Source organism: Spirulina subsalsa PCC 9445, assembly GCF_000314005.1.
In the GTDB taxonomy this organism is placed as follows: Bacteria; Cyanobacteriota; Cyanobacteriia; order Cyanobacteriales; family Spirulinaceae; genus Spirulina_A; species Spirulina_A subsalsa.
Genome location: NZ_JH980292.1, coordinates 2820310 through 2877980 on the forward strand (window position 1 = coordinate 2820310; position 57671 = coordinate 2877980).

At 47.6% G+C, this 57671-nt stretch carries 46 protein-coding genes, 1 tRNA gene, 1 pseudogene and 1 CRISPR repeat array (1 of these 49 running past the window's edge); of the genes and pseudogenes, 25 read left to right on the forward strand and 23 right to left on the reverse strand.

The window, feature by feature from the left end:
- Nucleotides 1-55 precede the first annotated feature (55 nt).
- The 5 genes from hemB to SPI9445_RS0112905 all read left to right on the forward strand — a co-directional run bounded on the left by hemB (nucleotide 56) and on the right by SPI9445_RS0112905 (nucleotide 4713).
- Nucleotides 56-1111 carry a porphobilinogen synthase gene (hemB, locus tag SPI9445_RS25460; RefSeq protein ID WP_052646636.1) on the forward strand — a complete coding sequence of 352 codons (1056 nt, stop codon included), beginning with the start codon at nucleotides 56-58 and terminating at the stop codon, nucleotides 1109-1111.
- Nucleotides 1112-1239: 128 nt separating this feature from the next.
- Entirely contained in the window at nucleotides 1240-2304 is a 1065-nt protein-coding gene (locus tag SPI9445_RS0112890; protein ID WP_017305167.1) for a CobW family GTP-binding protein, read from the forward strand.
- An 82-nt stretch (nucleotides 2305-2386) separates the two neighbouring features.
- Nucleotides 2387-3169, forward strand: coding sequence for a CobW family GTP-binding protein (locus SPI9445_RS0112895; protein WP_164674518.1), 783 nt, complete (start codon nucleotides 2387-2389; stop codon nucleotides 3167-3169).
- Nucleotides 3166-3978: a metallophosphoesterase family protein gene (locus SPI9445_RS0112900; RefSeq protein WP_017305169.1), complete on the forward strand. Its 813-nt coding sequence runs from the start codon at nucleotides 3166-3168 to the stop codon at nucleotides 3976-3978. Before SPI9445_RS0112895 ends, SPI9445_RS0112900 begins: the two co-directional genes overlap by 4 nt.
- 15 nt (nucleotides 3979-3993) lie before the next feature.
- Entirely contained in the window at nucleotides 3994-4713 is a 720-nt protein-coding gene (locus SPI9445_RS0112905; protein WP_202803692.1) for a metallophosphatase, read from the forward strand.
- 1 nt (nucleotide 4714) lies between these two features.
- Here SPI9445_RS0112905 and SPI9445_RS0112910 read toward each other — a convergent pair whose 3' ends face one another.
- Together SPI9445_RS0112910 and SPI9445_RS0112915 are read right to left on the reverse strand one after the other, a co-directional pair.
- Nucleotides 4715-5146 carry a type II toxin-antitoxin system VapC family toxin gene (locus SPI9445_RS0112910; RefSeq protein ID WP_017305171.1) on the reverse strand — a complete coding sequence of 144 codons (432 nt, stop codon included), beginning with the start codon at nucleotides 5144-5146 and terminating at the stop codon, nucleotides 4715-4717.
- 15 nt (nucleotides 5147-5161) lie between these two features.
- The gene (locus SPI9445_RS0112915) at nucleotides 5162-5374 is read right to left on the reverse strand and encodes a hypothetical protein (RefSeq protein ID WP_017305172.1); all 213 of its coding nucleotides are present in this window, start codon (nucleotides 5372-5374) and stop codon (nucleotides 5162-5164) included.
- Between the two features lie 235 nt (nucleotides 5375-5609).
- Here SPI9445_RS0112915 and SPI9445_RS0112920 point away from each other — a divergent pair, with 235 nt between their 5' ends.
- Both SPI9445_RS0112920 and SPI9445_RS0112925 read left to right on the forward strand, forming a co-directional pair.
- The gene (locus SPI9445_RS0112920) at nucleotides 5610-6608 is read left to right on the forward strand and encodes a sugar transferase (RefSeq protein WP_017305173.1); all 999 of its coding nucleotides are present in this window, start codon (nucleotides 5610-5612) and stop codon (nucleotides 6606-6608) included.
- A 55-nt stretch (nucleotides 6609-6663) separates the two neighbouring features.
- On the forward strand, nucleotides 6664-7128 hold the full coding sequence (locus SPI9445_RS0112925; protein WP_017305174.1) for an ATP-binding protein: 465 nt from the start codon (nucleotides 6664-6666) through the stop codon (nucleotides 7126-7128).
- Nucleotides 7129-7154: 26 nt separating this feature from the next.
- On the opposite strand, the gene SPI9445_RS0112930 is transcribed toward SPI9445_RS0112925, so the two are convergent.
- The 5 genes from SPI9445_RS0112930 to SPI9445_RS0112950 are packed head-to-tail and all read right to left on the reverse strand — an operon-like array spanning nucleotide 7155 to nucleotide 10469.
- A complete protein-coding gene (locus SPI9445_RS0112930) occupies nucleotides 7155-8012 on the reverse strand; it encodes an urease accessory protein UreD (protein ID WP_017305175.1) in 858 nt (285 codons plus the stop codon).
- A gap of 14 nt (nucleotides 8013-8026) precedes the next feature.
- The gene (locus tag SPI9445_RS0112935) at nucleotides 8027-8560 is read right to left on the reverse strand and encodes a rhodanese-like domain-containing protein (protein ID WP_017305176.1); all 534 of its coding nucleotides are present in this window, start codon (nucleotides 8558-8560) and stop codon (nucleotides 8027-8029) included.
- A 33-nt stretch (nucleotides 8561-8593) separates the two neighbouring features.
- Nucleotides 8594-9121: a DUF3122 domain-containing protein gene (locus SPI9445_RS0112940; protein WP_071525289.1), complete on the reverse strand. Its 528-nt coding sequence runs from the start codon at nucleotides 9119-9121 to the stop codon at nucleotides 8594-8596.
- A 4-nt stretch (nucleotides 9122-9125) separates the two neighbouring features.
- Nucleotides 9126-9731, reverse strand: a complete 606-nt coding sequence (locus tag SPI9445_RS0112945; protein ID WP_017305178.1) for a Tll0287-like domain-containing protein — start codon at nucleotides 9729-9731, stop codon at nucleotides 9126-9128.
- 39 nt (nucleotides 9732-9770) lie between these two features.
- On the reverse strand, nucleotides 9771-10469 hold the full coding sequence (locus SPI9445_RS0112950; protein WP_017305179.1) for an MBL fold metallo-hydrolase: 699 nt from the start codon (nucleotides 10467-10469) through the stop codon (nucleotides 9771-9773).
- A 129-nt stretch (nucleotides 10470-10598) separates the two neighbouring features.
- On the opposite strand from SPI9445_RS0112950, the gene SPI9445_RS0112955 reads away from it, so the two are divergent.
- Nucleotides 10599-10949, forward strand: coding sequence for an ArsR/SmtB family transcription factor (locus SPI9445_RS0112955; RefSeq protein ID WP_017305180.1), 351 nt, complete (start codon nucleotides 10599-10601; stop codon nucleotides 10947-10949).
- An 84-nt stretch (nucleotides 10950-11033) separates the two neighbouring features.
- On the opposite strand, the gene SPI9445_RS31660 is transcribed toward SPI9445_RS0112955, so the two are convergent.
- The gene (locus SPI9445_RS31660; protein ID WP_017305181.1) at nucleotides 11034-13754 is read right to left on the reverse strand and encodes a cation-transporting P-type ATPase; all 2721 of its coding nucleotides are present in this window, start codon (nucleotides 13752-13754) and stop codon (nucleotides 11034-11036) included.
- 265 nt (nucleotides 13755-14019) lie between these two features.
- The gene (gene rnc / locus SPI9445_RS0112970; RefSeq protein ID WP_017305183.1) at nucleotides 14020-14703 is read right to left on the reverse strand and encodes a ribonuclease III; all 684 of its coding nucleotides are present in this window, start codon (nucleotides 14701-14703) and stop codon (nucleotides 14020-14022) included.
- A 449-nt stretch (nucleotides 14704-15152) separates the two neighbouring features.
- Here rnc and SPI9445_RS0112975 point away from each other — a divergent pair, with 449 nt between their 5' ends.
- The 5 genes from SPI9445_RS0112975 (at nucleotide 15153) to SPI9445_RS0113000 (ending at nucleotide 20534) form a co-directional block, all read left to right on the forward strand.
- On the forward strand, nucleotides 15153-16043 hold the full coding sequence (locus tag SPI9445_RS0112975) for an NF038130 family PEP-CTERM protein (protein WP_017305184.1): 891 nt from the start codon (nucleotides 15153-15155) through the stop codon (nucleotides 16041-16043).
- Between the two features lie 736 nt (nucleotides 16044-16779).
- Nucleotides 16780-17841: a choice-of-anchor Y domain-containing protein gene (locus SPI9445_RS0112985; protein WP_164674519.1), complete on the forward strand. Its 1062-nt coding sequence runs from the start codon at nucleotides 16780-16782 to the stop codon at nucleotides 17839-17841.
- 223 nt (nucleotides 17842-18064) lie between these two features.
- Complete coding sequence (locus SPI9445_RS0112990) at nucleotides 18065-18907, forward strand: alpha/beta fold hydrolase (protein WP_017305187.1); 843 nt, start codon at nucleotides 18065-18067, stop codon at nucleotides 18905-18907.
- Between the two features lie 56 nt (nucleotides 18908-18963).
- Complete coding sequence (psbQ, locus tag SPI9445_RS0112995) at nucleotides 18964-19416, forward strand: photosystem II protein PsbQ (RefSeq protein ID WP_017305188.1); 453 nt, start codon at nucleotides 18964-18966, stop codon at nucleotides 19414-19416.
- Nucleotides 19413-20534, forward strand: coding sequence for an NAD(P)/FAD-dependent oxidoreductase (locus SPI9445_RS0113000; protein WP_017305189.1), 1122 nt, complete (start codon nucleotides 19413-19415; stop codon nucleotides 20532-20534). The genes psbQ and SPI9445_RS0113000 overlap by 4 nt, the downstream gene beginning before the upstream one ends.
- Here the strand turns inward: SPI9445_RS0113000 and SPI9445_RS27635 are convergent.
- Nucleotides 20521-24441 (reverse strand): EAL domain-containing protein, encoded by a 3921-nt coding sequence (locus tag SPI9445_RS27635; RefSeq protein ID WP_017305190.1) that lies wholly within the window; start codon nucleotides 24439-24441, stop codon nucleotides 20521-20523. The two genes, SPI9445_RS0113000 and SPI9445_RS27635, sit on opposite strands and share 14 nt — an antisense overlap.
- A 478-nt stretch (nucleotides 24442-24919) precedes the next feature.
- Between SPI9445_RS27635 and SPI9445_RS0113010 the strand changes: the two genes are divergently transcribed.
- The 4 genes from SPI9445_RS0113010 (at nucleotide 24920) to SPI9445_RS0113025 (ending at nucleotide 27249) form a co-directional block, all read left to right on the forward strand.
- Nucleotides 24920-25828 carry a carbohydrate ABC transporter permease gene (locus tag SPI9445_RS0113010; protein WP_017305192.1) on the forward strand — a complete coding sequence of 303 codons (909 nt, stop codon included), beginning with the start codon at nucleotides 24920-24922 and terminating at the stop codon, nucleotides 25826-25828.
- Between the two features lie 26 nt (nucleotides 25829-25854).
- Nucleotides 25855-26280, forward strand: coding sequence for a TFIIB-type zinc ribbon-containing protein (locus SPI9445_RS25470; protein ID WP_052646637.1), 426 nt, complete (start codon nucleotides 25855-25857; stop codon nucleotides 26278-26280).
- Nucleotides 26281-26333: 53 nt separating this feature from the next.
- Nucleotides 26334-26816 carry a flavin reductase family protein gene (locus tag SPI9445_RS0113020; RefSeq protein WP_017305194.1) on the forward strand — a complete coding sequence of 161 codons (483 nt, stop codon included), beginning with the start codon at nucleotides 26334-26336 and terminating at the stop codon, nucleotides 26814-26816.
- A 79-nt stretch (nucleotides 26817-26895) separates the two neighbouring features.
- A complete protein-coding gene (locus SPI9445_RS0113025; RefSeq protein ID WP_017305195.1) occupies nucleotides 26896-27249 on the forward strand; it encodes a phenylpyruvate tautomerase MIF-related protein in 354 nt (117 codons plus the stop codon).
- Between the two features lie 350 nt (nucleotides 27250-27599).
- Here SPI9445_RS0113025 and recR read toward each other — a convergent pair.
- A pseudogene (gene recR / locus SPI9445_RS0113030) lies at nucleotides 27600-28196 on the reverse strand (recombination mediator RecR); the annotation flags it as partial.
- Between the two features lie 116 nt (nucleotides 28197-28312).
- Nucleotides 28313-30449: a CRISPR direct-repeat array (repeat unit 37 nt; unit sequence GCTTCAATGGAGCCACTCATTTAGAGGGAATTAAAAC).
- Between the two features lie 273 nt (nucleotides 30450-30722).
- Between recR and SPI9445_RS30585 the strand changes: the two are divergent.
- Nucleotides 30723-30863, forward strand: coding sequence for a hypothetical protein (locus SPI9445_RS30585; RefSeq protein WP_164674520.1), 141 nt, complete (start codon nucleotides 30723-30725; stop codon nucleotides 30861-30863).
- Nucleotides 30864-31083: 220 nt separating this feature from the next.
- Here the strand turns inward: SPI9445_RS30585 and csb2 are convergent, their stop codons facing one another.
- The gene (gene csb2, locus SPI9445_RS0113045) at nucleotides 31084-32595 is read right to left on the reverse strand and encodes a type I-G CRISPR-associated protein Csb2 (RefSeq protein ID WP_017305198.1); all 1512 of its coding nucleotides are present in this window, start codon (nucleotides 32593-32595) and stop codon (nucleotides 31084-31086) included.
- A gap of 40 nt (nucleotides 32596-32635) precedes the next feature.
- Here csb2 and SPI9445_RS30590 point away from each other — a divergent pair, with 40 nt between their 5' ends.
- Nucleotides 32636-32863 (forward strand): hypothetical protein, encoded by a 228-nt coding sequence (locus SPI9445_RS30590; RefSeq protein ID WP_164674521.1) that lies wholly within the window; start codon nucleotides 32636-32638, stop codon nucleotides 32861-32863.
- A 78-nt stretch (nucleotides 32864-32941) separates the two neighbouring features.
- On the opposite strand, the gene cas7g is transcribed toward SPI9445_RS30590, so the two are convergent.
- The 8 genes from cas7g to trhO all read right to left on the reverse strand — a co-directional run bounded on the left by cas7g (nucleotide 32942) and on the right by trhO (nucleotide 45505).
- A complete protein-coding gene (gene cas7g, locus SPI9445_RS0113050) occupies nucleotides 32942-33907 on the reverse strand; it encodes a type I-G CRISPR-associated RAMP protein Csb1/Cas7g (RefSeq protein ID WP_017305199.1) in 966 nt (321 codons plus the stop codon).
- 100 nt (nucleotides 33908-34007) lie between these two features.
- Nucleotides 34008-34640, reverse strand: coding sequence for a Panacea domain-containing protein (locus SPI9445_RS0113055; RefSeq protein ID WP_017305200.1), 633 nt, complete (start codon nucleotides 34638-34640; stop codon nucleotides 34008-34010).
- Between the two features lie 131 nt (nucleotides 34641-34771).
- Complete coding sequence (gene cas8g1, locus SPI9445_RS0113060) at nucleotides 34772-36928, reverse strand: type I-G CRISPR-associated protein Cas8g1/Csx17 (RefSeq protein ID WP_017305201.1); 2157 nt, start codon at nucleotides 36926-36928, stop codon at nucleotides 34772-34774.
- 277 nt (nucleotides 36929-37205) lie between these two features.
- The gene (gene cas3g, locus SPI9445_RS0113065) at nucleotides 37206-39578 is read right to left on the reverse strand and encodes a type I-G CRISPR-associated helicase/endonuclease Cas3g (protein ID WP_017305202.1); all 2373 of its coding nucleotides are present in this window, start codon (nucleotides 39576-39578) and stop codon (nucleotides 37206-37208) included.
- Between the two features lie 182 nt (nucleotides 39579-39760).
- A complete protein-coding gene (locus SPI9445_RS0113070; protein ID WP_017305203.1) occupies nucleotides 39761-40888 on the reverse strand; it encodes a hypothetical protein in 1128 nt (375 codons plus the stop codon).
- Nucleotides 40889-41576: 688 nt separating this feature from the next.
- Nucleotides 41577-43352, reverse strand: a complete 1776-nt coding sequence (locus tag SPI9445_RS0113075) for an iron uptake porin (RefSeq protein ID WP_017305204.1) — start codon at nucleotides 43350-43352, stop codon at nucleotides 41577-41579.
- Between the two features lie 491 nt (nucleotides 43353-43843).
- Nucleotides 43844-44566 carry a photosystem II repair protein Psb32 gene (gene psb32 / locus SPI9445_RS0113080; RefSeq protein ID WP_017305205.1) on the reverse strand — a complete coding sequence of 241 codons (723 nt, stop codon included), beginning with the start codon at nucleotides 44564-44566 and terminating at the stop codon, nucleotides 43844-43846.
- Between the two features lie 126 nt (nucleotides 44567-44692).
- Entirely contained in the window at nucleotides 44693-45505 is an 813-nt protein-coding gene (trhO, locus tag SPI9445_RS25475) for an oxygen-dependent tRNA uridine(34) hydroxylase TrhO (protein WP_017305206.1), read from the reverse strand.
- Nucleotides 45506-45667: 162 nt separating this feature from the next.
- On the opposite strand from trhO, the gene SPI9445_RS25480 reads away from it, so the two are divergent.
- The 3 genes from SPI9445_RS25480 (at nucleotide 45668) to SPI9445_RS0113100 (ending at nucleotide 47677) form a co-directional block, all read left to right on the forward strand.
- Nucleotides 45668-46792, forward strand: coding sequence for a hypothetical protein (locus SPI9445_RS25480; protein ID WP_017305207.1), 1125 nt, complete (start codon nucleotides 45668-45670; stop codon nucleotides 46790-46792).
- 75 nt (nucleotides 46793-46867) lie between these two features.
- The gene (locus SPI9445_RS0113095; RefSeq protein WP_017305208.1) at nucleotides 46868-47188 is read left to right on the forward strand and encodes a hypothetical protein; all 321 of its coding nucleotides are present in this window, start codon (nucleotides 46868-46870) and stop codon (nucleotides 47186-47188) included.
- Between the two features lie 93 nt (nucleotides 47189-47281).
- Nucleotides 47282-47677: a hypothetical protein gene (locus SPI9445_RS0113100; protein WP_164674522.1), complete on the forward strand. Its 396-nt coding sequence runs from the start codon at nucleotides 47282-47284 to the stop codon at nucleotides 47675-47677.
- 907 nt (nucleotides 47678-48584) lie between these two features.
- Here the strand turns inward: SPI9445_RS0113100 and SPI9445_RS0113105 are convergent.
- The 3 genes from SPI9445_RS0113105 to SPI9445_RS0113115 form a co-directional block, all read right to left on the reverse strand.
- Nucleotides 48585-48655: transfer RNA gene (locus SPI9445_RS0113105), tRNA-Gly, on the reverse strand.
- A gap of 116 nt (nucleotides 48656-48771) precedes the next feature.
- Nucleotides 48772-49854: a homoserine O-acetyltransferase MetX gene (gene metX, locus SPI9445_RS0113110; RefSeq protein ID WP_017305210.1), complete on the reverse strand. Its 1083-nt coding sequence runs from the start codon at nucleotides 49852-49854 to the stop codon at nucleotides 48772-48774.
- Nucleotides 49855-50022: 168 nt separating this feature from the next.
- Nucleotides 50023-51318: an O-acetylhomoserine aminocarboxypropyltransferase/cysteine synthase family protein gene (locus SPI9445_RS0113115; protein WP_017305211.1), complete on the reverse strand. Its 1296-nt coding sequence runs from the start codon at nucleotides 51316-51318 to the stop codon at nucleotides 50023-50025.
- 541 nt (nucleotides 51319-51859) lie between these two features.
- Between SPI9445_RS0113115 and SPI9445_RS0113120 the strand changes: the two genes are divergently transcribed.
- The 3 genes from SPI9445_RS0113120 to SPI9445_RS0113135 form a co-directional block, all read left to right on the forward strand.
- Nucleotides 51860-52525: a PEP-CTERM sorting domain-containing protein gene (locus SPI9445_RS0113120; protein WP_083883535.1), complete on the forward strand. Its 666-nt coding sequence runs from the start codon at nucleotides 51860-51862 to the stop codon at nucleotides 52523-52525.
- A 387-nt stretch (nucleotides 52526-52912) separates the two neighbouring features.
- Nucleotides 52913-56158, forward strand: coding sequence for an NAD(P)-binding protein (locus SPI9445_RS25485; protein WP_017305213.1), 3246 nt, complete (start codon nucleotides 52913-52915; stop codon nucleotides 56156-56158).
- A gap of 222 nt (nucleotides 56159-56380) precedes the next feature.
- A protein-coding gene (locus SPI9445_RS0113135) for a trifunctional serine/threonine-protein kinase/ATP-binding protein/sensor histidine kinase (RefSeq protein ID WP_017305215.1) crosses the window boundary here: on the forward strand, nucleotides 56381-57671 show its beginning. It continues 4241 nt past the right edge of the window; only the first 1291 of its 5532 coding nucleotides appear in the window; it begins with the start codon at nucleotides 56381-56383; the stop codon falls past the right edge of the window.

Consider the following 57671-nt stretch of genomic DNA (forward strand, 5'->3'; position numbering starts at 1 on the left):
TGGAAAATAGAACGCTATAATCTAGAATGATAATCGTTCTCATTTTAACCTCACAATGACCCTATCCCCACCCAAACTTTCTTCTCCGATCTTCCGAAGACCGCGACGTTTAAGGCAGAGTGACGGATTGCGGCGTTTAGTGCGAGAAAACCACCTGCAACTGGATGATTTAATCTACCCAGTCTTTGTTATGGAAGGAGAGAATCAACAAGTCGAAGTTCCTTCAATGCCCGGAATATACCGCTATAGCTTAGATTTGTTATTAGAGGAACTAGCCAGCGTGCAGGAATTGGGACTGAGTGCGATCGCCCTTTTTCCCCTCATCCCTGAACACCAAAAAAACAACCAAGGCAGCGAAAGTTATAATCCCGACGGCCTCATCCCCCGTGCTATCCGTGCCATAAAACAGGCATTTCCTGACCTGATTGTTATTACCGATGTCGCCTTAGACCCTTATAGTGATCAAGGACACGACGGCATCGTTGACGAAAACGGGAAAATCCTCAACGATGAAACCGTTGCCGTTTTAATCAAACAATCCCTCGTCCAAGCAGAAGCAGGCGCTGATCTTGTCGCCCCCTCAGACATGATGGACGGACGCATTGGAGCCATTCGGAAAGCCCTCGACGGTGCCGAATACATCCAGACAGGCATCTTAGCCTATAGTGCTAAATACGCCTCAGCCTACTACGGCCCCTTTCGAGATGCCCTCGACTCCGCCCCCAAATTTGGCGATAAAAAAACCTATCAAATGGACATCGCCAACAGTCGAGAAGCCCTCAAAGAAGTCATTCTAGATCGAGCAGAAGGGGCTGATATTATCATGGTCAAACCTGCCCTTGCCTACCTTGATATTATTACCCGCATTAAACCCTATACCTACACCCCCATTGCGGCCTATAACGTCAGTGGAGAATATGCCATGATTAAAGCCGCCGCTCAACGGGGATGGGTCGATGAAAAGACCATTGTTTTAGAGACTTTAACCAGCATTAAACGGGCTGGGGCTGACCTTATTTTAACCTATTTTGCTAAACAAGTTGCTGAATTGGGAATAGGTAACGGGGAACGGGTAACGGGTAATAGGGAATGGGGAATAGGTAATAAATAATGGGTAATAGGTAATAGGTAATAGACATCTCCCCCTCTCCCCTGCTCCCCTGCTCCCCTGCTCCCCCCTGTTCCCTGTTTCCCAGTTCAATCAGTCTAACAATTATAAACCTTAACCAACTCCTAACCATGAATCAAAGAGTACAAGAAATAGAAGTCGCCAACCTCCCTAAACAAGGATTGCCTGTTACCATTATTACAGGCTTCTTAGGCAGTGGAAAAACCACCCTGCTTAATCATATCCTAAACAATCGCCAAAACTTGAAAGTGGCCGTCCTCGTCAACGAATTTGGCGACATTAATATTGATAGTCAATTGCTCGTTTCCTTAGAAGATGATAAAATAGAACTGAGTAATGGCTGTATTTGTTGCACCATAAACGAGGGTTTAGTAGAAGCCGTTTATAAAATCTTAGAAAAAGAAGACGTTGATTATTTGGTCATTGAAACGACAGGCGTTGCTGACCCTCTGCCGATTTTATTAACCTTTTTAGGCACAGAATTGAGAGACTTAACCCATCTCGATTCAATCATTACAATAGTTGATGCAGAAACCTTTGACTTGAATCACTTTGGCAGTGAAGCCGCCATAAATCAACTGATTTATGGTGATATTATTTTGTTAAATAAAACCGACCTTGTTTCAGCCCAAAAACTGTTAGAATTAGAAGGCTTTATCCGGCAAAACAAAAACGCGGCTCGGATTTTAAATTGTCAGTATGGCAAAGTTCCCTTACCCCTGATTTTAGATGTGGGATACAATGACCCAGAACAGTATGCAGTCTTTCTAGAAGATCATAGTCCTGCTAGTCATGATCATCATGAACATGAGCATCATGATCATAAACATCATGAACATGACCATCATCACACCAGTCACCACCTTGATAATGATGGTTTTGTCGCCATTTCTTTCCAGAGTACCCGTCCTCTTTCCATCGAGAAATTCCAAGAATTTTTAGATGAAATTCCCGAAACCGTTTTCCGAGCAAAAGGCATCTTGTGGTTTGTTGAAAGTGAACAAAAGCACATTTTCCAACTGAGTGGAAAGCGGTTCATGATTGATGCTGACTTTTGGCACGATGAAAAGCGGTCGAATCAACTTATTTTAATTGGTCGTAACCTAGAAAAAGAGCGTTTACTTCAAGGATTAGAACAATGTCACGCCCTCCCGGAAGCAATAACCGCTCTCTAGGTTGAGTGAAGCACCAACGCAATCTAACAAAACAATTGAAAGACTTGTACATTTTGCGAAACACCCTTATATTCATCAATTGATGATGGCACAATTACAACAACAATCTCCCGGCTTATATTTAGTCTCTGGTCCGGCTGGGAGCGGAAAAACTTACTGGATTAATCAACAATTGCACCAACAACCAGAGATTAAGGTTTATGGTGCGCCCGGTCAAAGTTCGTGGTGTCTAGACTTTGCCTATCTTGAGAGTAAAATCACAGGAAAATGGCAAAATCTCAACACAGGAAACCTAGCGGAAATTGAAAGATGGGCGTTACAATCTCCAGTGTATCTAGAACTAGGGTTTCATTTAGATTTACAAGCCTTACCATCTTTTTCTATTCCCTGTTATAAGGTGGCCGTTTTGCCCAGTGGTTTAGCGATGAGTGAGTGGCATTTCTGGGCGGATGATTTGGTGTTAGGAGTAGGGGCAATGACTCCCCAAATGCCCTCCCAAATCCAGAAATCCGATCTAACGGGGGAAGTCTTTGATCCGGCCAGTTTAGAGGTGGTTTGGTATGAATTAACTCACGGTGCTTATGGAGAAGTGCAACGGGCGAAGGGGATTTTTAATGTTGTCGATGGGCACTCATTTTGGTTTAGTTTTGTGGTGGGTCAAGAGAGCTATTATGAGGAGCTAAACCGCCCTCTGTGTTTGGATGGTCGTCCGGGGGGATTGAGTGGGATTGAGGTGTTCGGTCAAAATCTGGATACAGAGGCGATCGCATCTAATCTCGCTGCCAGTTGTTTAAATGACCAACTCCTGAGCCACTATCAAGCCCAATACCGCAATCATACCCCCAATTACGAGGTCGTCTCATGAAAATTGCAGTTCTCTCTTGTATTCACGGCAACTACGAAGCTCTCAACGCCGTATTATCGGATTTAGACCAGCACAAAGCCGAAAAAATCTACTGTTTAGGGGATTTAGTGGGCTATGGCCCCTATCCGAACGCCGTAGTAGAAATGATCCGCTCCCTAGATATTCCCACCTGCCAAGGCTGTTGGGATGAGGATATTGTAGAAGGATTGAATGCTTGTGAGTGTAGCTATCCCTCCCTATTGGCTGAACAACGGGGTAAACTCGCCCATGAATGGACGAATGAGCGCATCTATCCTGAAGTGCGGGAATATCTCGCCCAACTCCCCCTAACGTTGCGCGAGGGAGACTTATGTTTTACTCACGGCAGTCCCCAAAACCAACATGAGTATCTTTTACCGGAAATGAATGCCTTTGCGGCCTTAGAGCGTGTGCTATCAACGGGGGCGAATATCCTGTTTTGTGGTCATACCCATGTTCCCTATATTCGCACCTTAGAAGCGGGATCTATTCGCTTGCGAGTGCAATCTGAGGGGGAAAGTGCAGAGGAAACGGTGGTTAATACTCCCCTGCGACGGATTGTGAATGTGGGGTCAGTGGGAGAACCGCGTCATGGGCGCCCTAATGCCACTTATGTCCTCTATGACACTATAACGGATCACGTCGAGTTAAGAGAAGTGGAGTATGACTATCAAAAAACCTGCGCGGCTATTATTGAACAAGGTTTACCGCCGATTTTTGCTTGGCGTTTAGCGCGGGGATTGGAGTTTGCCGAACGGGCCGATGATCCCAGTCATATTTGCGAACGTTAGGGAGAACTTGATGTGATGATGTGGGCAATTTTAACTGGGATTGAGGGCAATTTAGCGGCCTATGAGGCGGTTTTACGGCATCTGAAGCGGCAATCGGTGGAGATTGAAGCCCTGTATATTCTGGGGGATGTACTGGGCTTACAGGGGCCTGTGGAGGCTCTTCTAGAGCGTTTACAGTCGCCCCAAGGGGGGGAACCCACGCCCCAAATTTGTGCAGGTTTTTGGGAGGATCAGTATCTTCAGATGCAGGGGTGGGGGGGTGGACAACCGGAAGCGGCTTTGAGTCGCTATGGGACTGATGTTCTGATGGCGTTACAGGAAAGGGTGCCTCGGTCTTGTTTGGATTGGTTGCGATCGCTCCCCTTTGGCTTTTTTGAACTAGATTGCTTACTCGTCCACGGCAGCAGCGTTAGCGTTACCGATGAACTTTCCCCCCAAACCCCCCCTTGGCAGTTACTGGATTATTTGGTGCGAGTCGATGCGAATTTCCTCTTTTGTGGTCGTCTAGGTCAGTTTTTTAGGGTAGAACTCCAAAATAGTCAACTCTCCGCCCAAGTCACTACTTTAGATCAACCCCTCATTGAACAAAAAGCCACCTCTTCCCCCCGTCAGATTATCGGAGTGGGAAGCGTGGGACGGGTTTCAGGAATAGCTCATTCTTTGTTGTTCAGTCCCACCACAGGACAGATTTGCCCTCAAACCGTAGAGTACACGCCCAAGCCGATCTCTCCCTGATTTAACCATCCTTGATTGACCAATTTTCGCTAGAGAGTTCTTGGATAATACCGAAATCAGATTCGTTGCAAGTGAGAAGGGTGGCATTTTGAACCAGAGCAATGGCAGCAATTTTCAAGTCCATATTGCCCAAACGAGGGTAGGCCTTGCGGAGGCGTTGATGCTCCAATGCGGCGGGATAATCAAAAGGCAAAATAGGAATGAAACAATAGTCCTTTGCTGTTTTTTGCAGTCCTTCATAAGCGATGATTTGTTGCTCAACTGTTTTCGCTTGGGAGAGAAAATTAAGTCTACCTCTGATTTGTTCTTCATAAGTGATGACGGTGACGGCCATTTGAATAGTCTCAATGGTGGCTATTTTCGCCAGAATCCGTTGACCGGGTTCACCATTACGTTGAATCAGACTCAGATGATCAGTATCGAGAATATACATCGGATGGGGCTAACTTTATTGGGCAGTTTTGCGCCATTCTTGTCCGAGTTGAATCACGGTTTCAAAGGTGGGGTCATTGGCATGACTCCCGGCAATGCGTTCCCACCAAGGTTGTTGTAGAGAGGGGACGGTGGCTAACACTTGTTTAAGGCGAGTCAGTTCGAGTTCCAAACGGGTGACTCGTGCTTCAATGGCCTGGGGCTGATTTTGAGTGGGTTGTCCAGTCATAGTCAGGGGTGATTTTTCAGGTTGGGGGAGTCTGTTCGATTAGTATAACTCATCTTTTTAGGGAAGAAATCCCACTCGTTACGATTCCCTCTCCCCCTCTCCCTGATTCAGCAAGCCCTATTTCGTCAGAAAACACAGTAGAATTGCTGTTTTTGAGGGAGGATCTGGCACAATGAGACATCATGGTTCGCACTGCTATGCCCATTGTTTCTGAAAGCCTCAAAGAGAGAGCATCATGACCAGCAAAATCCCAGAGGATGCGTTCTCGGTGGTTTCCGTCCACGGAATCATCACCGTTAAAATCCCACCCCGTCTCAGTATTCTAGAAGCGGTGGCCTTTACCACGACTTGTCAAGGTTTGGTGCAACAAGAACCTCCTCCCCAAAAAATTCAACTCGATTGTGGCGACACCCATTTTATTGATAGTAGCGGGGTGGGGGCTTTGGTCAAAGTGCTGAAGACCTGCCGCGAACAAAGTGTAGTGTTAAGTTTACAAGGGGTTCATCCGTCGGTGAAGACGGTGTTAGAAATGACGGGACTCCATGAAGTTTTAACTATTGATTCCTATTTAGAACGCCCCGTCGAGGCCTCGAAACAACGGGCAGATAACCGTCCCCCGGAAACTCATCCCTCGGTGCGATCGCCCATAAAACGCTTGATTGATATTGTGGGGAGTCTAGTCGGACTAGGGATTACAGCCCTTTTGTTTATTCCCATTGCGATCGCCATTAAACGAGATAGTCCCGGTCCGATCTTCTTTGGTCAAGTGCGCTGTGGGTGGTTAGGCCGTCGTTTTCGCATCTGGAAATTTCGTTCCATGTGTAGTGATGCGGAAGCTATGAAAAATCGAGTGAAGAATGAAGCATCAGGGGCATTTTTCAAAAACGAGAATGATTTTCGGGTAACGAAGGTCGGGCGCTTTTTAAGACGAACCAGCTTAGATGAACTTCCCCAATTTTGGAACGTCTTAAGAGGAGAAATGAGTTTAGTCGGAACTCGCCCCCCCACCCCCGATGAGGTGGAACGCTATCAAGTTCCTGAATGGCAACGTCTGGACGTGAAACCGGGAATGACAGGGGAATGGCAGGTGAACGGACGCTCCAAAATTCGCAATTTTGAGGACGTGATTCAACTTGACCTGCGCTATCAACGCAACTGGAGTCTACTCTATGACATTCAATTGATTTTAAAAACCATTCTGATTTTATTTCGTAAGAATAGTGGTGCAGTTTAATTTCATTCGTAATTCAACGGGTCGAGGGAGGCGCAAGGGCGCTTCATTATCGTCTGTGCAGAAAGAACACCCCATTCAACAATTACATCTCCGTTTTAATACAGATTTGCAGGAATTAGCCCGCTTATTGTCCCAGTTGGAACTCCTGCTCTGTCCCTATTTGCCGGAGGAGATTTTCTGGCAATGTCAAACGGCGATCGCAGAAGGATTTACCAATGCCGTTCGCCATGCTCATCATAATCTACCCCCCACCACCCCCATTGATTTAGAGGTTAAGGTGTTACGGCACAGTGTAGAAATCCAGCTTTGGGACTGTGGCGCTCCCTTTGATTTGGCTGGGAAACTTGCCCAAATTCGCCAAAATCCCGAAGATTGGACCCAAGATCATGGACGGGGATTGTGTTGGATGGCGGAGTTCATGGATGAGTTGCGCTACATTCGCGTTCTGGGTCAAAAAAATGAACCCTATCCTGAACGGAATTGTCTCATCATGCGTCGTCAGTGGAGGGGTAGGGGGTAGGGCAATCTTCACGGCACGGGTCAAGATTACCCATTCCCGATTCCCCAGACACGAGGAATGAGGGGGCGACGCTGCATCTGCTCCCCAGAGTCCTCTGAGAGGCCTCGTAAATGGTGCCAGAGGCGAATAAATGCACTTTTGACCTCCTGAGTCGATCGACCCCGATAACGGCAGTAGAGGCCTTGATTTTGGGTTTGGGTGAGGCCGATTTCACTGTGGGGGGCGGGGGGGCAAAGATGACGTAGGGCGACCCAATGTTCTGAGGTAATAGGACTCCCCAGCCACAAGAAACTCCCCATAATGGGACATCCTGCTAAAGCGTGGGGACTTTCTACCGTTTCAAGACTGCCAGGAAGCCATTGGCGGTCAATCCAGAGGGGTTTTCCCCCTTGCCAGATTTCTGTGCGCGATCGCCAATTCCCCCGCAAAAAACGTTCCCCCCGTGCTGTCCGTCCAAAACGGGTAATTTCCCAACCGCAAAACCTGGCCCCCCAATCCAAATTTACCCGCAATTCCTGACGATATTCTGCCCCCTCAAAGACAATACTTTCCTGGGGCAACCATTCTAAATAAGCCCCCCGTCCAAGCTCAACCTCAAGGCACTGGGTGGCTGTTTCCCCCAAACTCCCATAGATTTTCTGCGCGGCCGCCGTCGTCATTAACACCTGACTGTCGGGCTGTAACTCCACCCGTTGGGTCAGTTGATCCCCCCCCACAATGCCCCCAGCCGTGTGTAACGCCACCGTATGGCAAATTTGACCCCCTTCCGGGTAAAACGGGCGTTGTACCTTCAGAGGGGCTTGATTGTGTTGATATTTCAGTTGGGTTCTACCCCCCTGAAAATGGTAGATCAAATGTAGTTTCCCGTGCCAAGGCGATCGCATTAAAAACTCCAACTCTAGACACGATTATAAGGAAGTTGAGACAGGATTCGTGCCATCGCACAAGTCCCAGTAACTCCAGCAAAGGTTAATCCCGCTCCCACAAACCCACTGAGCAACAAAAACCAGGGGGAAACTAAAGCACCTAAAATTGTTCCCGTTAGCACGAGAGATCCGGCAATAATTTGTACTTGCCGCATGATACTAATAGGCGCTTTTTTGTTAATAAAGGTGGGATAACCTTGTTGTTTCCAGTTGTTTAGTCCCCCTTCAAGATGACTCACCTTTTCAAACCCAGCCATAAAAAGTTTTTGGGCGGCTTGACTGGAACGGTTGCCACTTTGACAATACAAAACTAATTGTTTTTGAGCATCTTGGGGGATACGATCGGCCTCAAAACTAGATAAAGAGACTCGTACTGCTCCCTGAATCCGTTCCCCAGCAAATTCTGACGGTTCCCGCACATCAATGAGATAGATTTTATCTTGTTCTAACGCCTCGTATAAGGTGGCGGGGTCTAAATTCCGTAAACGATTTTGGATGTTAGTCATGGTTAATAAACTCCTAAAAGGTTGCAAAATGAATTAACGTTGGTTGAGTTCTTTCCACTCTTGCAACGCGAAGAAGGGAACACGCAATTCTACGGGTTGTTCAAGGGTGGGAACATCGAGACGGAGGAAGTTCACCCCGGGCAGTTGGGGGATAATTTCGGTTAAGTTATACTGTCCAACGTTGGGGGAGGGAGATTGTTCGGCAAAATCATCACTGGCGCTGAATTCTTCGGACCCGGCACGCAATACTAGGGGCTGGGGATGAGTGACGGTAATGCCGGGGAATCCCACTAAACGCAGGTGAGTTAAGCTGGGTTGATCGGGTTTCACTCGTTTAAACAGCACGACTTGCCATGTTTTGCCGTTTTGATCTTGCAAGGTTTGCCGAGATTGGTAGAGCATCTGATCGGCACTTTCGGGCAGTTGGCGGATCTCGGCGATCGCAGGTTGCCCCACCATCACCAGACTTAACAACAGGATGCACCCCAGCCAAAAAAGCCGTTTCAATTGCCCTTTTATTGCACTAAATCGGCAATTAAGAGATAAAAACCCTTTAAACATCGTTTTACTCCGTTAAAGCTTGTTGTAAGGCCTGTTGCACTTCCGGCACAAAGACGGAATACATCCCGCGCAAGTCGCCAACTTGGAAATCAAAGGCTAAGTCTTGGGGGTACTTTTCCTGGACAAATTTGGGTCGGTTCTCTTTTGCCCCATGACAGGCTAAACAACTGGCCTCCACATTAATCCGTCGGAAATAGTGCATTCCCTCCTGACCTTTTACGGTGTCTTTTTGCCAAAAAGCCAATAATTCGGGATCTTCACTAAAACGGTTTAAGGCTTGCACCGCTTGGGGGGAGTCGGGTTTATGCTCCCGATTGCGGTATTTACTGGCCATTTGCTTCACTTGCCAGCCATTTTCTTGACTCAACTGTTTAGCCCGCATCCCCACAGGTTTACAGACTTCCTGCATGGTTTGGGGGGTGGGCTCCTCGCTACGACCTTCGAGGGTGGATGCCAGTCCGGAACGCATTTGATCTAAATATTCAATTTCTTGGACGACTTTGGCCAAGTTTTCGGGGAGAATATCGGCCTGGGCTACCTTGGGGAAACTGAACCCGCAGAAAAGGCATAAAATCAAACCTAAGATGAGGGCAGAAGGGAGAAAGCGCATACAACAAACCTTACTTAGAGTGTGGACAGGGGGGAGAGACTAGGATAAAGCGGGAACTTTGCCACATTGTTGATTGGCCGGCACCGCTTCCATAATCTTCTGGGGGTCGGGAAGATTTAAACTATTCATCAGTTCAATGAAAGAGTTGCGATCGCGCCCTGCTAAACGAGGATTAAATTGTTTCTCCTCCCCAACCGTTGAAACCGTTTGTCCTCGGTAGTCATGACCCGGATAAATCAGGGTTTCGTCAGGGTAAGTAAACAGGCGCTGGTTGATGGAATCGTACAGTTGACCGGGATCTCCGCTTTGGAAGTCGGTACGACCACATCCCCGAATAAACAAGGCATCCCCAGTTAATAAATGGGTGCCATTTACGCCATAGGTCATGTGACAATTCGTATGGCCAGGGGTGAAAATGGCCTCGACTTTAATAGACCCCATTTCAATCACCTCCCCATCTTTGATATGACGGTTGGCACAGGCCGCAACGGCCTGTTCTGGAACAATCCCCTGACATCCCGTTAAATCGCGCAATTTCCCGGTTCCAGTAATATGATCGGCGTGGATATGGGTTTCCAAGCAATAACGCAGGGTTAACCCCAACTCCTGAATCAATTGCAAATCCCGATCCACTTGTTCCAACACGGGATCGACTAAGATCGCTTCTTTCGTCTCCAAATCTGCGATCAGATAAGTATAGGTACTGGTTTCTGGGTCAAAGAGTTGACGGAACAGCATTTGGCGGCCTCCTCAATAGGCTAAAACAAGGTACACTTAAATGATATCTATGTTTTTCATATTTATCATACTACCATATGGTAATATGGTGTCAAGAGGAAAATCAAAATAGCTGCACATTATTGCAAAATGCTGACAACACAGGTTTCGCCAGAAGCACTTAACCGGATTGCCGAATACTTCAAGGTTTTGTCTGAAGTGAGTCGTTTGCACATCCTTTGTAGTTTGAAGTCTGGCGCAAAGAACGTAACGGAGATTATTGAAGTCACAGGACTCGGACAAGCCAATGTGTCCAAACACCTAAAAATTCTGACTCAGGTCGGTATTGTCAAGCGCCAACCTCAAGGGGTAAGTGTTTATTACGAGATCACCGATGTGAGTGTTTTCAAGTTGTGCGAGATTGTATGCGATCGCCTTTCCGTAAATTTAGAACAGCAATCCCAGCATCTCGAACATTTAGATGCCTTCAAGCGGTTGTAATAATTAGGGAACAGGGAATAGGGAATAGCCAAAACTCTTACATGAGTGCCTCTTACCCTTTCCCCACTCCCTATTCCATCTTCCCTACTGACGACGATCTAAGACATTCGCCAACAAAGCCACCGGAATCATGGGAATAGCAGGTAATGCACAAATCAGCCATTGATTCAGAGAAAGGGGAGCCGTTTCAAATAAATCATTCATCACACCCCATTGACTGAAGATAACCTGTAAAAGCACCGCACTACCGACCCCAAAGAAAATGGCCGAAGAATTCGACTCAGGACTAGGTAACTTACGCAGACGGCGGACAATTGCCACCCCTAACTGACTGATACTGAGTAAATAGACAATCCGCGCCAAAACTAGGGCTTGAATCGCCATCGTGCGCCCAATCGCAATGTCTCCCGTCGTGGATCTGGCCCACTCGAAAATCCCGAAAATCAGAATCCAGTTAAACAGGGAAATTAAGCCAATCCGTTGTAAGAGTTTCCCGGAAAGCAGGGGGGCTTTAGGATTCAAGGGGGGCTGCTGCATAACCCCTAATGATTTCGGTTCAAAAGCCAAGGGAACCGTCATGGTGACTGAATTAATCATATTCAGCCAGAGAACCTGTAGAGAGAGAATGGGCAAATCTCGCGCCAAAACCGCACTAATCAGAATCGTCATCGACTCCCCCCCATTAACCGGGAGGAGGAAGGCGATCGCCTTTTGTAAATTCTGGTACACCGTGCGTCCTTCTTCCACAGCCGCCGAGATGGAGGCAAAATTATCATCGGTGAGTAACATGGCCGAAGCTTCCCGCGCCACATCCGTTCCCGCTTTGCCCATCGCAATCCCAATGTCAGCCTGTTTCAAGGCCGGGGCATCATTCACCCCATCCCCCGTCATGGCCACCACTTCGCCCTTACTTTGCAACGCTTCCACCAGTTGCAATTTTTGGGCTGGGGCGACGCGGGCAAAAACGACCCCATCCTCCACCGCTTGGGTCAGTTGATGGTCTTCCATTTTGCCCAACTCTCGCCCTTCAAAGGCTACTACTGGCCCGGATTTACCTAATCCCATCCGTTCTGCAATAGCCTTAGCGGTGGTGATGTGATCCCCAGTAATCATCTTGACCTGAATTCCGGCCGAGTGACAAGCATGAACCGAGGCGATCGCTTCTGGACGCGGAGGGTCAATCATCCCCTGTAGCCCCAGAAACTCTAACCCTGATTCTAAATCCCCATGATCTACCGAGTGGGTTTGATTGGGGACAATTTTCCGGGCAAAAGCCAACACCCGCAACCCTTGGGCGGCCATTGTTTCTACTTCTTGTTCAATAGGTTGGGGGTCAAGGGGAACGGTTTTCCCTCGGGCATTCAAGGTCTGAGAACAACGAGGCAGTAAGGCTTCCACCGACCCTTTCACATAGATCACCCGAGGGGAGTGATCATGAAGCGTGGCCATATACTGGTATTCCGACTCAAAGGGAATACTATCCAAGCGCGGCATCAATCCCATTAACCCCGATTTACTATAGCCCATCTTTTTGGCGGCCGTAATCAGCGCCCCTTCGGTGGGATCTCCAATCACCGACCAATCATTCCCCTCTTGTTCTAAACGGGAATCATTACACAATAAACCGGCCTTGAGACATTCATCTAAGACCGGGTGATTATCAAGACCAATGGTTTGATGGGCGGGGTCATCGGTGGCCAGTAAAATATCCCCCTTGGGACTGTAACCCCCTCCGGTCACTTTATACTTTTCTCCCCCGGCATAAATCCGTTGTACGGTCATCTGGTTTTCGGTCAGGGTTCCGGTTTTGTCAGAACAAATGACCGTCGCACTGCCCAAGGTTTCCACGGCTGGCAGTTTGCGGATAATGGCATTGCGCGCCGCCATCCGATTTACCCCAATGGCGAGGGTAATGGTGACAACGGCCGGGAGTCCTTCGGGGATGGCACTAACGGCCAAAGCAACGGCCGCGTCAAACATATGCACCCAGGATTCCCCTTGTCCTAAACCGACGGCAAAGGTCAAACTGGCTAAACCGAGGATGACGTAGAGGAGGGTGTGGCTAAATTTCGCAAACTTGCGCGTTAAGGGGGTGCTGAGATTGACCTGTTTTTGTAAGGATTGGGAAATTTTACCGACTTCCGTTTGATTGGCTGTGGCCACAACAACCCCTCGCCCTTGTCCAAAGGTGACAAAACTTCCGGCGTAGGCCATATTATGGCGTTCTGCAAGGGGGGTATCTTCGGCTAAGGTGTCCGTGGCTTTTTCTACGGGGACGGATTCCCCGGTGAGGGCGGACTCATCGACTTGTAAACTCCGCACGCTGAGGAGTCGTAAGTCGGCGGGGACTTTATCTCCAGAGGCGATGAGGACAATATCCCCGGGGACTAATTCTTGAGACGGCACAGGATAGTTTTGCCCGTCACGGATGACGATGGCTTCTGTGGTGACGGCTTTGGCGAGGGAGGCGATCGCACCTTCAGCCTTGGCTTCTTGGACAAAGCCGATAATGGCGTTGATTAACGTCACCCCCCAGATCACCGTTGCATCAGTCCAAGAGTTTAACAAGGCTTTTACCAACCCCGCAATGAGGAGGATATAAAGCAAGGGTTGATTAAATTGTAAGAGAAACCGCAACCAAGCCGGTTTACCGGGTTGAAACTCCAGTTCATTGGGGCCATATTCTTCATAGCGTCGTGCCGTTTCTTCGGCAGTTAGCCCCTTTTCTAGATTGGTGTTAAATGATTCAATCACTCCTTGATCTGAGACAGCATGATAGGGGTGATTTGTAAGTTTAGGTGGCATAAGACCTCCGACTGAACCCTGTGTCTACATCATTATAGGGAACGGGGAACGGGGAACAGGGAACGGGGAATCGGGAATCGGGAATCGGGAATCGGGAGTAGGGAATCGGGAGTAGGGAATCGGGAATCGGGAGTAGGGAGTAGGGAATAGGACGAATAGACATCTCCCCCTCTCCCCCCGTTCCCCGTTCCCTAAAATAAAAGAGTTTTGGCTATTCACTAGCCACTATTGCCCTGCTCCCCCGCTCCCCTGCTCCCCTGCTCCCCTATACCCCTAATTGTTTTAAAGCTTTTTCTGCCGCTTGCTTCTCGGCGGCTTGTTTTTTGCGGCCTTGCCCCACACCGTAGACCTTCCCGGCTACACGCACCTCAATGATAAACTCCTTCGCATGATCAGGGCCGAACTCCTCCCGTAGCAGATATTCTGGGTTTTCCCCATGTTTCGCTAACGCCCACTGTTGAAACTGATTTTTAGGATCGATAAATTTGGGGCTTGGGTTTTTGGGAGAGGACTGAGTAATTTTATCGAGTCCTAATAGTAAAAAAGGCTCAACATAACGTTTCACCGCTTCAATTCCCGCCTCGCAAAAATACGCCCCAATCAGAGCTTCAAAAACATCACAGAGTAGGGCGGGATTATCTCTACCCCCTTCCTGTTCCGCCCCTCGTCCTAGGCGCATCTTCTGGCCAGCGTCCAAAAGACGAGCGAAATAGGCAAACTGTTGTTCGTTCACTAAATTGGCGCGTAAACGAGTGAGTTGAGCTTCATCGAAATGCGGATACTTATGATACAAGAATTCACCGACTATAAAGCCTAAAACCGCATCTCCCAAAAATTCGAGTCGTTCATTATGTTGTCCTGTGTGAGGATGTTCATTAATATAAGAACGATGGGTTAAGGCTTGTTTGAATAATTTTTGATCTTGAATAGGAGGAAGTTCTTGCACCATATTTAAAACAACCGTAATTTTACGGATAAAATCTTGAGAAAGAACCTGTGATCAAACTCACATAAGGATGGTGTAGTTGATCGATGACCCCAAGACGGTTACTCATCATACTAAAACTTAACGGATGAGTTGGGTTATTTTTCCAGTAAAGGAAAACCCACATAATCTTTAAGTGGCTCTGGCAAAACTTTACAGAACCTTCACCTATTAAGGTAAAAAATCCCTTTTAATAGGAATAGGTTAAACGACAGTTTACTGAGGGCATCACCTAACACCAGAGCGGTTCATCGGAGCGGAGTAGTTCGCGTTAGTCCATCTCAGACCCATGAACCTCAGACAGATGAACAGAGCGAGGGGCAACTACATCATTCTGACTCACTTCCTCAGACCTTAACAATTTCCAACAACTTTCAACAACAGCTAAACCGCAAGACGACAGGGAGATAACCATGAAAGGGACGATTAAATCTTTATTACTCAGTGCTTCGATGGCCGTTGGGATGAGCGCGATCGCAACGAGCTCCGCTCTGGCTGCATCATTAACCAACGTGCAAATCTTCGGGACAGATTATCTGGTCTATGGTGCCGATGATGCTATTACTGCCTTAACAGATGGCGATCGCTACAGCCATATTGAGTTAAACGCTGGTGATGAGAACCTCAGCACCAACACCACGGGCTTTACTGGACTATTAGGATCTAACGTCATCAGAGTAGAAGGCATTACTGACCAAGATTGGAGCAATGGTTTAGGCGCCCAGTGGTTAGCTGATTTTACAGCCGCTTATCCTACAATCGCTGGCGCGAGCTTTATGGGCGTTAATATCGGCTCTCTGATTACCAACACTGCCGCTACAGTGGTCGGACGCGCTGGCGACCCCAATATTTCCTATATGGCAAAAGATACAACAACGGGTGTGATCGAAATGGACTTAATCGGTCACTACAACATTTGGGATGCGCCTTGGGTACAACTGGCCATTAATGAGCAAGTTCAAATCCTCTCCGCCCAAACTGGAATGCCCGTCTGGATGGTGGCTATGGGCGTTAATAGTTTCATGGCTGACCTCAGACAAGCGGTTCCCCTGCTGCAAATCAGCGAAATTGCTAAAGTCACCATTGATGGTCAAGTGTCCTATGCTTATGGCTTCTCTGCCGTTCAAACTGGGGTTTTAGCCGCCGATGCAGGCATGGGTGATTCTTCCTCTCACACTGGGCGTTACACCATCGCCCTCCAAGGAACTCCTGAAGAAGAGCGGGCTGATGTTCCTGAACCTTCTCTCATGATTGGTTTAGCATTGGTTGGGGGTGCGTTTGTTGCTTCTAAACGCAAATCCTAGGATTTCTCTTCTAAAACCCTTCTCTTCTCGCTTGAGGCTGAATCAGCACCTGTTGCTTCTCTACAATCAGCCTCATCCTTGAGGAATAAGTTGCGTCTAGGTCCAAGGGAGTTCGTTCACTCCCTTTCTCCATTTTTTCCCTAACCTTCCCATCATGGGAAGGTTATTTTTTGGCTTGATTTCCCCAGGGCCTACCTCGGGCTGGCTGAAATGGATGCTCCACCACCAGAAATAATGCAATAGGAAGGACTCTAGAGTACGGGTTAGCGATAGACCTTGCCTAGATGTTCAGCGAATTCCTTCCGAATCAGCCAACTGGAAATCCTATTGATGGGGAAAATCGCTAATAAAACAACCGCCAAATGATGGATAAATTTCATCTTTTTGTTGATCAACTAAGCTATTTTACTTGACTTTATCTAAACTTTACAAATTAGCTTAGATAGTTTACGCTATCTTCATAAAAGATTCAGTAAGATTACTGAAATAAGAAAGTACAATTTTCGGTTACAGACTCCGAATATTTGAGGATATCTTAATCCACAGGTCAATAGTCCGATCTCTTGGAACAAACATCAGGAGTTTGAGCAGACCTTCGGGAGAAGTAGTCAATTCTAACAATGGTCATTGATTACCCACCCGTCACACATCCTCGGTTTACTTCCCTATCTCCCCCAGAAAATCATCGGGTGTCAGTCTAGACAAATTCACAGTCTATTTATGGGGCTTTAGTATTATGAGTATTCAAAGAATGTCTTGGACGGCTTCCCTTGCGGCAGTAATGTTAGTGGGAGGATGGCAAGGGCAAATCGCAGAAGCAGCGACTCTGATTCTCTATGATGGAGGAGCTAATAATTTGCCGAGTCAACAAGGTGAACTGGCGTTTGGGGCTTTTTATAATAGCAGTCTGCTTTCTAATGAAACTCGCTTTGTCACGCCGGGTGATGGTGGGGTTACTTTTGTGACCAATAATGTGGGGAATACGCTAGTGGGAAGTCGTTACAATGCGACCTATGCGGGTTATAGCAATTACAGTCCTTTTATGGGAATTCCTGTTAATCCGGCTTTTCCCACCTTAGACACAACGGTAGGTTTTACGCTGTCGTTTAATTTAGCGATTCAGAATGCTTTTAATCCTTCCCCGAATGAGGCGGGTTTTAGTGTGTTGGCGATCGCGGATAATGGTTGGGGAATTGAGTTAGGCTTTACCCAAAATAGTATTTTCAGCCAGTCTGGGGATTTCACGGCCTCTCAAAGTGCAGGGCATAATACCAGTGTTGCAACCCAGTATGATTTACAAATTCTCGATCAGACCTATCGCTTATTGGTCAATGGGACGGAATTGTTAATGGGACAATTACAGCAATATGGCCAACGCTCCAGCAATCCCTTACCTTTTAATCCCTACGCTCAAAGTAATTATCTGTTCTTGGGTGATAATAGTCCTAGCAGTCATGCTACGGTGAGGTTGTTCTCTGCACAAATCGATACAACACCCGGAACTATTGATTTTGGAGGAAGTGATGCTGACTCTGGAACTGGAGGAGGGAATGATTCCGACTCTGGAACTGGCGGAGGAAGTGATGCTGACTCTGGAACTGGAGGAGGGAATGATTCCGACTCTGGGAATGGGGGCAGTGGAGATCATGACGAGGGGGATGGGACAGATATCACGAACGGGAATGGTCATGGGGAGAACTCCGACGATACTACTAAAGTACCCGAACCTTCTGCCTTAGTGGGTTTAGGTGCGATCGCCACTTTCTGCTTACGTCAACGCTTCCAACAAAAACCTTGATTCAGCCAGCCCTAGGTAGGGCTGGCTGAATAAGTCCGAGAGTTGGGGAGTCGGGAGTCGGGAATAGGCAATCGTGCCAGTTTTAGATGATCTGTTCCCTGTTAAGAGTTCCCTGTTCCCTTGTTGAGCCTAGCATAGGCGTGTTATTCAGCAGACCCTAGGTAGATAAGCGCGACGGATTCCGCCTAAAATGCTCTTGATTCAGCCATCATAAATCAAGCCTGTGATAACAAAAGAGTCGATTTCTGTCGGAGCATTAGATTGGTTTTACCGAAAAGTCCAAGCGGAACGAGAAACGGATAAAGGACCCGTGATTCTTCTGCACGGTATCCCCTCCCAAAGCTATAGTTGGCGGTGGCTCATGCCTGCCCTTGCAGAACAGGGGATGGATGCGATCGCACCGGATTGGATTGGTCACGGATTTTCCGCTAAACCTGATAAACGGGATTTTGCCTACACCCCAGATGCTTATATACAAGCTCTGGGCGACCTTCTTGATGCTTTAGAGATTCAAACCTGTTCTATCGCGGTTCAAGGCTTTTTAGGCTCCGTTGGGCTACAATTTGCCTTGCGGAATCGCGATCGCCTAGAACGCCTCATGATCTTTAATACCCCCCTCAGTCCTAGTGCTAAACTGCCCTGGAAAATGCAGCAGTGGGGCATCCCCCTAGTGGGCGATATGTTAACCCAAGATCCCTTACTGATTGACCGCACTTTAGAGGGAGGCAGTGGGTTCCAAATTTCTGATGACGATCTCGACATCTACCGTCGCCCCTTCCTGCAAACCTCCTCCACTGGGCGTTCCCTCGTCGCCACCATCAAAAACCTCCAACTGCCCCAAGCGACGGCCGAAATTGCCGAGGGACTGAAAACCTGGACAAAACCCACCCAAATTATCTGGGGAATGCTCGATCCTTGGCTCGACAGTGCCATGGTCGAACCCTTCGCCAGTCAGTCTAATGTGGAATGGGTAAAACTGCCCGAAGCCAAACACTACCCCCAAGAACACTGGGGAGAAGAAATCGAACCGGATTTAGTAACTTTTTTGCGCCGTCAGTTCGTTTAAGGTCGCGAAACTCTGTATTCTAGTGATATCAAATCGATTGAATTCCAAAACCCATTATGAAACAGTTAAGGTCTATTCTGGCTTTGCTTTTGGTCTTAATGACCTCCTTCCTCGTCGCCTGTGGGAGTGGTGTTGCGAAAGCTCCCCCCACCTACACTCCCGAGAAAGTGGCTGAAATTGCCACCTATCTCGCCCCGGTTAAAGCGGCTAGAGAACGGATGCCCGAGTTAGGGAAACTCATTGAAAAAAAAGAATGGAATGACGTTGATTCCTTTATTCACGGTCCCCTCGGCGACTTACGCGCCAGCACCAGCGCCGTCACCCGCGCCCTGTTAACTAAAGATCAACCCCCAGCCGCAGACACGGCGAAAGAATTATTCGCCCACTTTGAACGCATTGATGAAGCCGCCCAAGGTCGCGCCTATAAGTTGGCAGTGGATGAGTATAAAGGGGCTGTGGGGGATTTTGATGCCTTTATTAACTTGATTCCCACTCAGAGTGATTCATGAGTCGAGTGGTTATTGTCGGGGGGGGGATTGTCGGAGCGGCGATCGCCTATGAGTTAAGTTTAGTGGCAGGGTTGGAGATTACCCTGTTGGAGCGCGCTGTTCCGGCATCGGGGTCTACCAACGCCGCCCTCGGCGTACTCATGGGGGCCATTAGCCAGAAAAACAAGGGCAGGGCTTGGCAATTGCGCGCCACCAGTATTCAACGCTATACTGCCCTGCTCCCCCAACTAACCGCAGAACTGGGGCAACCTATCCCCCACAATAATCAGGGAATTTTGATGCTCTGTTTTGACCCCACAGAACTCCCCCGTTGGCAAAAGCTGATTGAACAACGGGGGAGCCAAGGCTGGAGGCTGGAACTGTGGGATCAGGAGCAACTGCGCGATCGCACCCCCCAAGTTAAAACCTCTCGGGCGATCGCCGCCATCTATTCCCCCCAAGACCTACAACTTGACCCCACCGCCGTTACCCAAGCCTTCCTCACCGCCGCCCAAAATCGCGGCGTAACCTGTCAATTTGGGGTTGAAGTTCAAAATTTCTCGGCAACCGCCCCAGAAGGCGCAGAAACCCGCCAATGCCATCACGTTCAAACCACGATAGGATCTCTTGACTGTGAGTGGTTAGTCCTGGCCGCCGGATTAGGTTCAACCGCCCTCACCCAAGCCCTCGCCAGTCCCGTTGATATACGCCCCGTATTAGGACAAGCCCTACATCTGGAGTTAGATCACCCCCTCAATGACTCGTTTCAACCTGTGATCACCGGGGAAGATGTGCATATTGTCCCCGTCGGGCGTTCTCAATACTGGCTGGGGGCAACGGTGGAATTTCCCAATCATCAGGGGGAATTAGTGGCGAATCCGGTTTTATTGGAAGAAGTGCGACAACGGGCGAGTGAATTTTGTCCCGACTTAGCCACCGCCAAAATTATCCGCATTTGGTCGGGTCAGCGCCCCCGTCCCGAAGGTCGCCCAGCGCCCATTATTGAACCGCTTCAAGGGTATAGCAATGTGATTTTAGCAACGGGACATTACCGCAATGGGGTTCTTCTTGCCCCGGCTACAGCCCTAGCGGTCCGGGATTGGGTAACAGGAGAGTATGTTAATCCTAGCGTAAGCTAGAACGGCGACAGAACGCCTCTTGTTCCTCCACTAAACGCCCTGCACTGGGGGCATCCAAGGCATCCGAGAAGAAATAACCTTGAGCTAAGGAACAACCCAACTCTTGAATCTTCAAGAGTTGGGTTTCTGTTTCGATGCCTTCGGCGATCGCGTCCATGCCCAAACTCTGGGATAACATAATGATAATTCGGGCAATTTCCACACTACTGGCATTGGTTTCAATCTCCCGAATAAACGAGCGATCAATCTTTAAGGTATTTACCACCCCCTGCCGCAAATCATTTAAGCAGGAGTACCCCATACCAAAATCATCAATGCAAAGTTTAATCCGTCGTGCTTGTAATTCCACTAAGCGGGCGGCGGTGAACTCCCGGTTTTCTGTCCAAAGACGTTCCGTGACTTCTAAACTCAACCAAGCACTATCAATCCGGGTTTCCCGGCACACTTGATCAATCTGATCAATCAGATTGGGATGTAAAAATTGTTTGCGAGAACAGTTTAAATTGACAAATAACGGGAAATTTAACTGATTTTCCGCTTGCCAAGCCTTCAAACTTTGACAAACCTCCCGCAGCATCCACTCCCCAATGGGGATAATCAATCCCGTTTCCTCGGCTAATCCTAAAAAACTATCGGGGTACAATAACCCGCGCTGGGGATGTTGCCAACGTAAGAGGGCTTCAAAGCCTCGCAGATTCCCTGTACTTAAATCAACGATGGGCTGGTAGTGAATGACTAAATGACGCTCCTCAATGGCCTCCCGTAACTCTAACTCCAGTTTGAGCCGTTTCATGGCGGTTTGATACATCGTCGGGGTGAAAACCTGATAACAGCCTTTGCCCCGTTCCTTCGCCTGATAGAGGGCGGTGTCGGCATCTCGGAGAACATCATCAGGCTGTTCGTAATAAATGGGTAGGGTGTCTTTGGGGTCTTGTAAACCGGGGATGACACTACTGTAAACAATGCCAATGCTGACCCCGGTAAACACTTGATACCCGTTGAGATGGAAGGGCAAGGATAAAGACTGTTCGATGCGTTCTGCTACTTGGGTAGCAATATTAATGCTGTGGATATCTTCCAGTAAAATGGTGAACTCATCGCCCCCTAAACGGGCTACGGTATCATGGCCGCGCACACAATGTTCTAACCGACGGGCGATCGCTTTTAATAACTCGTCCCCCACTAAATGCCCTAAACTGTCGTTGACCACCTTAAACCGATCCAAGTCTAAAAACAGCACGGCAAATTTATAATCTTCCTGAGATTCGCTTAATTGGGAACGCCGTAACGCCTCACTCAATCGCATTCGGAACAATGCACGATTCGGTAAATTTGTCAAGGAATCATAAAAAGCCCGTTGATGAAGTTCTTGTTTAATTTCTTTTTCTGGGGTGATATCGACTACCATCCCCTCATAATAAAGGAGTTGACCCGTCTCATCGTGGACAGCGCGGGCATTTTCACAAATCCAGACCTTGCTGCGATCGCGCCGATAAATTTGAGACTCAAAACCGACCACCGCCCCCGTTGCCCTCATCTGCCGTACAAACTCCTGCCGTCGGCGAGGATCAACATAGAGTTGCTCCCCAATATTCGTTAGAGACTCCATTAACTCCGTCGGGGAATCATAGCCATAAATTTGCGCCAAAGCGGGATTCACACTCAGATAGTGACCATCGGCCGTACTTTGGAAAATCCCCTCTAGGGCATTCTCAAAAATACTCCGATACTTGACCTCCGCTTGGGCTAAACTCTCTTGGGCTTCCTTAATTTCCGTAATATCCCGAGACACCCAGACCACCGTTTGATCCGGTGTCGGAGAAATATTCGCTGAAAACCAGTATTCTTTCCCCTCAATGGTCAGGGAATACTCAAAATTGCGAATGGTTTTCCCCGTTGCTAATGTCTCCTGAATACAGGTCAGATAGCGATCCGCTTCAGCCCCCGGAAACACCTCCTGAATGGTTTTATTTAACAAATGCTCATAAGGTTGAACCAAAAGCGCCGCCTTCGTCCGGGCAATTTTCAAATACCGCCCCTCGCCATTAAATACCAAAATTGTGTCACTCATGGCCGAAAACAGCGCCTGTAGTTCGCTCGCTTGGGCTTGTAGAGCATCCTCACTCCGTTTCCGGTCGGTAATATCCGTAATAAAGCCCTCTAGCCCCAACAATTGCCCTTGAGGGTCATAAATCCCATGACCTTTCTCCCAGACCCATTTTTCCGCCCCAGAGCGGGTTTTAATGCGATATTCCACAATATAGGGGTGCTGGTTTTCTGCCCCCTCACGAATCGCCGCCAACACCATCGGTAGATCCTCGGGGTGAATAATCCGGTCAAAAGCATTTTGATCCGGGCGACTTAACTCCTCACTGGTATAACCCGTTAACTCACAACAGCCCTCACTTAAATAAGTCATAGACCAGTGGGGAGGATTGGGATCCGCTTGGAAGAAAATCCCCGGCATGGCATTGACTAAACGACTCAGTTGTTGCTGACTGGCGTGCAGTTGTGCTTCAATTTGTTTACGCTGCATTAACTGTCCCAGATGGTGGGTGATCCCTTCAGGTCGTTGGGCAAAGGTACTCACTAAATCCACCAAATACTGATTCCACGGTTGGATCTGTTGGCTAAAGAACACTAACACCGCAATAATTTTGCCTTCTACTAAAATCGGTACCCCAAAGCCCGTTTTAAAGCCACAGTGTTGGGCGATTTCCCCCCGTAAAAATCCTTCATCTTGGCTTAAATCTAGCGACCAGTAGGGTTTTCCCGTTAGCCAAATCCGACCGGGCAAACCAGAACCGGGTTTAAAATGATAGTTTTGGCTGACTTGGCGAAAGGTCTCGAATAGAGGAGAACAGTCTACCTTGTCCGAATTTAAGGGATGATAACAACACCAGGCCGGACTTAATTCTAAAGCCGTGTAGTCTGCATTACTGACCCAAGCCTCCCCAAAGTTCCACCCCGTCGCTTGGCAAATCTTCAGGAGAATGGTGGCGATCGCACTGTCCAAGTCCTCCGCTTCCCCAATACTCAAACAAAGACTATTGAGCAAATTCGCCTCCTCTTCCTGACTCTTGCGCTTGGTAATATCCGTAATCAACCCCTCCAGTGCAATCAATTCCCCCTGTTGAGAAAAGACCCCATTTCCCTGATCCCAGACCCATTTTTGCTGTCCCTGTCGGGTAATAATCCGATACTCCAAACTCAAAGCACTTTCTTGAGGACTCACCGACTCCAGCGCAGACCTTACCCTCTCCCGATCATCGGGGTGAATTAAATCAAACCAAGTCAGCTTACGGTGTCGGGTAAACTCTCGGGGACGATACCCGGTTAATTCCGTACAGCCATCACTGATAAACAAACAAGTCCAAAGAGGATCCCGATGAATTCGGTAAATCGTCCCCGGAATATTGCGGGTTAAACTCGATAAATCCTGTTGCCGTTCTTGTAGCGCTTTTTCAATCTGCTTGGGGTAAGTAATATCTTGAAACACCCCTAAGACCACTTCCTGACCTTGCCAATCCATCAATTGCAGCGACACCAAACCCCAAAGGGGTTTCCCATCAATCCGCCTCAATTTTAGTTCATAGTTCGTCAAAGACCGATATTGCAACAAGGCCTGAAACAACACTTGCCACGCGGCCGACTCAAAATAAAACTCTAGGCTACAGTGACCGATAACCTGCTGGGGGGTTAACCCAAACACCCCACAGAATCCCTCATTGGCGTGGAGAATAGCCCCATCTTCTACGGAAGCGACTACCACCGGAAGAGATAATGCCAGAAAGAGTTCTAACCCAAACTCAGCGTCGCAAAAGGGAGATAATGCTGAGTTAGATGTTTCACGATGCTGGGGGTTAGGGGTTAAGAGGTCGGAAGACTTCCTATGAACCGAATTCATCACAGAATTATGCCTAAATTAATTATGCTTAAGTTATATGTCACTATCTCATTCAGAACCAATTCATCAAGAGCCAATGGATTAGGATGATGTTATTCCCCCTGAAGGGTTTAGTTTGAATCCTGCCTAGTTTGAGTTGTTTTTCCGCTTAAGGTTTTGGCTTTTGCCCTAAAATTCCAGCCCCAAAACCTGTGATTCTGCATCTCCAAGATTTAGACTCCTAAACTGAAACGAACAAAAGAACTGGAAAAAACCAATGAAAACGAGTTAATTAATAGTTCATATGTACTACTCTTAGGTGATCGAGAAAATCTGAAGACCTATCTTTTAAAATGGACTTTTCTTCAAACTGGACAACTAGCCTAAACTTAGCTCTATCAAACTGGTGTAGTGATCTGTGATCTATTCCCTTACCTAAAATTAAACTCAGTTGAATCATTTTATTTTGTTACACTGAATACATTTTAACGAAACTTCAATGAACGACACGCCCTCAAAATTTAGATTATCTTGGGTCCCCTACGCTTTTTTGTTACCCGCTTTAGGGATTTTAACCTTGACGGTTTTTTTCCCGGCTTTTCAAGCATTTTCCCTTAGTTTTGCCCGTTATGAACGAATGCTGAATGACCCTCCGACTTGGATTGGTTTGGCAAATTTTGAGCGTTTGCTGGCAGACCCAGTTTTTTGGCAGACCTTACGCAATACCCTCCTTTATCTGATTGGAGTCGTTCCTATTTTAGTCTTTCTGCCCCTATTTTTAGCGGTTTTAGTGAATCAAAAGCTCCGGGGGATTCACTGGTTTAGAATGTATTTTTTTACACCCGTAGTAATTTCCATGGTCGTAGCGGGGATCGCGTGGAATGCCTTATATGACTCTAACGGGGTTTTTAATCAAATTTTACGCGCCCTCGGCTGGGAGTCTGGTATTTTGTGGTTAACAGACCCCCATTCTAATTTACCTCTATACAGCGTTATGGTCGTGACCATTTGGAAAGGATTGGGTTACTATATGGTGATTTATTTAGCTGGACTACAAGGGATTCCGGCGGAATTGTACGAAGCGGCCGCCATTGATGGTTCAGTGGGATGGCGCAAACATTGGGATATTACATTACCCTTAATGCGTCCCTATTTAGTATTAGTCGCCGTCATTTCTGCTATTTCTGCGACTAAGGTTTTTGATGAAGTGTATGTCATGACTCAAGGGGGGCCTGGAAATCGTTCTAAAACCGTGGTTTTTTATATGTATGAACAGGCCTTTCGCCATTTTGAAATTACTTACGCTTGTACCATTGGGTTAGTTCTATTTTTACTAATTTTTGGACTAGCCTTGCTCAATTTGTATCTCTCCAATCGTCAGAAAAATTACGCTAATCTGCGTTTTTAACCTTATCTTTTTACTCCTAAAATCCCATGAAACCCATACGCTGTCCCAAATGCAATGGAGCAATGGAACAAGTGATGTATGCCGAGATTGAGGTAGATCGCTGTATCCAGTGTCATGGCATTTGGTTTGATTATCGAGAGGCTGAACAGTTGAAGACTATTGAGGGATCGGAGATTTTGGATGATGGGGAGGAAGTGGTTGGCGATCGCTACGATCCCTCCGCCAAACCCCTATCCTGTCCCCGTTGCCGCACCCCCCTCCTACAAATGCTAGACATAGATCAATACAGTATTTGGTACGAAAAATGTGTTAAATGTCATGGCATTTGGCTAGATGCCGGAGAATTTAAAAAATTTAAACAGAACTTTAGCCGCAACAAAACCAGCCCATCCATCAAGCGTTTATGGGGATTTACCGCTAATGGCCCCCTCCCGAGACAGATTGACCCCTAACTCCTAACCAAACATTTGATACACTAGGGCGAGTATCCCTTTAAAATCAGCCCATGTTAGACGAAAACGCTAAAAAAACCATGTTACGCAAAATCCCCCACGGTTTATATGTCTGTGGGGTAAAAGACGGCGAAGAAATGAATGGTTTTACAGCCAGTTGGGTCATGCAAGCTTCCTTTGAACCCCCCTTAATTGTCAACTGTGTGCGACAAGATTCTGGCTCCCATGCCATGATTCAAAATAGCGGCGTTTTTGCCTTGTCCTTCCTCGAAAGTGGTCAAAAAGAAGTAGCCGCTAAATTTTTTAAACCCCAGCGTCGAGTCGGGAACAAATTAGCCGATATTGACTTTACCCTTGGTGCAGAAACAGGTTGTCCCATCCTCACCGACTCATTAGGTTATGTGGAATGTAAAGTAGTCGGATCTGTTCAAGAAGGAGATCATACCGTGTTTGTTGCCCAAGTCATTGGGGCTGGAATTCATCGGGAAGGAGATCCCTTAACCTTAGAAAGTACCGGATGGCAATATGGCGGTTAATGGGTTCTTGCCCTAAAATTAAGCCCAACCATGATAGGTTAACCCTTAAAAATCAATTCAAAATCAGGATAAATTTCCCATGCCATTGATTCAGATAAAATCCTCTGTTGTTAGTCCCGATAAGGCACAAGTGGAGTCGTTGTTAAAGAATTTATCGGCTAAATTAGCCCAACATTTAGGTAAACCCGAATCCTATGTTATGACCGCTTTTGAAAGTGATGTTCCTATGACCTTTGCAGGAACAACTGACCCGGTTTGTTATATAGAAATTAAAAGTATTGGCACAATGAGTTCTAGTCAGACCAAGAGCATGAGCCAAGACTTTTGTCAAGTGATTAGTGAAAGATTAGGCGTTCCAGTGGGGCGGATTTACATTGAATTTGCCGATGCGAAGGGCTCCATGTGGGGCTGGAATAGTGGCACATTTGGTTAAGTCAATAACCCATTCTGACACTCTCACCGCCAAGCTGCGCTGTGGCGGGAGATTCTTGTTTCAGTGAACTACCCCACCCTGCCGAGGCGCGAGGATGGAGCTTCCTGATTCAATGGGAAGTGCTTTCCATACCGAAATATAGCGAGTCTTATCTTCCCTCCCCAAGCAGAAGTCCTAGTTCCTAAGACCCAAATTTTCTCTTGCAACACAGCCCTTTTTAGCTTGGTTTTCGCTTTTGGGAGTTAGTGGTCAAGTCCATCCCCTCCCTGCAAGCGAGGAAGGGGAATTCCGCAACATTTTTGTTAAATTAGTATGAGTTCCACACTTGGGACAAGTCCATTCTCTATCTTTTAACTCATCAACTCTCGTCGTCCTTCTAGCGCCCGGGCTAAAGTCACCTCATCGGCATATTCCAAATCTCCCCCCATCGGCAAACCGAAAGCAATTTGTGTCACCTTAGTAAAAGGCTTAACTAACTGTCCCACATACAACGTCGTCGTTTCCCCTTCCACACTGGGGCTAATGGCTAGAATAACCTCCTGTATAGCGTTTTGGCTCACTCGACGCACCAAGGACTGAATATTTAACTGGTCCGGGCCGATGCCATCCATCGGGGAAATAACCCCGCCCAAGACATGGTACAGGCCGTTATACTCCCGGGTTTTTTCCAAAGCAATAACATCCCGACTATCCGCCACGACGCAAACCGTCGTTTTATCCCGATTGGGATGGCGACAAATGGGACAAACTGGCTCCGCCGAGAGATGAAAACAGACTTGACACAAACCGACACGCTTTTTCGCTTCCACTAAAGCCTGAGCGAGGGCTTCCACTTCATCCTCTGGGCGTTTGAGGATATGTAACGCTAACCGTTGGGCTGTTTTGGGGCCAACACCGGGTAAGCGTTGTAATTGTTCAATCAGACGGGCAAGGGGGGCTGTGTAAACCGTGACGAAACCTCCTTGTTATGATGGAGTCACTCTAGAGAGGAGTACAATCCTATTGTACCTGTTCATGGTTTCTATGGAAAAGGGAACGGGGAGTCGGGGGACAGCCGGGATGTGCTTCAATGGAGCCACTCATTTAGAGGGAATTAAAACTGGGAAAACATAAAGCCCAAAACAAAAATAAACAAAGCTTCAATGGAGCCACTCATTTAGAGGGAATTAAAACCGGAGTGGAAAATATACCAAGTCAGGTTTCACTCCGTGCTTCAATGGAGCCACTCATTTAGAGGGAATTAAAACGACAAACACCCAGCCTGAGCAAGCCCAACTTGTTCGCTTCAATGGAGCCACTCATTTAGAGGGAATTAAAACTTGATTAGCTCGGCGAGTAGTAAAAGCGGGTTGCCCGCTTCAATGGAGCCACTCATTTAGAGGGAATTAAAACCCTGTATGGCTGCATTAGCTGCCTGAATCTCCCCGCTTCAATGGAGCCACTCATTTAGAGGGAATTAAAACTGGAAAGTCGCAATAACAAGCGCCCTATTATGTCAGCTTCAATGGAGCCACTCATTTAGAGGGAATTAAAACAGAACCGGGCATTGGTGGCACGATTCAAGAGCGTGCTTCAATGGAGCCACTCATTTAGAGGGAATTAAAACAGCATTGGAAATGCTCTGGTCAGCCCTTCGATTGCAGCTTCAATGGAGCCACTCATTTAGAGGGAATTAAAACTTGAGCCTGCCCTGACCCCATTAATCAAAGAAGCGCTTCAATGGAGCCACTCATTTAGAGGGAATTAAAACAGCCAAACAACTCCACCATCCGAAGGGCGAGGGCTTTGCTTCAATGGAGCCACTCATTTAGAGGGAATTAAAACGACATAGGAAGGAGAGGCACGGAGCGATCCAAACTTGCTTCAATGGAGCCACTCATTTAGAGGGAATTAAAACCGAATGTTTTGGTTTCTTCCAAAGTAGAGTTTAAGGCAGCTTCAATGGAGCCACTCATTTAGAGGGAATTAAAACGAAAATCCCACCAAAAGGAGAAGAGACAAAGCAGAGCTTCAATGGAGCCACTCATTTAGAGGGAATTAAAACGCCAAATAAAATCAATCGACAAATCAGCATAGGCGCTTCAATGGAGCCACTCATTTAGAGGGAATTAAAACGCCTTGAGGATCAGACCCATCTCATCAATTAAAATGCTTCAATGGAGCCACTCATTTAGAGGGAATTAAAACCCTGCCCCCCTTGCTACAAGTTCCCGTCCCCGGGCCTGCTTCAATGGAGCCACTCATTTAGAGGGAATTAAAACCCCGGGCCTGAGCAGGTGTTTGGAGTCGATGCTGAGCTTCAATGGAGCCACTCATTTAGAGGGAATTAAAACGTTCGGATGGTCGACCCTCGGAAAAGGTTACAGGGGCTTCAATGGAGCCACTCATTTAGAGGGAATTAAAACCCGTAAATCCCGTGATGGTAGTTATACCGTTAGCTTCAATGGAGCCACTCATTTAGAGGGAATTAAAACTTTGGCGGAAGTTCACAGAAACCAGAAAATTGGTGTAATTGCTTCAATGGAGCCACTCATTTAGAGGGAATTAAAACTTTAGGTTGATTGCAGACATCAAATCATCGTAAATGCTTCAATGGAGCCACTCATTTAGAGGGAATTAAAACCCATCTCTGTTGCCTCTCGGTGACGTAATAGTGGGCTTCAATGGAGCCACTCATTTAGAGGGAATTAAAACATAAAATCCAAACAAAGAAATCTGTAAAAGTTTTTTGCTTCAATGGAGCCACTCATTTAGAGGGAATTAAAACGTGAACCAACAAAATACCACCTCCCTCCGAAGTTTAGCTTCAATGGAGCCACTCATTTAGAGGGAATTAAAACTTAATGTGATGTAAGGAAGAACGGATATAGATCTAGCTTCAATGGAGCCACTCATTTAGAGGGAATTAAAACTCAATTTCAAGTCGTCGGCAGGCAGTCCTAACTGATGCTTCAATGGAGCCACTCATTTAGAGGGAATTAAAACTCAAGCAAGCGTTAGAGTTTGCTTGGACTAAAGCGCTTCAATGGAGCCACTCATTTAGAGGGAATTAAAACTGAAGTCCCTTTTTTTAGTGGGTTTAATGCTGCAAGCTTCAATGGAGCCACTCATTTAGAGGGAATTAAAACATTTGCGGAACTTCTCCAACAAAAACTCTACAAAAGCTTCAATGGAGCCACTCATTTAGAGGGAATTAAAACTGCGGCAGTCTGAAAGTCCTGATACATAAGGTTTTCAAGGTGCAGTTGCGCGACACTCACCCAAAATAGGCGATACAAGATCATCATACCCGATTTTCCTCCTGATGAAAACCCCCGAAACCCAGACCCCATAAGACCTTGAGAAACTGCGCGACAGTCCCCCAGCACCGAAAACGCTCAAACCCAGACCCCATAAGACCTTGCCCCCCTTTTCTGCCCCCAGCCAAAAAAAACACCCACCCCGTCGCGCAAATTCCCCCTAATCCGGCCTGAATGCGGGAGTCGGGAATCGGGAATCGGGAGTCGGGAATCGGGAATCGGGAGTCGGGAATCGGGAGTCGGGAATCGGGAGTCCGGGAACTCTCCCCCCCTGTTCCCTGTTCCCTGTTCCCTGAAGAGAGGGAATCGTTGTAGGGGCGCAATGCTTGCGCCCTAGGGAGTCGGGAGTCGGGAGTCCGGGAACTCTCCCCCCTGTTCCCTGTTCCCTGAAGAGAGGGAATTGTTGTAGGGGCGCAATGCTTGCGCCCTAGGGAGTCAGGAGTCGGGAAAAAATAGCCCTTGGGATGCCCGAACGGAGCGTTACGCTCCGCTAACGCACCCTACCCACTATTCCCCCTCTCCCCGGCTCCCTAATTCAGCACACCTCAAACAAACCTAACCCAAAATGCGCCCCATAGCCCAACGCTATCGGCCCTTGCACCTCCTGCTCAAACTCAATCGTTACCCCCAAACCATAACTCACCCCCCGCGCCCCGTGGTTATTCCGACGCTGTAACCAAAAATCCGACCCATAAAACCGTTCCCCCCCAAAACGACTAGACCTCGGCCAAATTTCAACCGACTGAGGACAAGGGAACCCCATATCCTCCAACAACCATTTCACCTGTCCCTCCGCCGAATATTTCCCCCGCTTCTTACGATGATTCGGCAACACCAACGGCGTTATACTGCGCCACACCCTCCCCCGACCACATAACCCCCCAAACATCTCCGCCCCCCCTTGCTCCACCTTCCCCAAAGTCAACAACACCACCCCCAACTCAGACCCCCCACGCCCCCGCAACTTCCGCACCTTCCCCAACGTCGTCACCCCTTCCCCACTGAATCCCCCACGCACCCAAACCAACAAATGATCAATTTTCCCGTCCCCATCTGCATCCTCCGGCAAACAAAAAGCGTGTTGATGCCCTGTAAGCGGCCCCTGCTCATCTCGCCCCGAAAAAAGCGGTAAACCATCGGGATAGTTCTCCGACTTTGAGCCAGTCGTTAACGAGCGATGGAGACGCTCCCCCAAACTAATGGCCTGAGTTAAGGGCGGCAACACCGGAGCCACCAACTGAAACCGCGCCACATTGGGCAGAAATTGGCTCACATTAGAAGGACTAGAAGACTTCGACACCCGAGGGGGAATCGTCCAATAGGACACCCAACGAGCGCCCGGAATCCCATTCCACCCCTGAGCATGGAGGTCGCCAATATCTAAACTTAACGCCTCCAATAAATCTCCCGGTGCTTGCCATGACTTCTTGCCCTTCTTCGGTCGCGGCAACAACGCTAAAGCCTCCTGTAAGCCCCTTAAACCCTCCCCAGAGAGCGGCACCAACACTTTAATCTGTTCCGGCATTTTGTCCGGTTCTGGGTCTAATTCCGCCTGTTCCGGGGCTGTCGTGGGCTGTTCCGCCGGGGTATCCATCACCCCCACCTCTACCCAAGATTCCACCTCCACCCAAGATTCCGCCCGTCCCAAATAAGACAACTTCTCCGCCAGTTGAGCCAATAATTCCCGCTCCGGAGTCGATAACTCCACCCCCGGCCACCAAACCTTGAGACAATTTGACCGTTCAACTGCATAAAACGTATCAATCACCCGAGTTGTTTTATCCTTAATGGGCATATAGTGGCGAGTGTGGGCGGCCGTGTGGGGGGGCAACTGGTAACGGGGCAACACCTCCGCCAACTGGGTAAGCAACCCCAAGAGTAAAGACCGTTCTGGGGGGTCTGGTAAACGATAGTACACAGCAACCAGTCCCCGCAAAATCCGCCAAGGGGAAGGCGGCCACTCCACCACCCCCTCATTCACTTGATGATTCCACGGCGTAGCATGATACCGTCCCGCTAAAAATTTAATAGTTAAACCAATCGTCATGGGTCTATATGAGTGTTAATTGTTGAGTTGATACTTGATAATGATTCGGAAACAGGGAATAGGTGGGAGTCGGGAGTCGGGAATCGTTGTAGGGGCGCAATGCTTGCGCCCTAGGGAATCGGGAATCGTTGTAGGGGCGCAATGCTTGCGCCCTAGGGAATCGGGAATCGTTGTAGGGGCGCAATGCTTGCGCCCTAGGGAGTCGGGAATCGTTGTAGGGGCGCAATGCTTGCGCCCTAGGGAGTCGGGAATCGGTAGTAAGTCTTAATTCTCCCTCTCCCCCTCCCCCCCTGTTCCCCGTTCCCTAACCCCACCAGCAAAGTTATTCAGAAAGCCCTAGTTAACCCTAAGATTTACCGAGTTTTACAACAGTAATAGAGGGGTCAGCAAAAACCCCCTGCTTGGCTACAGTAGAGATTAACTCCGGTAAGGCCTCCGTTAAATCCTCTAAAGAAGGTAAGGAAAAAGAGTCAGGCCGGGTAACAACTAAATCACCCACACAATCTAAATCACAGGCTGTTCTGAGGCGGAGGCCTTGCTGGAGAAAAGACTGCACTTTCCACAACGCTAAGGCAATCAGAAGGTTTTCCACAGCCTCACCGAGACGATAGCCCCGAATTTGAGCCAAATCTAAACTAAAATAAGCCGTGATTTTTGCGGCCGTGTATTCCTCGCGGTGAAAGGGAATATTGCCCCCCCCTTTCTTAGCATCACCTTGGGGATTCACCCGGTCATTTTTCACCCCTCCCGATGAAACAACTTCCACATTTTCCGCCTCAATAAAGCCGGATAACGCCCGCGCTAGTTTGAAACGCCCTCCGGCTAAATCTTTCTGGGCGAGGAAAACACCATGAAGCAAAGAGTTAAAGTCATATTTAGCTAAAACAACAGCCAACTGGTGAAAATCAACGGGTTTTTCCGGGTCGATTTCTAATTCTTGCTTAATTTGCTTTAAAAATGGCTGTTTCATATCTTGGACAATGTAGTTAGAGTTGAGACGATGGGCTTCTAGGATGGAGTTGGTAAAGGGTTCACCTTGAGCGTTGACAACCTGCACAAAGGGCAATCCGGTTAAGGCTTGAACCAGTTGGTTGTTGGCTATATCCCATACAGTTGATTCCAACCGATTGGCGACACTTTGGGCGGATTCCACTAAAACCATTGTTGTCCCAGATTCAGGCAGTTTATAAGTGGCTGCCCCTAAGTCGGGAAATCCAGTAGGTTGGAAGCGAGTACCTTGTAAGGGTTTTAAGGTAGCTTCTAGGAGTAAACGAGGGGCTTGTTTTAGGGGGGAAAGGTCGATGTTTTTCATGATTTTTGCTTGTTGATTTGGGTAGTTTATGGGTTGATTTGAACAGGATTTAGGGGTGTTAGGTTGCGCTTTTCCTGTGCCTAACCTAGGGAGGGATGGGCTAAAATGCTGGGTAGATATTCGACCAAGACTGACCAATTTTTCCAGCAAGAAGGGATTTAAGCCAGTCATGGACTTCTCCTTGTTCGATGGACTTTGATTCTCCTAATTTATCACAGGCTTCTTGCACAAATTGGGCAACGATGGGCGCATAACAAGGATGAGCTTGTTCTATTTCTAGCAATTTTTCCTCACCCAATAACCGCATATCTTCTAAGGGAATAACGGCAGTTGAAGCGGCTTGAGGGGGTAAACCCTTACGCGCTTTTTTCCAAGGAAATTCTAAATGGGTTAAATCACTTAGGTCATAAGCATGATAAGCTCCAAAATAGTCCCAAACTTTATCGAGAATTTCTGTTATTTCTGGAATGAGTTCTGTTAATACTTTAGAGTCGGGGATGGGTAATTGCTTGGCTTCAAATTCACTATAAAAGTGATAAGCTGGGGGACAAACGGGGCCATAGCGCCAAGCTTGAATTTCTTCAGTGAACAAAGGCTCATGATATAGGGCTAAATAGAGACATTGGGAGTAGTAAAGCAGTTTTTGAATTTTCATGTTAGTGATCAGGTTTTCTCGACCATCTTCGTAGGCTTTGATGATGAAATATTTGGCGATGTCTAGGGATGATTTCATGGTCTATTCTCCTGTTTTTAGTTGAAAGTGCCGTGAAGTTGTAATACCTTTTTTGTCGTTTTTATGGATGGATTTGGGGGGTGTTGGGTTGCGCTTTTCCTGTGCCTAACCTAGGGATAGATGGGCTGGATTCATTGTTCCTCCTTGGATTTGTCTTGGATTAAGCTCAATAAGTAGTCAATATCGTTGTCGGCTAGGGGGAAAGCTAGGGCGGCGGCGAGACGGCGGGGGTTGACTATCCCAAACCCTTGGCGAGTAAAGGGTTTTATCCCACTGCCTTGGAGTCGGCGGGCGGCGGCTTCTATGGCTCGGGTACTATCCCCAGCGGCTAGTTTTCGCAGTAAACCGGGGACGACTGGCAGGCGAGAGGGATGCTGGGCTGAGGTTTGTTTCTGGGATAGTCGGGGACGATGATGCACAACTTTCAGGAGGGCATAACTGGCGGGAATGGGGGATAGACGCTCCGAACAGGGGTTTTCGGCGTTTTGGCAGTCTAACAAACTTAAACCTCGTGCGATCGCCTCCAACCGTTGATCATCCACCTCTCCGTTTAACCACGCCATCACGTCATCTAAGGAAGCGGTGGGTTTTTGGCGTTCTGGACTAGGCCTCTGGATTTTGCCACTGTCTTCGCCCTCCTCTGACTTGTTTTTTTGCTGTTCCTCAATCTCAAGGCGCTGTAACCATTGGATTAAATTCTGCTCTAAGTTAGCCCCATTCTGCCAAGTGGTGCGCTTATCGTCGTGTTCTATCCAGCGCTGCCCTCTCACCCAAACCAGTCGCTCCCGTAGATTCTGCCCCACTAAGGCTAAGGCTAAACGAAATTCTGGGCTGTCTTGGCGACATTCTTTTAGCCATTGATCGGCATCTTTTCGCCCTTGATCGGCATTGCCAATCACCAAGGGTTTTAGGGGTTTGTCCTTGGCTTCTTTGGTGCGAAACGCCCGGTCTAGAGTGGCTTCCACCTCTCCAAGGCAGATTAAAACCTCAAGGAGATTCCCCCGTCGTTGCTCTTCGCTACTCTGGGTTAATTGCAAAATCTGGGTTTGTAACCGACGGTGAACGCGCTGGAGGGAAGCAGGGGCTTGATCAGAGTTGGCTAGGCGTTTAAGCTGCTTTAACCAAGAAGTGAGGGGGGCGAGTCGGTCTACTTGGACATTGCGCTGCACTTTGAACCGTCCCAAGGGAATGGCAAAGTAGGACAGGCCATTGCGCTCTTGGAAACTATAGCGCACGAACTCTGTTAGATTGCGATGGATTCCCAATTGGGCGATCGCACAAGCAAAATCCACCCCATCCACAGCCATCCGTTGGTTAAACTTCGCCCGTCCTTCCCGAAACAGACTCTGTAACTCCCGATGTGATGCCCCCTTCGACCACAAGGGAAGCCACATCTCCCCCCTGGCCTTATCATCAGGAGCCGCGCTCCCATAGCCAACGGTGGAAGAACGCACGGTAAAGGGATAAGAAAGGCCCCCAGACCCATCCTGTTCATAGCGTCGCGTCACCCCAGCCATAAACATTAAAGCCCCTTCTAACATCAAAATAAAATCCCAAGGATTGACCCGGGGATTGCCCACAAATCCCGGCACAGCATTGGCTCCCCCCGCCGCAATGGGGTTAAACTGTCCAATCACGCCGTTATAGTTCAAATTGGGCAAGACTTCGGCAAATAAAGCCGCTCGTAACAGGTGATCCGCCCCCGTTTGAGGTTTCCCCGTTTCCACCTGAAAAACAACCTGTAACTGCTGCATGGTAGTTCGGCCAAATTCAAAGTTGCCATCATTCCCCCCAGTTCCCAAGAGAGGGGGAAATTGTGCCTGATCTGGGGTAACTAAAGCGCAGGCATCGAGCCAAGGTAAGGCGCTGTCAGGTACTTTATTCCGTAATTCGGTTAAAAAGGATGATTTTTCACCTGCTGATGGTTGTTTTGCCATCTCTCCCACCTGTTCCCGTCCAACCGGGATAGTCTTTTGATAGGCAGCAAAACGGCTTGATTTGGACTGACAAAAGGCATTGAGCAGTTTTTGCTGGGCTTTATCTTTGGGGTAAAATCCCGTGCTGCCATTCCAAGGGGACACGAAGGGGGTGGGGTGATAGTCATAGAGAAAAAAGTCGAGGATCTGTTCTCGGGTGAGGTCGGTTTCTAGGCAAAACAGATCATCTTGCCAAAAGCCATAAAGGTTGGCGGTGCGTTGTTCTGAGAGAATCCGCAGAACGCCCAAGGCTTTGAGATAGTGGGAGAGGGGTTCTGGGGTGCAACCTGTGAGTTTTAGGGTGTGAGACATGGGATTAGGGAATAGGGAATAGGGAACGGGGAATGGGGGAGAGGGGAGAGGGGGAGAGGGGGAGAGAGGGAGCAGGGGGAAACGAGGAATTAAGACTTACTACCTAGGGTCTGCTGAATAACACCAGATGCTAGGCTCAACAAGGGAACAGGGAACTCTTAACAGGGAACAGATCATCTAAAACTGGCACGATTGCCTATTCCCGACTCCCGACTCCCGACTCCCGATTCCCCAACTCCCTGGGGCGCAAGCATTGCGCCCCTACACCGACTCCCGACTATCCCCCATTCCCTCTTGCCGACGCTTGCCAGTCTGCAATCCGGATGAGGGCTTCGAGATAGGCTAGTTGGAAAGGGCCGTATTGGTCTAAAAGTGCGATCGCCTGATTGGTCCAAGATTGAGATCCAAACTCCAAACAATCAAGACTTAACACCGTCTCCGCTAAGGTTAGATTTCCCCCTAACTCCACCTTGGGCAATGTATCCCCCTCCCATACCCCACAGGCATATCTCTGGGGTGGAGGGGGCGCGGTTTCACTGGGGCGGGGCTGAACCGTGAGACGCACTTTCCCATGATGACAAGCCACTAAATAGACTAAGAGAAACTCCTCCCCGGCCGCTAACGCTCCTAGGGCGCTCGCCCACTCATGGCGGAATCCCCTTCTCCAGTTTTTGGGACGGTTTCGGTCTTGCCAATGATGATCCGACTTCGCCCAAAGCGTCCCTTCACGCCCCGGACGATCTCGCGTCAGTAAAGACTGAAACACCTCATGGGCTTTTCCCACATCGTGATACCGTCCCGAACGAATCAGCAACTGCACCAAATCATCCCCCCAGCCATAATCCCCCTGTAACGCTTCACACAAAGCCGCAACAGCCCGGGCTACATCGTCCGCGTGTTGTTCCAAAGAAATAAAGCCACTCCCGTAGGTTGTGGGGTCGTCATCATCCTGCTCCAGGGCTAAACTTTCTTGAGTAACCTTATCCTTGGGCTTTGGGGTTTTTCGGGCTATTTCTGAGATATCCCGATCCTTGGGATCCCCTGTAAACCCTAAGCGGTCAGAATAGCCCCCCGCCCGACAAGAGAGTAAAATCGAGCAACCGGGATAAAGTACCCCCAGTTCCTCCCACTTCCCCTGACTCCGATCCCACACATAGCCCTTACTTTTGGTCTTCTGGATCTGTTTCCAAAATTCCCGAGACTGGGACAGGGAAACGCGGCATAATTCTTGAGGCTCTAGGGAGCGCTGATCTTCGACATCCTCAAAATCCCGCCAAGCAAACATCACATCCGCCCCTCCCTGATCCCGAATAAAGGGCGACACATCCACATCATGCCCCATCAGGTCGGTGGAGGTGTCGAAGAGTTGCCGGAGGTCAGACTGGCGGGGAATGAGTCCCTCTGGGGCTTCTGGGGGGATGTTGAGAGAAACAAGGTTAGCAGGACTCACGTCCGAGAGCTTGAGCAACTGGGAACGCGCCGTGGTGAGGGCTTCGACGGTATAGGGGAGGGTGATGTTTGTTTTGCTCAGATCCTTGTAATCCAGCCAATAGATTTGAGCCTTTGCATTCTGTTCTCCCCGTCGATTACACCGCCCAAATCGCTGCACCAAAGAGGACCAAGGGGCTAACTCGGTGAACAGCACGGCCGCCGATAGATCCACCCCCGCTTCAATGGCTTGGGTAGCAACCACAATCCCTTTAAAATCCGGTAATCGTTCTTGCTGTTGGGTGCGTTCCTTAGCGCGAAAACGACTATGAATGAGCAAGGCCTCAATATGGGGCGCTTCTGCCGTCAGACGTTGATAAATGGCTTGGGCGCGCTTAACTTGATTACAAATGACCAAGGTGAGATCCCCGGGGGGATGGGCGGCGAGAATTTCTGGGACTAGGGCTTTCCCATAGTCGGTTTCCTTGCCCCCATCCCAGACGACAGAACAGCGTTGTAGGGGTTTGTGGGCATAATAACGGGGTTTTAGTCGGGGATGGGTTAAGTCTGCGTCGGATAGCTGCAAAACGTCCGTCACATCGGGCTGATAGTCCACCGTTTGCACCTGTTCCGGGTGGAGGGTGGCGCTCATCCACAAAGATTGAGCGATTCCATAGACTCCCCATTGCTCCCGAAAGGCTTGTAACTGGGCGGTGGTGCGTAGTCCATTGCCCATTAGTTGGGTTTCGTCCATCACCCACAGACAATCATTATTGACCAAGGCAAAATCAATCGGCCAGGAGTTGCGCCCCATACTGTAGCCTCGATTGAGGGCGCGACTCAAGAGTTGATCTTGAGTCCCCACTAAAATACAGGATTGCTCGGGCTGGATGACCCAAGTTCGATCAATGCTTCCCCCCATAAACTGGTGCAATTGAACTGTGTTGCTTTCCTGACTTTCGGTTAACCACTGCTGAATATTGCGGGTGGTTTGTTCCACGAGGCTACGCATAGGGAGACAGTAGACCAAACGGCGGGGAGTCTCACGGGGGCGTTGTTTCCGCCGCCACAACCACGCTAAGGCGATCGCGGCCGTTTTTCCCGCTCCGGTGGGTGCATCGAGAAACTGTGGGAGTTTTGGGCGTTCCGCGAGGGCGATTTGATAGGGAAAGGGTTCAAAACTTGTAATGTCCCTAAACCAGTGACTGAAATTATTGCTCATTCGGCTTTACCTACCGTTTTTGCTGAAAGTTTGATGACAGGGAGAGTGCGTCTGGAATCCATGCAATCCACCCCTACCTTAACAGAATAGACATTGGAAGGTAGGGGTTTATGCAATAAACCCTTACTCCTTGAATGAGGATAAATGGTTTCCCCTAATTAGGCGGCGGGCTGACCACCTTTCTACTGTGCCAAATTATAATTCTGGTAATTCTGATGAGTCATGGGAACTAAACGACTTACACGGGGATTGCGATCGCGCCGGATAAGACTTACAATCCGGGGAACTGCCCGATTTTTAGGGACTTCAGAAACCACCGACACCTTACCCAGCGCGTAATTATTCCCCCCTTCAGCCACAGGATCAGGGATCAAGCGATTACTAGAAGACGAATCCGCAATAGCCCCTATTCCGACTAAAGCAGCAACCGGAACATCTAGAACCTTATTGTCTTGAGTAGATTGTTGTTCTACTGTCACTGTCCCTTGAGGTGAATTCACCATCACAGAAGCAGGCGCTACCGTTGAAACCGGAGACACAGAAGCAGACGCTACCGTTGAAACCGGAGACACAGAAGCAGGCGCTACCGTTGGAACCGGAGACACAGAAGCAGGCGCTACCGTTGGAACCGGAGACACAGGTGCAAGCGCAGGAGTTTGAGGGGGTGTCGAAGGACTAGACACAGGAGGAGTCGGGAAAACGTGCTTGGCATCAAAATGAAAGTGATCGGGAGCGAGACTAAAGGGATTCCCACTGTTATCTATCAACGTCCCACTAGATCCAAACGTGCCACCTGTGACATGGGACCCCACCACCCCAAACTGCACCATCTGACCTAAACCATTCGTTCGGGCGTTGAAATTGCCAAAATTCGTATTGAAAGGTTCTGTCCCAACCGTAATTTTCATAACAAAAGATACATCAACTTGAACCGGGACATCACTAAACAAAACCGGACCATTGGGACTATATCCCGTTCCAGAAGCCTTGAGCAACAGTTGATTCCCTAAAGCAGCTTGCTCTCCACTCATTTGGAGTAAGACCGGAACACCGTTTAAGGGGACTGAACCAAACAATTGCCGAACCGCCTGCGGTGAATGCACGGGAACATTATTAAAATCTGCCGATTCAATCCGACCTTGCTCCGTTTCTAAATAACCCGTAATTGGAGCATTATTATAAGTTGTGCCATTATTTTCAAAAAAGATCAGGGTTCCCCCAGTAATCGCGATTTGCCCTTGAGCGGCTGTACTCAATACAGTCATTCCCGTAGTCAAAACCAATGCGGTTAAAATATTTTTGCCGTTCATCCTGTTTTGTGTTTCTGAATAAAAGCCTTGAGTAGCTGCATTCCCTAATAGCTCAAGGTTTATTCCCACAAAATACTGAGAAGCTAAACTTCATCCGGGTAAAAAAGCAATCCATTGGGTATTGCCTTCCTCTAATCTATCAATATTTTGGAAAGTTTAATAATAATTAAATGCTATAAACTTTGAATCTTGACAGACCCTTAATAAATCTAGTAGTTTTGATAAAATTTCATTGAAGTACGAACAAATACTGATAAAAAAACACGGCTTTGATACGGTGACAATAGGGGGATCAGGGGAATAGGGAATCGGGAATCGGGAATAAGCTGTTCAGCATTTAAAAGGGATGTTCTTCATGACCAAGACTTTGACAGAAAGCGGTTTTCACGGTTTCTAGCAATGTCGTTTAAATGACAAGCAGCTTAGGGAATAAGGAGTCGGGAGTTGATTAGTATTCCCCATTCCCTATTACCTATTACCCAACCTTAACAAGTTAAGCTTGTGTGCATTTTGTCAAGTCCCATATATAGCGTCCAATAAATTGGACGACCCTATAAATAGGGTCTTCAATTTTGGAGACAACCGGATTTTCCCGACCCCCCTGTTCCCTAATTTTGGAGACAACCGGATTTTCCCGACTCCCCTGTTCCCTGTTCCCCGTTCCCTGTTCCCTAACCCCACGACCAAGCTAAAAGGAAAAGGTAGTTCGTAAAGCCCCAATCACCAGAGGATTACTCCCCCGATTGTGACCGGGATTCAATAACACTACAACTCCGGGAGTGATACTGATATGATCTGTTACCCGCCAACGATAAAAACCCTCAAGGTGTAATGTTCGGTCTTGGCGGCCTGCATTACTTAGCCCAAACGTTCCAGCCAATAAACTGGGAACATTGCCCGATAACTGACCATTGCTCCGTAAATTCGTCCCCGTAATACGGGGAGGCTGACCGAAAAACACCCCGCCATAATTCCCTGGCCCCAACAAATCCGGGAATTGTACCCCAAACATCCAATTGACAGTTTGCACTCGCCCGGAGTGGGATAATAAACGGGAGTCTGTGAAGCCGACCCAACTCACCCATTCCACCGCCGGGGTCATTTCCCAGTTCACCATAGCTCCAAAGGCATTGGTTGATAAACGAGAACCATTAATTGCAGATACTTGGTCATCTCCTGCACCTGTGCCGAGGAAACCCCCCAACACCCCAGAATAGGAATGAATATAATTCAAGGCTACATCGACCGTCGGCGCAGGGGTCAAAAATAACTGCACTCCGGCTGTGTAGGGGCCACTGAATAGGCCTTGGCTGGGTTCGTTGGCTAAGGTTGCGGCATAAACCCCTTGTAAGGAAATATTCTGGCTAATCTGCCAGTCAAAGCCAAGGCCTGCATTGCCGACACCAATTTGTAAAATAGGGTTGCGTTGAGTAAAGCGCGAAATCGGGCCAAATCCTGCGCTTTCGATGCGAGAGGGACCCCGAAACACACTCAGGGGATTAACGCCAGAAGTGCCAATCATGATCGCTAAGTCATCGGTGACTAACTGACGGTAGGTTAAATCACTTAATAACAGATTATTCTGGGTGTTGAGTTCATAGCCCAAACGGGTGAAACTGTTATTAAAGCCAAAAAGGGTTGTATCGGTGGTGGTTAAGTTGCCCGCCTGTAAACCCATGAGCAGGAAATGACGAGGGCTAAACTGGGTTAAAAGGGTAAGTTGAGCATTATAACCCCAAGTCATTTGTCCTGCGCCATCGGGGGTTTCTGGAACTCCATCCCGCCCTAAGAGGGGAATCCCCGGAAAACCGGGGGTGGAGGTACTGATTAAATCGGCTTTACCCCCAGCCCGTCCTTGTAATCCTAAAACAACCTGACCATATAATTTGGTGGTGGGGGAAAACTGATAATCTTCTAGGAAAGTTATCCGACTGTCTAAAGCATCAAGGCGACCACTGAGGGTGACTAATTCGGCTTCAAATTGCTGTGTTAACTGGGTCAGGGTTTGGAGTTCTTCTCGGGTGGTGGGGTTTTGGGGTAGGAGACGCTCTAAGGTCTGTAAACAAGCGTTCAACCCGGCGGCAAATTCATGACGGGATAGGGGGCGATTGCCTCTAAAGGTGCTGTCAGGATAACCGACTAAACAGTTATAGCGTTCTATCAGTTCTTTCAGGGCTTGATAGGCCCAGTCTTGGGGGTGTACGTCCCGCAGTTGGCTAACTCCGATGATCTGCGCCATTGGGTCGGAGTCGTCCCCGATGATTCTGTTGGTTGAAGAAGGGGTATTGACAAGTACGTTGATTTGTGATAGGGGGAGGAATGAATTATCTTGAGGAAGTAGTGCATCCTCAAGGGGATCTTTCTGTTTTGGGAGGGGGAGGGCTTTGATTTCAAGTGGAGATCCCCAAGGGGTTAGGGCTAGGGTTAAGGTTGCGGTTAACAAGCAGTGGGGCTGAATGTGCATAAAATCCTCAAGGTCATCAAACCGAGTGTCGGTTAACGGAGACTTAAATAGGGCTTGCTGTTCGCGAAGCGTTGCGTAGCAATATAACTCTGCTCCGGGTGGGAAACAGGGAACAGGGGAAGTCAGAAAAAGGTAAGCCTTTTTGATTCTTGATCCCTAAAACCTTGCACTTTCTCGCTGTTAAAGGGGAACAGGGAACGGGGAACGGGAATCGGGAGTCGGGAGTCGGGAGTCGGTGTAGGGGCGCAATGCTTGCGCCCTAGGGTGTCGGGAATCGGGAATCGGGTGTCGGGAAACGGCAATAGTCAAGAGTTTTGGCTGTTCACTATTCCCCTGCTCCCCTGCTCCCTGTTCCTTAGCCCAGTTATGCAGCAGACCCTAAATATTAATTCAAAAAAGGAAAATTAAATCCGGTTAAATTAGACCTTAATTTGTCAAGATGGGGGAATCGGGAATAGGCAAACCTCCCTATTCCCTCGTGGATGGGTCGTTTAACGGCCGGGGAAACCGACGTAGGCGAAATAGGTTGCCATGGGGATGATGGTTGCAACGATTAGGAGAACCACGACCCAAACGGTGGCACTCCGAGCGTCGGTGTCTTCGGCGGCGGTGAATGTCCCCTCAACGTTGAGTTTTTCGGCAATTTCTGGGGGGCCGGGATCGGGTTCACCGGAGAGGACGGCTACGAGGCGATCGCTTGCATCCAGTAAAGCCTGATTAAACTTATTCCCCTCGCGCAATGGAGCCTGTAGGGTTTCGGTGGCGACACTCTGGGCAATGTCATCAGAAAGTAAGTCCTGAAGCCCTTCACCCACCCGAATGGCGGTGTTTTTGGTCAAGGTGTCTAACACTAATAGGGTTTGATTTGCCCGGACTTCTGGGGTGGGAAACCACTGCTCAAAGAGTTTGTCTGTTAAGCTGTCCATGGTTTCGCCATAGTCTAAGCGACGAATCACCACAAAGCGTACTTCATTCCCGGTCTGGTCTGCGAGTTGGGAGAGGACTTTATTCACTTTCCCTTCACTAACGCGACTGATTTCATCGGCATTGTCAAATACCCAGGTTTCTGAACTGGGTTGGCTGGGGAAGCTATAAAGACCAGTGGCCAGCGCGGGGAAGGTCATGCCAAAACTCAGGATGACCAACCACAAGGTGAGCAAAACGCCTTGCAACCAAGCCCGCTTTTCTGCAATTTTCGATACAAATGTTTTCATCGGGTCTTAATATTTTGAATTTAAAGTCCATGTTTCCTCCTCTAGCTAGATGTGCTAGGGAAGTATTGTTAAGCCTATCATTAATGTTGAGTGAAGCCCCTTGCTTGAACAATAGCAAGTCCTAGATTAGGTACAATAGGGGCAAGCGATACCGGGTTTATAATCGGGAGATTTTTGTTCTGCGGGACTGAGGGGATGACCACAAGCGGAACACATACTAAAACTGCCCGGTTCTAAACCCTGTTTAACGGCAATGCGTTCATCAAAGACAAAACATTCTCCTTGCCAGAGACTCTCTTCGGGGGGGATTTCGGATAGATATTGTAATATGCCCCCTTGTAGGTGATAAACTTCTTGAAACCCTTGTTGTAGAAGGTAAGCGGTGGCTTTTTCGCAACGAATGCCTCCGGTGCAAAACATGGCGACTTTGGTCTGTTGTTGGGGATTGAGATGTTGTTTTACATAGTCGGGGAATTGCCGGAAGGAACGAGTTTGAGGGTTTTGGGCATTTTTGAAGGTGCCAACTTTTACCTCGTAATCATTACGGGTGTCAATGACTGTTACTTCTGGGTCGGAAATTAACTGATTCCACTTTTGGGGGGGGACGTACTGACCCACTTGTTGGGTGGGGTCTGCCTCGGGATGTCCAAAGGTGACGATTTCTTTTTTTAAGCGCACTTTTAGGCGCTCAAAGGGCGGGGTTTCGGTGTAAGAGAGTTTTACGTCCAAATCATGGAAACGAGGGTCAGAACGCAAATAATCCAGCACTGAGGCGATCGCATTTTCTGTTCCGGCTAGGGTGGCGTTGATGCCTTCTGAGGCGAGGAGAATTGTTCCTTTAAGGCTCTGTGTTTGACAGTAGTTGAAGAGAGGTGCTTGTTGTTCTTGGTAGTCTGGGAAGGTAACAAATTTATAAAATGTAGCAACAGTAACAGTCATAAATCCCAAGGAAAAGGTTTATTTTCTCTATATCTTAACTTTTTTATTGATCTTAAATTTAAGCGGGTAGCGAGAATCGAACTCATATATATGTCCTGAAACCTTGATATAGCGTTATTTCCGGTCTTTCCTCTTAACCGTACACAAAGGGATGAGTGAAAAATGAGTGAAATTACAAAAGGACAATATAGCGGGTTTGAAACCGTTTTGAGTACATATACCCGTAAACGGAAAGACTGCCCCAAAGGGGTCACTTTGAAGCTTGAACGGAAAAAATACCTATTATTACAGTTTATTGATCCGGACTCTGGCAAGCGTACGTCCAAAAGTGCTAACGTACCATTGTCTGAGGATGGGATTATTGAAGCCGTAGCTAAAGCGCATAAAGTAGCTAAAGCGTTAAATGAGTTTAAATACTCATCAGAATTTTGGGATTGGTATGCATTAGAAATATTAGGTCAAAAGTCTAGTATTGAATCTGACAAAATAACTTATCGAGAAGTATTTACAGCAATTGAAACAAAGTATTTTAAAGGAAAAAATAAAAACACAAAAAGAAAACGTTCACAAGACAATCCATCTGATGTAAGGTCTTTTAATGATTATTATGGGATTGTTTTAAGCCGTTTTAAAGAATGGGATAAACCCGTAGAATGGAAAGAAATAGAAACTGTTCTATTTTCGTGGGAACAGGGAACAGCTAAATTTCAAGATGCTTATTATGTTGTTAAAACAATTATAGGGTACTTGCCTAAACACCAAAAAGAGTCAATGCTAGAAACATTAAATAGTATTGACCCAATACAAACAGAGTTTAAAGAAAAGCAAAGTATATCACTTAACGAATTTTTGCAATGGCATACAACACAATACAATATAGCTATTCATGCAAAGCATCCCAAACATAAACAAAGTAAATTAGGTTGGTTGTGGGTTAGTGCTATGTGTGTTATTTACGCTTTGCGTCCCAGTGAAATTGCAGCAAGCTTAAACTTAACGGATAAAATCACGATAGATGATGTAACTATCTATCCTTTCTGGGATAAAAAAAGGAATCCTAAACAGTATCTAGTATTAGGAGATAAAACCTATTTTGATGTTCATATCAAAACAGGGAATCGTATTTGCATCCCATTATGTCCTGATAATAAAATCCATCAACAATTACATCTATATGATGTTTGTTTGCCCATTGTCACATCAAAAGAAACTACATCAGCCGTTATTGATGAATTAAACAAGAGTTTATATGTTTGGCACGAAATGGGATTTAATGAAGAAAAATAACTAATAATGCGCGGTTGTAAGTTATCCGTTAAAACTTTCTTTCATATCCAATACCCTAACAGAGGATAAATCGTAATGAGAAGTAAATTAAAAGAATGTACCCTGACTGTTCAAGTTGCCGATATTTTCAAGCGATTGCAACAAGTGGGGGATTTAGAACGAATGAGGAAAGTTGTGAACCGTATTGATGAGGATTTATTTGAATTAGAACAAGAGGCCGCTAAAAATGCAGTTAGCGAAAATGACTCTGATGATGTTTCCCCTAGTGGTATGAGTGTTAGTGTTTCTGACTCTGACACGCAACCAACGGCCTCTAAATCCTCTAAATCCTCTAAAACCGGAAAATCGACTAAAAAGGATGCAACGGGAAACAGCGCAGAATCAGAATCCGATTAATTAACGTTAACTTCCCTCTTGTTGTTTTGTAGCGTTGTGTTTTATGGGTATGTCTATCCCATTATTTTTTACTTTTGAGAAAATGAGGAAATAATGATGACTGATGATGATTTTGACAGTTTAGATTTAGGTATTGCGATAGATGATGATTTTGATTTGTGGGATGATTTAGATGCTAGCGTAGAAAGAATTTTAAATCATTCTAGTCAAGGGTATTTTACGTTTGAGCTAATTAATGCTATTGGCAATAAAACAACCTTAATCATCAAAACTTGTTTAGAACACTGTCAAGTGGAAGATGGGCTAAGTATTTCAATCGGCTTGCAATCAGTGCAAATTGAAAATACAAAGGGACGTTATTGGTGTATCTATACGCTACCGGATTGGGTAGATGCGATGGGGATAATTATCAATACAATTAAGTTAGCCATTGTTTGTGAAAAGCCCCTAACACTCATAGATTGCATTGTAGCTCTTCAGAAAATCTAGTTTATTCCTTGTGTGGAGTGTTCCCCCCTATAGTTCCCTCAGTGGCACTATGAGGGGGATTTTTTTATTAACATTAACTCAAAATGCCCTCTATCCTATACCCTGCTTAAGTTTCAAGCTATAGAGGAAAAAAAGATAGAGGGTTTTTTCCTATGTATAATTTTTTTGTTATTACTATTAGTTTAGGTGCGCTGTAACCCATAGCCCATAACGGTTACAGTGGATTTTGTGAATAGGGAAGTGAAAAAAGGTAAGTTTAAGGCCTCTAGATTCTCCCCCTATTGGGGGGAACTATGGGTACAGGGGGGGATAGTGGGAATAGAGCATTTTCTATTCAATCTGATTATTTAATCAGATTAATCAATCTGATTAATTTGAAAATGCTCAATCAGGGAGTGAGTCTGAGGATGGGTAACTAACGGTAGCCCTACGGTAAAGGTTAGATTATGGGTAACTGCTTACAGGTCGTATGGGCTTGTTCAAACTCAGAGATTGAACCCATACTTTGTTACCCATCGTTGCCCATACTTCCCCCTACTCCCTCTCCCTCCCAATGCGTCCTATAACCAACACAGTTAGGGGGGGAGATACCAGATAGACCCTGGCAAACCGATATCCCCACATCATCCCTTAAGTTCCCCTATGTCCTATTTGACCCTGTTTAACCGACTGTTCCCCCTACTCTGGTATGTTTCATCGTTTCCTATCGTGATAACGGTATAGGGGGCATATCTGGTTAGTACATATGACACACTATTGGGGTTTTGTACTGAGATGGGTGAATACTGTGATTTGACATTTTCACTCAAATATGATTAGTCTTGATTTAGTGAAAGATGAGTGAAACGATACTATATCAGGTTTGAGTGAATCCTAACCTGCTAGACATACAAGGTATTAAGCATCAAGCGGGTAGCGAGAATCGAACTCGCAACTAAACCTTGGGAAGGTTTCGTTTTACCACTAAACTATACCCGCACGGTTTTTTATCATAGCACTCTATCCCGGGGTTTTGTCAAGGCAAAAGGCAAAAAGGAATAGGTCAGGCGGACAAGTTAAGCCTGTCAGGAAGTTACGACTGATTAGATCACCGTTCAAGGGCAACAAGGGGAGGGAAAGACGGGATTGCTGTGTAGACTTTGGCGAAAGGTCAGGACTAACTCGTTGAGTTCGTCCATGTTAATTAAAAAGGCATCGTGGCCGTGGGGGGAGTGCAGCCAAGCGAGTTGGGCGTTGGGGATGAGTTCGGCGAGTTCCTGTTGTTCTACGGGGGGGTAGAGGATATCGGAATCAATGCCGACGATTAGGGTGGGGTGAGGAATGCTGCGCAAGAGGGTTTCATAATCTTGGTCAGGACGGGCTAAGTTATGATGATCCATGGCGCGACTGAGAGTGATGTAGGTGTTGGCATCAAAGCGTTCTACTAATTTATCGCCTTGGTATTTCAGGTAATGGGCGATCGCAAATTCTTCTGCTTGTTCGTTACGGGCAAAGCGAATCGAGTAATTCCCCCAAGAACGATAGGTACTCATGGCAATCATCCGCGCCACTTTTAAGCCCTGTTTGGGGGGAGCATCGGGGGAATAATGCCCCCCTTGCCAGAGTGGATCGGTATAAATGGCTTGACGTTGGGCTTCACTCCAGCCAATGCACCAAGCGGAATGTCGCCCGGAGGCGGCAATGGGTGCGATCGCCTTTACCCAATCGGGATAACAGGCCGCCCACTCCAACACCTGCATCCCCCCCAAAGATCCCCCAATCACCAAACGGAGCGATCGCACCCCCAATTCCTCCAACAAGCGCGCCTGCAAATGCACCATATCCCGCACCGTAATTTCCGGAAACTCCACCCCATAGGCTTTTCCCGTCCTCGGATTAACAGAAGTCGGCCCCGTCGTGCCGTAACAACTGCCCAAAATATTGCTACAAATCAAAAAATCCCGGGTCGGGTCTAATGCCTTCCCTGGCCCCAGCAAAGGCTGCCACCACGCCTCCAAATCCGCCCAGCCCGTGAACGCATGGCAGATCAACACCCCATTATCCCGCGACTCGTTTAAATGGCCCCAAGTCCGATAGGCCACCTGCACCTCGGGCAACTCCCCCCCTAACACCAAGGGGAAAGGGCGGGAGGAAGAATAAAACTGGGTTTGGGGAGAGATTAGCTGTTGATAATTCATGGCTGGAGTAGAACGCAATCGGCACAATGGAGCAAGGAGAAGGAAAACTAGGGAGGACTGAGGATAGTGACGCTAATTCATCTTAGCGATTTCTCCCCGGCTTTTCTCCCCCCTTTTCTACAAAACGCTACGCGAACAGGGTTCTGGGGGCATCTGCGTCCGGAAGACCTAAGCGGAAAAGGCTTGGTCAAAATCCGCCTTAATGTCGTCAATATGCTCTAAACCCACCGAAACCCGGATTAATTCAGGTTTTACCCCGGCCGACAACTGTTCCGCTTCGCTTAACTGTTGGTGGGTGGTTGAGGCCGGATGAATGACCAAGGTTTTGGCATCCCCCACATTGGCTAAATGACTGGCTAACTTCACCCCATTAATAAACTTGCGTCCCGCTTCCACCCCGCCTTTAATCCCAAAGGTGAGCGCGCAACCAAACCCCCGTTTTAGATACTGTTTCGCCCGTGTATGGTAAGGATGGCTAGGTAATCCTAAATAACTCACCCATTCCACTTTTGGATGGGATTCTAGCCACTGAGCAAGAGCTAAAGCATTGCTAACATGACGATCTACCCGTAGAGAAAGGGTTTCTAACCCTTGTAAAAGTAAAAAGGCATTAAAGGGACTCAAACAAGGCCCTAAATCCCGTAATCCTTCCACCCGCGCACGAATAATAAAGGCAATATTGCCAAAAGGACCATCAGGGCCGAATACCTCTTGGAAATTCAAATTATGGTAGCCCGGGGCGGGATCCGTAAACATGGGAAACTTGCCATTCCCCCAGTTAAAGTTCCCTGAATCCACAATCACCCCACCGATGGAGGTTCCATGTCCGCCAATCCATTTGGTCGCCGATTCCACCACAATATCCGCACCGTATTCAATAGGACGGCAAAGATACCCCCCACAACCAAAAGTGTTATCAACTACTAAAGGAATCCCATGTTTATGGGCAAGTTTAGATAGTCCTTCAAAGTCAGGGACGTTAAATTGAGGATTGCCCATCGTTTCCACATAAAGGGCTTTGGTTTTGTCATCAATAGCCGCTTCAAAGTCTTTGAGATCATCCCCATCCACGAACTTTACACCAACGCCTAAACGGGGTAAGGCTACTTTAAATTGATTGTATGTTCCTCCATATAAGAAACTGGTAGAAACAATATTATCCCCGGCTTGGGCTAGGTTATTAATGGCTAAAAATTGGGCCGCTTGTCCACTGGCAGTGGCTAAGGCCGCAACACCCCCTTCTAACGCAGCGATGCGTTTTTCAAACACATCTGTTGTGGGGTTCATAATGCGGGTGTATATATTACCAAACTCCTGTAAAGCAAAGAGTTTAGCCCCATGATCAGCATCATTAAAAACGTAAGATGTGGTTTGATAAATGGGAACGGCTCGCGCATTAGTTCCGGGAGCAGGTTCTTGTCCGGCATGAATTTGTAATGTTTCAAAATGATGTTGATCTGTCATGAAAATACCTCGTTATTTCACTTGTTTAAGGGGGTAACTGGGAACATGGCCTCAACTTTAGCTCAATTTATTTGAGATCAATTATAGGGGAAGGGAACAGGAAGATAAGGGGAAGCTATGATGCTAATACCGATTATGCTAAGTATTGCCTAAGTTGTACTAGCTCAATTCGACAGTCCAAAACTGACTCTAAATGATCCTAAAATCCACTGAAACTAGAGAAGATTGAAGGGAAAAGTCGAAGAGGTCTAAAGTTCCCAACAATGACCCAGTTTTGATATTCTCTCCCAGTTTGGAGATTTTTCTCTAAATTTAAGCTTTTTTTAAAGCAAGAATGATTGACAAAAATTTAAAAAATTTCAACATATTATGACTTCTATAGATTTTGGGGATATTTTTGTAAAGATTTGGTAAAGTTGGGCGATTTTACCTAAAAACGGGGTATTTTATCAGAATTTTCATGATAAGAGTAGAGAAAGGACGGTTGACAGAATGTTCTCGTCCTGATAAATCGACTCTTTCTTTTTAGGACTATTAGCTTATGATGTCTTCTCACCCCCTGCAAAACCTCCTGTTTGGTCTGACGGCAACTGGTGCGATCGCCTTAATCGGTTCCGGCAGTGCTTCGGGGCAAACGGTGTTAAGTTCCTTCTCCACAGGAGGCGCGGATATGGACGGAATGGAAATCACCGTCAACTGGTTGGGAGGGGGATCAGAAACCCAAATCTGGGGAACGACAGGATACAATGCTGGGGGGGCTTTTGGTCGGGATTGGTCTTTGTCTTTTGTCGGAAGTAGCACCTTTGGCATTCCTTGGAACTTTACGAATGCCGGGGCTAGCATTGCCTCGTTAATCATTCATGGTGTCCCCGGAAACACGGTCTTTGATACCCACTGGCCAACGTTCCCCGGCACTCCCGGATCGGCTAATGGTTGGACGTTTCAACCCATTTCAGGTCAAGTTCCCACGGAGTTTGAATATGGGACTCCCATTGATATTTCGGTGGGGGATGTTTTTGGATCGTTGTCTCTGTTTTGGGACGAGGGTTTCACTGGGACACTACGCTTTTATGCGGATACGGATAATGGGACGATCGATAATCCGGTGACTCCCCTGGTGACTTCTCCTCAATCGGTGCCAGAACCTTCACTATTATTGGGATTGTTTACCTTGGGGGTTATGGGAACTGTGAGGCGCAAATCCTAATATTGGGAATAGGGCATAATTAGGGCTTGCTGAATAAGTCCGAGAGTTGGGGAATCGGGAGTCGGGAGTCGGGAGTCGGGAATAGGCAATCGTGCCAGTTTTAGATGATCTGTTCCCTGTTAAGAGTTCCCTGTTCCCTTGTTGAGCCTAGCATAGGCGTGTTATTCAGCAGACCCTAATTAGGGAACAGGGTAATAGGGAGTCGGGAAAATCCGGTTGTGTCCAAAATTAGGGAACGGGGAACAATGCACAGAAGCTTAACTTGTTAAAGTTGCCGATTCCCTAATCCCTATTCCCTAGTCGTTATCAATTTGTGAAGTTATTGTGATCAGGGCTGGCATCTGACAGATCAGGGTGGCAGAATGAAAAAAATTATCACTCCTGCTCATGAACGATGCTCCTGAACCTTTTTCCTCTAGGTTTCCTGCCTATATTGAACGGGGCGGTGAACAGTCTTTTTTACAACCTTATATTCTCCGAGGAACGAATTTTTACGGGTTCTTTTTGCAGGGGAGTTTGAGTCATTTACAGGGGTTGTGCGATCGCTACTTGAACGCACCAAGTCAAGGTCAGTTAGAATACCGCCCGTTGAGTCCCTACGTTTTACTCAGTTTTGACCGCATTGCTCACATTACCTCAACGGAAGCCCCAGACCAAGAAAAGGGGTTTTTCTCGGAACAGGGGGAGGTGATTATTTGGGTTCCGGTGATGGCCGGACATTCCTGGGGCAAGGGTTTTATTGTGGATCATCTGGCTGTATTTATCCCCTATATTTTCGTCAATAACTCCCCTGCCTTAGTTTCAGGGCGTGAGGTCTACGGTTTCCCGAAACAGTGGGGGTGGATTGATTTCCCCCAAGATCCCAACGAGATGGGTCGTTTTACCCTAGAAGCGGTGGCTTGGGACACCTTTAGCCCCGAAAGTGCAGGCCGTCGTCAGCCCATTCTCTCGATTACACCCACTTCATCGGGTCAAGGCGATCGCACCTGGTCTTCTCTGACCACCATCAGCCAAGATATTCTCACCCTACTACTCCCCCAAGGGCTTAACCTACCGGGAATTGACCTGCCCCGCCATTTACTCGAAAACTTTCTGACACGGTCTTTTAATACCGTCTTCCTCAAACAGTTTCGGGATGGGACAGATGGCCGTCAAGCCTGTTATCAGGCCATTATTGAAGCCCCCACCCAACTAGAACACCTGCACAATGGGAAATTATTGGGCGATCGCTTTCTCGTCACCCTTCCCCCCCTCGCCAGTCATCCCATCGCCCAAGATTTAGGCCTACAAGCCGATCCCAACCTTCCTCCGAACCAATTTCTCGCCCATTTGCCCTTCTGGTTAAACTTCGACTTCAGCCTTAAAAACGGTCAAGTCCTCTGGCAAGCAGACAACAATCCACCCCCCCAAAAACAAAAAATCGCCGTCCTCGGAGGCGGCCTCGGTTCCCTGACCACCGTCTTTGAACTCACCGAACAACCCGACTGGCAGCGTTACTATGAGATCACCGTCTATCAAATGGGCTGGCGACTAGGCGGCAAAGGGGCAAGCGGTCGCAATATGACCCCCCACAGCCCAGAACAAGAGCCCGATTACCGCATCCAAGAACACGGCTTTCATATCTTTTTTGGTTTCTATGAAAACGCCTTTCGCCTGATGGATCGGTGTTATCAAGCCCTAGGAGACGATGGCCCCTTTGATACAGTCAGCGATGCTTTTAAGCCACACAACTATATTGTGCTGGAAGAATATATAGAGGGGAAATGGTACCCTTGGCAACTGAACTACCCCAGCAATGATTTAGTGCCGTGGCAAGGGGGCGGTATAGGGTCTTACTGGGACTATATCCGCACCGCCTTAATCTTCGCCTATGAACTCTTGACCCACTCCCCCAAACTTCAAGATTCCTCACCCGACAATCCCCCGCCCCAAACCCTTTGGGAACACTTACAACAGGAACTTGAACGGGGATGGGAGACATTCAGCCAACTGCCAGAACTCCTCGGAATTACCCTCGCTGAAATAGACCTCACCCTAGACAGTAGTTTTCTTTTACTCGCCATTCAAGCCCTAGAAACCCTGCCCCAAGATTGCCCCCTAGGTCGCATTGAACCCCTGTTACTCTTTTGTTTAGAACAGTCTCAGACCCGTTTAGAAGCCCGTCTCGCCAAGATTGCCCAAGGAGAAGACCCCGAAACGCGGCGCAATTTAATCATTACCAACTTTACCCAAACCGTAATCCGAGGGCTAATTTTAGATAATGCCTTAGACGGGGAAGCCTTCAATGACCTAGACAACATTGATTTTGCCCAGTGGTTAAAAAAACATGGCGCATGGGAAATGACCCTTAACTCCCCCCTCGTCCGTTCCATGTACGACCTCCTCTTTGCCTTTAAAGGGGGCATCAACACCCCAGAAAACCAAGCATTAGGCACCGCGGCCGCCCTCCGTTGGGTGATTCGTATGAATTTGACCTATAACGGCGCGGTGATGTGGAAAATGCAGGCAGGGATGGGGGATACAATTTTCGCCCCCCTCTATCAAGTTCTGAAGGAACGGGGGGTGCGTTTTGAGTTTTTCCATCGGGTGACTAATTTAGGCTTAGAAACCCAACAACCGGATCATATTGCAACCATCGATTTAGTGCGACAGGTGAATTTAAAACAACCCGCCGCAGGTTATGATCCCCTCATCCGGGTTAAACGCTTGCTCTGTTGGCCCGCAGAACCCCTATATGACCAGATTCAGGAGGGGGAACAACTGAAAGCCCATGAGATTGATTTAGAGTCCTTCTGGAGCCCCTGGCCAACGCTACACACCGAGGAGAAGATCACCCTCAAGCGGGGGACAGATTTTGATTTAGTCCTGTTGGGGATTAGTTTAGGGGCGCTGCCCTATATTTGTCCGGAATTGCTGGCCGTGAGTGAGAAGTGGCGAAAGATGGTGCAGGAAATCCCCACCGTGACCACCCAAGGGGGGCAGTTATGGTTTAAGTCTACCCTAGCTCAATTAGGCTGGACAGATGCCAGTGCGGTGGTGGGAACCTATGCGGAGCCCTTGGATACCTATGCCGATATGACCCATTTAATCCCCCAAGAAAACTGGAGTTCTGCACATTACCCCTATAGTTTGGCCTACTTTACCGGAACCATGCCAGACCCCGGTATCCCTCCGGCCGAGGATTATGATTTTCCCACTCAACAACAGGCGAAAATCAATCAGGCCGCGCTGGAGTTTTTAGAGGAAGCGGGGGCTTATCTTTGGCCCAAGGTGACACCTGCGGGAGAGTCAGAAGGTTTTAACTGGGATTTATTGGTGGACCCGCAGGGAGGGACAGGAAAAGCCCGTTTTGATGCCCAATTTTGGCGGATTAACATTACTCCAACGGAACGATATGTGATGTCAGTTCCCGGTAGTCAAGCTTATCGCCTCAATCCCGGAGAGTCCGGTTTTCATAACCTTTTCCTGACGGGGGATTGGGTGAATAACAGTTTAAATTCAGGGTGTGCGGAAGCAACGGTGATGGCCGGAATGTCGGCCGCTCAAGCCATTTTAGCTCAGGGGATGCCACAAGTTCAGGGTGTTTCGATTATTGGCCATTATCCTTGGCAGGGAACAGGGAATAGGGAATAGGGAATGGGGAATAGGGAATAGGGAATAGGTAATAGGGAATAGGGAATAGGTAATAGGGAATAGGTAATAGGTAATAGGGAATAGGGAATGGGGAATAGGGAATAGGGGTAATAAGTCTTAATTCCCCCTCTCTCCCCTGCTCCCCTGCTCCCCTGCTCCCCTGCTCCCTCTCCCCGAACTTCCCCCTTTTGCACACAACTCAAATTGAATTGATATTAAACCATGCAACACAAAACTCTGACCCACTATACCATCACCTCTGAACTGAGCATCGGCACCAAAAACCTGATCTATCGAGGTCATCGCAACAAAGATCAAGTTCCCGTGATTGTCAAAGTTCCAAAAGCTGAATATCCCTCCCTGCGGGAGATTGCCAAGTTAAAGCATGAGTACGAAATCATGCAGGGGTTAACCTTAAATCATGTGGTGCAACCCTTGGGTTTAGAAAAGTACAATCACGGGTTAGCCTTAATTTTAGAGGACTTTGGGGGACAGTCCTTGTATGATGTTATTGCCCAACAAGGCCCCCTCTCCGTTGAGGTTTTTCTGTCAATTGCGATCGCCATTACCAACAGTCTCAGCGAAATTCACCAACACCGCATCATTCACAAAGATATTAAACCCTCCAATATTATTGTAAATTTAGCCACCCAAGACCTTAAAATCACTGACTTTGGTATTTCTTCCCTCTTATCCAGCGAAAATCAAGGCATCAGTACCCCCAACGCTTTAGAAGGTACCCTCGCTTATCTCTCCCCCGAACAAACGGGACGCATGAACCGACTAATTGATTACCGCACCGATTTTTACTCTCTCGGTATCACTTTCTATGAACTCTTAACGGGAGAACTCCCTTTTGATAGTCTTGATCCTATTGAACTAATTCACGCTCATTTAGCCAAAGAACCCCCCAATCCGACAACCCTTAATCCGCAAATTCCCCCCGTTATTAGCAACATTATTTTAAAATTATTAGCTAAGAATGCCGAAGATCGGTATCAAACCGCCATTGCGTTGAAACAGGATCTGCTCAAATGCTCGCAGCAGTGGCAGGAGAGGCAACAGATTGAAGATTTTGCGATCGCCCAAAACAACATCTCGGATCAATTCCAAATTCCGCAAAAACTCTATGGTCGTGAAGCAGAAGTTAAAACCCTCCTCCAAGCCTTTGAAATTGCCAGCTTTGGTCACACCGAATTAATGTTAGTCAGTGGCTATTCTGGCATCGGCAAATCCTCCCTCGTCCATGAAATTCACAAGCCTATTGTTAAACGCAAGGGTTTTTTTATTAGCGGCAAATTTGACCAATTTAAACGCAATATTCCCTATGCTTCTTTAATTGAAGCCTTCCAAGAACTGGTTCAACAACTATTAACCGAAACCGAAGATAAAATTGAGCAATGGAAGCAAAAACTGCTGAAGGCTTTAGGTCAAAATGGAGCCGTCATCATTGACGTTATCCCCGAAGTAGAATTAATCATTGGCCCTCAGCCCCCCGTCCCTCATCTTGGCC

Excerpts from the sequence above, each read along its gene's own strand:
- SPI9445_RS30590 (WP_164674521.1), top strand. The coding sequence starts at position 32,636 with ATGATTCGGAAACAGGGAATAGGTGGGAGTCGGGAGTCGGGAATCGTT.
- SPI9445_RS0112910 (WP_017305171.1), bottom strand. The coding sequence starts at position 5,146 with ATGTATATTCTCGATACTGATCATCTGAGTCTGATTCAACGTAATGGT.
- trhO (WP_017305206.1), bottom strand. The coding sequence starts at position 45,505 with ATGACTGTTACTGTTGCTACATTTTATAAATTTGTTACCTTCCCAGAC.
- SPI9445_RS25480 (WP_017305207.1), top strand. The coding sequence starts at position 45,668 with ATGAGTGAAATTACAAAAGGACAATATAGCGGGTTTGAAACCGTTTTG.
- SPI9445_RS25485 (WP_017305213.1), top strand. The coding sequence starts at position 52,913 with ATGAACGATGCTCCTGAACCTTTTTCCTCTAGGTTTCCTGCCTATATT.
- SPI9445_RS0112975 (WP_017305184.1), top strand. The coding sequence starts at position 15,153 with ATGAAAGGGACGATTAAATCTTTATTACTCAGTGCTTCGATGGCCGTT.
- SPI9445_RS0112930 (WP_017305175.1), bottom strand. The coding sequence starts at position 8,012 with ATGCGATCGCCTTGGCACGGGAAACTACATTTGATCTACCATTTTCAG.
- SPI9445_RS0112890 (WP_017305167.1), top strand. The coding sequence starts at position 1,240 with ATGAATCAAAGAGTACAAGAAATAGAAGTCGCCAACCTCCCTAAACAA.
- SPI9445_RS0113095 (WP_017305208.1), top strand. The coding sequence starts at position 46,868 with ATGAGAAGTAAATTAAAAGAATGTACCCTGACTGTTCAAGTTGCCGAT.
- SPI9445_RS0113115 (WP_017305211.1), bottom strand. The coding sequence starts at position 51,318 with ATGACAGATCAACATCATTTTGAAACATTACAAATTCATGCCGGACAA.
- SPI9445_RS0112955 (WP_017305180.1), top strand. The coding sequence starts at position 10,599 with ATGCTGACAACACAGGTTTCGCCAGAAGCACTTAACCGGATTGCCGAA.
- rnc (WP_017305183.1), bottom strand. The coding sequence starts at position 14,703 with ATGGTGCAAGAACTTCCTCCTATTCAAGATCAAAAATTATTCAAACAA.
- psbQ (WP_017305188.1), top strand. The coding sequence starts at position 18,964 with ATGAAACAGTTAAGGTCTATTCTGGCTTTGCTTTTGGTCTTAATGACC.
- SPI9445_RS0112900 (WP_017305169.1), top strand. The coding sequence starts at position 3,166 with ATGAAAATTGCAGTTCTCTCTTGTATTCACGGCAACTACGAAGCTCTC.
- SPI9445_RS0112935 (WP_017305176.1), bottom strand. The coding sequence starts at position 8,560 with ATGACTAACATCCAAAATCGTTTACGGAATTTAGACCCCGCCACCTTA.
- SPI9445_RS0113000 (WP_017305189.1), top strand. The coding sequence starts at position 19,413 with ATGAGTCGAGTGGTTATTGTCGGGGGGGGGATTGTCGGAGCGGCGATC.
- SPI9445_RS30585 (WP_164674520.1), top strand. The coding sequence starts at position 30,723 with ATGCGGGAGTCGGGAATCGGGAATCGGGAGTCGGGAATCGGGAATCGG.
- metX (WP_017305210.1), bottom strand. The coding sequence starts at position 49,854 with ATGAATTATCAACAGCTAATCTCTCCCCAAACCCAGTTTTATTCTTCC.
- SPI9445_RS0113070 (WP_017305203.1), bottom strand. The coding sequence starts at position 40,888 with ATGAACGGCAAAAATATTTTAACCGCATTGGTTTTGACTACGGGAATG.
- SPI9445_RS0113010 (WP_017305192.1), top strand. The coding sequence starts at position 24,920 with ATGAACGACACGCCCTCAAAATTTAGATTATCTTGGGTCCCCTACGCT.
- SPI9445_RS0113020 (WP_017305194.1), top strand. The coding sequence starts at position 26,334 with ATGTTAGACGAAAACGCTAAAAAAACCATGTTACGCAAAATCCCCCAC.
- SPI9445_RS0112915 (WP_017305172.1), bottom strand. The coding sequence starts at position 5,374 with ATGACTGGACAACCCACTCAAAATCAGCCCCAGGCCATTGAAGCACGA.
- SPI9445_RS0112985 (WP_164674519.1), top strand. The coding sequence starts at position 16,780 with ATGAGTATTCAAAGAATGTCTTGGACGGCTTCCCTTGCGGCAGTAATG.
- SPI9445_RS0112945 (WP_017305178.1), bottom strand. The coding sequence starts at position 9,731 with ATGCGCTTTCTCCCTTCTGCCCTCATCTTAGGTTTGATTTTATGCCTT.
- SPI9445_RS0113100 (WP_164674522.1), top strand. The coding sequence starts at position 47,282 with ATGATGACTGATGATGATTTTGACAGTTTAGATTTAGGTATTGCGATA.
- SPI9445_RS0112950 (WP_017305179.1), bottom strand. The coding sequence starts at position 10,469 with ATGCTGTTCCGTCAACTCTTTGACCCAGAAACCAGTACCTATACTTAT.
- cas7g (WP_017305199.1), bottom strand. The coding sequence starts at position 33,907 with ATGAAAAACATCGACCTTTCCCCCCTAAAACAAGCCCCTCGTTTACTC.
- SPI9445_RS0113120 (WP_083883535.1), top strand. The coding sequence starts at position 51,860 with ATGATGTCTTCTCACCCCCTGCAAAACCTCCTGTTTGGTCTGACGGCA.
- cas3g (WP_017305202.1), bottom strand. The coding sequence starts at position 39,578 with ATGAGCAATAATTTCAGTCACTGGTTTAGGGACATTACAAGTTTTGAA.
- SPI9445_RS25470 (WP_052646637.1), top strand. The coding sequence starts at position 25,855 with ATGAAACCCATACGCTGTCCCAAATGCAATGGAGCAATGGAACAAGTG.
- SPI9445_RS0113075 (WP_017305204.1), bottom strand. The coding sequence starts at position 43,352 with ATGCACATTCAGCCCCACTGCTTGTTAACCGCAACCTTAACCCTAGCC.
- SPI9445_RS0113025 (WP_017305195.1), top strand. The coding sequence starts at position 26,896 with ATGCCATTGATTCAGATAAAATCCTCTGTTGTTAGTCCCGATAAGGCA.
- SPI9445_RS0112940 (WP_071525289.1), bottom strand. The coding sequence starts at position 9,121 with ATGTTTAAAGGGTTTTTATCTCTTAATTGCCGATTTAGTGCAATAAAA.
- cas8g1 (WP_017305201.1), bottom strand. The coding sequence starts at position 36,928 with ATGTCTCACACCCTAAAACTCACAGGTTGCACCCCAGAACCCCTCTCC.
- SPI9445_RS27635 (WP_017305190.1), bottom strand. The coding sequence starts at position 24,441 with ATGAATTCGGTTCATAGGAAGTCTTCCGACCTCTTAACCCCTAACCCC.
- psb32 (WP_017305205.1), bottom strand. The coding sequence starts at position 44,566 with ATGAAAACATTTGTATCGAAAATTGCAGAAAAGCGGGCTTGGTTGCAA.
- SPI9445_RS0112895 (WP_164674518.1), top strand. The coding sequence starts at position 2,387 with ATGATGGCACAATTACAACAACAATCTCCCGGCTTATATTTAGTCTCT.
- csb2 (WP_017305198.1), bottom strand. The coding sequence starts at position 32,595 with ATGACGATTGGTTTAACTATTAAATTTTTAGCGGGACGGTATCATGCT.
- hemB (WP_052646636.1), top strand. The coding sequence starts at position 56 with ATGACCCTATCCCCACCCAAACTTTCTTCTCCGATCTTCCGAAGACCG.
- SPI9445_RS0112905 (WP_202803692.1), top strand. The coding sequence starts at position 3,994 with ATGATGTGGGCAATTTTAACTGGGATTGAGGGCAATTTAGCGGCCTAT.
- SPI9445_RS31660 (WP_017305181.1), bottom strand. The coding sequence starts at position 13,754 with ATGCCACCTAAACTTACAAATCACCCCTATCATGCTGTCTCAGATCAA.
- SPI9445_RS0113055 (WP_017305200.1), bottom strand. The coding sequence starts at position 34,640 with ATGAAATCATCCCTAGACATCGCCAAATATTTCATCATCAAAGCCTAC.
- SPI9445_RS0112920 (WP_017305173.1), top strand. The coding sequence starts at position 5,610 with ATGACCAGCAAAATCCCAGAGGATGCGTTCTCGGTGGTTTCCGTCCAC.